The 56464-nt window shown below is 60.9% G+C and carries 51 protein-coding genes, 4 tRNA genes and 1 pseudogene; 28 read left to right on the top strand and 28 right to left on the bottom strand.

Annotation, left to right across the window (positions count from 1 at the left end):
• The first annotated feature begins 108 nt into the window (after positions 1-108).
• The 9 genes and pseudogenes from rluD (at position 109) to AD663_RS29705 (ending at position 6970) form a co-directional block, all read left to right on the top strand.
• Positions 109-1071 carry a 23S rRNA pseudouridine(1911/1915/1917) synthase RluD gene (rluD, locus tag AD663_RS23055; protein ID WP_003185553.1) on the top strand — a complete coding sequence of 321 codons (963 nt, stop codon included), beginning with the start codon at positions 109-111 and terminating at the stop codon, positions 1069-1071.
• The gene (gene pgeF, locus AD663_RS23050; RefSeq protein ID WP_053214603.1) at positions 1068-1793 is read left to right on the top strand and encodes a peptidoglycan editing factor PgeF; all 726 of its coding nucleotides are present in this window, start codon (positions 1068-1070) and stop codon (positions 1791-1793) included. Before rluD ends, pgeF begins: the two co-directional genes overlap by 4 nt.
• Before the next feature lie 129 nt (positions 1794-1922).
• Positions 1923-4487, top strand: coding sequence for an ATP-dependent chaperone ClpB (gene clpB, locus AD663_RS23045; RefSeq protein ID WP_003185548.1), 2565 nt, complete (start codon positions 1923-1925; stop codon positions 4485-4487).
• A 299-nt stretch (positions 4488-4786) separates the two neighbouring features.
• A tRNA-Asn gene (locus AD663_RS23040) sits at positions 4787-4862 on the top strand.
• A gap of 7 nt (positions 4863-4869) precedes the next feature.
• Positions 4870-4946: transfer RNA gene (locus tag AD663_RS23035), tRNA-Pro, on the top strand.
• 5 nt (positions 4947-4951) lie between these two features.
• Positions 4952-5027 (top strand) — tRNA-Lys (locus AD663_RS23030).
• 94 nt (positions 5028-5121) lie between these two features.
• A tRNA-Pro gene (locus AD663_RS23025) sits at positions 5122-5198 on the top strand.
• 146 nt (positions 5199-5344) lie between these two features.
• Positions 5345-6115 (top strand): annotated as a pseudogene (locus AD663_RS29710) (MCP four helix bundle domain-containing protein); the annotation flags it as partial.
• Complete coding sequence (locus tag AD663_RS29705; protein ID WP_371261235.1) at positions 6107-6970, top strand: methyl-accepting chemotaxis protein; 864 nt, start codon at positions 6107-6109, stop codon at positions 6968-6970. The pseudogene AD663_RS29710 and the gene AD663_RS29705, both read left to right, overlap by 9 nt.
• 201 nt (positions 6971-7171) lie before the next feature.
• Here the strand turns inward: AD663_RS29705 and AD663_RS23015 are convergent, their stop codons facing one another.
• Genes AD663_RS23015 through AD663_RS23000 form a run of 4 tightly spaced genes read right to left on the bottom strand, consistent with a single transcriptional unit; the run spans position 7172 to position 9907 of the window.
• Entirely contained in the window at positions 7172-8470 is a 1299-nt protein-coding gene (locus tag AD663_RS23015) for an NAD(P)/FAD-dependent oxidoreductase (protein ID WP_053214602.1), read from the bottom strand.
• A gap of 60 nt (positions 8471-8530) precedes the next feature.
• Positions 8531-8704, bottom strand: coding sequence for a DUF3094 domain-containing protein (locus tag AD663_RS23010; protein ID WP_003185543.1), 174 nt, complete (start codon positions 8702-8704; stop codon positions 8531-8533).
• Positions 8705-8756: 52 nt separating this feature from the next.
• Positions 8757-9284, bottom strand: a complete 528-nt coding sequence (locus AD663_RS23005) for an MOSC domain-containing protein (protein ID WP_003185541.1) — start codon at positions 9282-9284, stop codon at positions 8757-8759.
• A complete protein-coding gene (locus tag AD663_RS23000) occupies positions 9281-9907 on the bottom strand; it encodes a DUF1780 domain-containing protein (protein WP_003185538.1) in 627 nt (208 codons plus the stop codon). The genes AD663_RS23005 and AD663_RS23000 overlap by 4 nt, the downstream gene beginning before the upstream one ends.
• A 227-nt stretch (positions 9908-10134) precedes the next feature.
• On the opposite strand from AD663_RS23000, the gene AD663_RS22995 reads away from it, so the two are divergent.
• Positions 10135-10821, top strand: a complete 687-nt coding sequence (locus AD663_RS22995) for an energy-coupling factor ABC transporter permease (RefSeq protein WP_003185535.1) — start codon at positions 10135-10137, stop codon at positions 10819-10821.
• A 63-nt stretch (positions 10822-10884) separates the two neighbouring features.
• Positions 10885-11100: a hypothetical protein gene (locus tag AD663_RS22990; protein ID WP_003185533.1), complete on the top strand. Its 216-nt coding sequence runs from the start codon at positions 10885-10887 to the stop codon at positions 11098-11100.
• On the opposite strand, the gene yacG is transcribed toward AD663_RS22990, so the two are convergent.
• Genes yacG through pilB form a run of 5 tightly spaced genes read right to left on the bottom strand, consistent with a single transcriptional unit; the run spans position 11097 to position 15721 of the window.
• Positions 11097-11297, bottom strand: a complete 201-nt coding sequence (gene yacG, locus AD663_RS22985; protein WP_003185531.1) for a DNA gyrase inhibitor YacG — start codon at positions 11295-11297, stop codon at positions 11097-11099. The genes AD663_RS22990 and yacG overlap by 4 nt on opposite strands.
• Positions 11294-11917 (bottom strand): dephospho-CoA kinase, encoded by a 624-nt coding sequence (gene coaE, locus AD663_RS22980; protein WP_003185529.1) that lies wholly within the window; start codon positions 11915-11917, stop codon positions 11294-11296. The genes yacG and coaE overlap by 4 nt, the downstream gene beginning before the upstream one ends.
• Positions 11918-11929: 12 nt before the next feature.
• Positions 11930-12799: an A24 family peptidase gene (locus tag AD663_RS22975; RefSeq protein WP_053214601.1), complete on the bottom strand. Its 870-nt coding sequence runs from the start codon at positions 12797-12799 to the stop codon at positions 11930-11932.
• Between the two features lies 1 nt (position 12800).
• Complete coding sequence (locus tag AD663_RS22970; protein WP_003185526.1) at positions 12801-14018, bottom strand: type II secretion system F family protein; 1218 nt, start codon at positions 14016-14018, stop codon at positions 12801-12803.
• Between the two features lie 2 nt (positions 14019-14020).
• Entirely contained in the window at positions 14021-15721 is a 1701-nt protein-coding gene (gene pilB, locus AD663_RS22965) for a type IV-A pilus assembly ATPase PilB (protein ID WP_003185524.1), read from the bottom strand.
• A gap of 224 nt (positions 15722-15945) precedes the next feature.
• Here pilB and AD663_RS22960 point away from each other — a divergent pair, with 224 nt between their 5' ends.
• On the top strand, positions 15946-16356 hold the full coding sequence (locus tag AD663_RS22960; protein WP_003185521.1) for a pilin: 411 nt from the start codon (positions 15946-15948) through the stop codon (positions 16354-16356).
• A 269-nt stretch (positions 16357-16625) separates the two neighbouring features.
• Positions 16626-16979, top strand: a complete 354-nt coding sequence (locus AD663_RS22955; protein ID WP_003185519.1) for a BON domain-containing protein — start codon at positions 16626-16628, stop codon at positions 16977-16979.
• A gap of 357 nt (positions 16980-17336) precedes the next feature.
• On the opposite strand, the gene AD663_RS22950 is transcribed toward AD663_RS22955, so the two are convergent.
• The 14 genes from AD663_RS22950 to dksA form a co-directional block, all read right to left on the bottom strand.
• Complete coding sequence (locus AD663_RS22950) at positions 17337-17633, bottom strand: DUF2845 domain-containing protein (protein WP_003185517.1); 297 nt, start codon at positions 17631-17633, stop codon at positions 17337-17339.
• Positions 17633-20566 (bottom strand): DUF748 domain-containing protein, encoded by a 2934-nt coding sequence (locus AD663_RS22945; RefSeq protein ID WP_053214600.1) that lies wholly within the window; start codon positions 20564-20566, stop codon positions 17633-17635. Before AD663_RS22945 ends, AD663_RS22950 begins: the two co-directional genes overlap by 1 nt.
• Positions 20567-20685: 119 nt before the next feature.
• The gene (locus AD663_RS22940) at positions 20686-21702 is read right to left on the bottom strand and encodes a class I SAM-dependent rRNA methyltransferase (RefSeq protein ID WP_053214599.1); all 1017 of its coding nucleotides are present in this window, start codon (positions 21700-21702) and stop codon (positions 20686-20688) included.
• Positions 21703-21911: 209 nt separating this feature from the next.
• Positions 21912-23849 carry an acetate--CoA ligase gene (acs, locus tag AD663_RS22935; RefSeq protein ID WP_053214598.1) on the bottom strand — a complete coding sequence of 646 codons (1938 nt, stop codon included), beginning with the start codon at positions 23847-23849 and terminating at the stop codon, positions 21912-21914.
• 194 nt (positions 23850-24043) lie between these two features.
• On the bottom strand, positions 24044-25708 hold the full coding sequence (gene pgi / locus AD663_RS22930; RefSeq protein WP_003185510.1) for a glucose-6-phosphate isomerase: 1665 nt from the start codon (positions 25706-25708) through the stop codon (positions 24044-24046).
• Positions 25709-26052: 344 nt separating this feature from the next.
• Positions 26053-26913 (bottom strand): pantoate--beta-alanine ligase, encoded by an 861-nt coding sequence (panC, locus tag AD663_RS22925; RefSeq protein WP_003185508.1) that lies wholly within the window; start codon positions 26911-26913, stop codon positions 26053-26055.
• Positions 26910-27710, bottom strand: coding sequence for a 3-methyl-2-oxobutanoate hydroxymethyltransferase (gene panB / locus AD663_RS22920; RefSeq protein ID WP_003185506.1), 801 nt, complete (start codon positions 27708-27710; stop codon positions 26910-26912). The genes panC and panB overlap by 4 nt, the downstream gene beginning before the upstream one ends.
• Before the next feature lie 327 nt (positions 27711-28037).
• Entirely contained in the window at positions 28038-28523 is a 486-nt protein-coding gene (folK, locus tag AD663_RS22915; RefSeq protein ID WP_003185504.1) for a 2-amino-4-hydroxy-6-hydroxymethyldihydropteridine diphosphokinase, read from the bottom strand.
• 4 nt (positions 28524-28527) lie between these two features.
• A complete protein-coding gene (locus AD663_RS22910; protein WP_003185502.1) occupies positions 28528-29925 on the bottom strand; it encodes a polynucleotide adenylyltransferase PcnB in 1398 nt (465 codons plus the stop codon).
• A gap of 736 nt (positions 29926-30661) precedes the next feature.
• Positions 30662-32095, bottom strand: a complete 1434-nt coding sequence (locus AD663_RS22905; RefSeq protein WP_053214597.1) for a sigma-54 dependent transcriptional regulator — start codon at positions 32093-32095, stop codon at positions 30662-30664.
• A gap of 22 nt (positions 32096-32117) precedes the next feature.
• Positions 32118-35072: a sensor histidine kinase gene (locus AD663_RS22900; RefSeq protein ID WP_003185498.1), complete on the bottom strand. Its 2955-nt coding sequence runs from the start codon at positions 35070-35072 to the stop codon at positions 32118-32120.
• The gene (locus AD663_RS29010) at positions 35056-35232 is read right to left on the bottom strand and encodes a hypothetical protein (protein ID WP_003176118.1); all 177 of its coding nucleotides are present in this window, start codon (positions 35230-35232) and stop codon (positions 35056-35058) included. Before AD663_RS29010 ends, AD663_RS22900 begins: the two co-directional genes overlap by 17 nt.
• 77 nt (positions 35233-35309) lie before the next feature.
• Positions 35310-36200, bottom strand: coding sequence for a tRNA glutamyl-Q(34) synthetase GluQRS (gluQRS, locus tag AD663_RS22890; protein WP_003185496.1), 891 nt, complete (start codon positions 36198-36200; stop codon positions 35310-35312).
• 231 nt (positions 36201-36431) lie between these two features.
• The gene (gene dksA, locus AD663_RS22885; protein ID WP_003185494.1) at positions 36432-36875 is read right to left on the bottom strand and encodes an RNA polymerase-binding protein DksA; all 444 of its coding nucleotides are present in this window, start codon (positions 36873-36875) and stop codon (positions 36432-36434) included.
• A gap of 338 nt (positions 36876-37213) precedes the next feature.
• Here dksA and AD663_RS22880 point away from each other — a divergent pair, with 338 nt between their 5' ends.
• Positions 37214-38386, top strand: coding sequence for a pyridoxal phosphate-dependent aminotransferase (locus tag AD663_RS22880; RefSeq protein ID WP_053214596.1), 1173 nt, complete (start codon positions 37214-37216; stop codon positions 38384-38386).
• Positions 38386-39141, top strand: coding sequence for a DNA/RNA nuclease SfsA (gene sfsA, locus AD663_RS22875; RefSeq protein ID WP_053214595.1), 756 nt, complete (start codon positions 38386-38388; stop codon positions 39139-39141). The genes AD663_RS22880 and sfsA overlap by 1 nt, the downstream gene beginning before the upstream one ends.
• On the opposite strand, the gene AD663_RS22870 is transcribed toward sfsA, so the two are convergent.
• Positions 39097-39414: a Rieske (2Fe-2S) protein gene (locus AD663_RS22870; protein WP_003185488.1), complete on the bottom strand. Its 318-nt coding sequence runs from the start codon at positions 39412-39414 to the stop codon at positions 39097-39099. The genes sfsA and AD663_RS22870 overlap by 45 nt on opposite strands.
• Positions 39415-39585: 171 nt before the next feature.
• Between AD663_RS22870 and AD663_RS22865 the strand changes: the two genes are divergently transcribed.
• Genes AD663_RS22865 through AD663_RS22850 form a run of 4 tightly spaced genes read left to right on the top strand, consistent with a single transcriptional unit; the run spans position 39586 to position 43135 of the window.
• Positions 39586-40464 carry a hemin ABC transporter substrate-binding protein gene (locus AD663_RS22865; protein ID WP_053214594.1) on the top strand — a complete coding sequence of 293 codons (879 nt, stop codon included), beginning with the start codon at positions 39586-39588 and terminating at the stop codon, positions 40462-40464.
• Between the two features lie 50 nt (positions 40465-40514).
• Positions 40515-41498 carry an iron ABC transporter permease gene (locus tag AD663_RS22860; RefSeq protein ID WP_172680632.1) on the top strand — a complete coding sequence of 328 codons (984 nt, stop codon included), beginning with the start codon at positions 40515-40517 and terminating at the stop codon, positions 41496-41498.
• Positions 41498-42265 (top strand): heme ABC transporter ATP-binding protein, encoded by a 768-nt coding sequence (locus tag AD663_RS22855; RefSeq protein WP_053214592.1) that lies wholly within the window; start codon positions 41498-41500, stop codon positions 42263-42265. The genes AD663_RS22860 and AD663_RS22855 overlap by 1 nt, the downstream gene beginning before the upstream one ends.
• Positions 42266-42286: 21 nt before the next feature.
• Complete coding sequence (locus tag AD663_RS22850) at positions 42287-43135, top strand: ChaN family lipoprotein (RefSeq protein WP_053214591.1); 849 nt, start codon at positions 42287-42289, stop codon at positions 43133-43135.
• A 221-nt stretch (positions 43136-43356) separates the two neighbouring features.
• On the opposite strand, the gene AD663_RS22845 is transcribed toward AD663_RS22850, so the two are convergent.
• The 3 genes from AD663_RS22845 to AD663_RS22835 all read right to left on the bottom strand — a co-directional run bounded on the left by AD663_RS22845 (position 43357) and on the right by AD663_RS22835 (position 45843).
• The gene (locus tag AD663_RS22845; protein ID WP_003185477.1) at positions 43357-43629 is read right to left on the bottom strand and encodes a TfoX/Sxy family protein; all 273 of its coding nucleotides are present in this window, start codon (positions 43627-43629) and stop codon (positions 43357-43359) included.
• Positions 43630-43852: 223 nt separating this feature from the next.
• Complete coding sequence (locus tag AD663_RS22840) at positions 43853-44194, bottom strand: pentapeptide repeat-containing protein (protein WP_053214590.1); 342 nt, start codon at positions 44192-44194, stop codon at positions 43853-43855.
• A gap of 92 nt (positions 44195-44286) precedes the next feature.
• Positions 44287-45843 carry a bifunctional aminoglycoside phosphotransferase/ATP-binding protein gene (locus tag AD663_RS22835; protein WP_053214589.1) on the bottom strand — a complete coding sequence of 519 codons (1557 nt, stop codon included), beginning with the start codon at positions 45841-45843 and terminating at the stop codon, positions 44287-44289.
• A gap of 128 nt (positions 45844-45971) precedes the next feature.
• Between AD663_RS22835 and mrcB the strand changes: the two genes are divergently transcribed.
• From mrcB to AD663_RS22820, 3 genes are read left to right on the top strand one after another with little or no spacing between them, the layout of a single operon-like run.
• The gene (gene mrcB / locus AD663_RS22830; protein WP_003185471.1) at positions 45972-48290 is read left to right on the top strand and encodes a penicillin-binding protein 1B; all 2319 of its coding nucleotides are present in this window, start codon (positions 45972-45974) and stop codon (positions 48288-48290) included.
• Positions 48291-48306: 16 nt separating this feature from the next.
• A complete protein-coding gene (locus AD663_RS22825; protein ID WP_053214588.1) occupies positions 48307-49026 on the top strand; it encodes a hypothetical protein in 720 nt (239 codons plus the stop codon).
• A complete protein-coding gene (locus tag AD663_RS22820; RefSeq protein ID WP_003185467.1) occupies positions 49026-49361 on the top strand; it encodes a YqcC family protein in 336 nt (111 codons plus the stop codon). The genes AD663_RS22825 and AD663_RS22820 overlap by 1 nt, the downstream gene beginning before the upstream one ends.
• An 18-nt stretch (positions 49362-49379) precedes the next feature.
• Here AD663_RS22820 and AD663_RS22815 read toward each other — a convergent pair whose 3' ends face one another.
• Positions 49380-49802 carry a DUF4124 domain-containing protein gene (locus AD663_RS22815; protein WP_053214587.1) on the bottom strand — a complete coding sequence of 141 codons (423 nt, stop codon included), beginning with the start codon at positions 49800-49802 and terminating at the stop codon, positions 49380-49382.
• Between the two features lie 400 nt (positions 49803-50202).
• On the opposite strand from AD663_RS22815, the gene AD663_RS22810 reads away from it, so the two are divergent.
• The 6 genes from AD663_RS22810 to msrQ all read left to right on the top strand — a co-directional run bounded on the left by AD663_RS22810 (position 50203) and on the right by msrQ (position 56182).
• On the top strand, positions 50203-51927 hold the full coding sequence (locus AD663_RS22810) for an acetolactate synthase 3 large subunit (RefSeq protein ID WP_003185461.1): 1725 nt from the start codon (positions 50203-50205) through the stop codon (positions 51925-51927).
• A gap of 2 nt (positions 51928-51929) precedes the next feature.
• Positions 51930-52421, top strand: a complete 492-nt coding sequence (gene ilvN / locus AD663_RS22805; protein WP_003176102.1) for an acetolactate synthase small subunit — start codon at positions 51930-51932, stop codon at positions 52419-52421.
• 45 nt (positions 52422-52466) lie between these two features.
• Entirely contained in the window at positions 52467-53483 is a 1017-nt protein-coding gene (gene ilvC, locus AD663_RS22800; RefSeq protein WP_003185459.1) for a ketol-acid reductoisomerase, read from the top strand.
• A 144-nt stretch (positions 53484-53627) separates the two neighbouring features.
• Entirely contained in the window at positions 53628-54473 is an 846-nt protein-coding gene (gene pssA / locus AD663_RS22795; RefSeq protein WP_003185457.1) for a CDP-diacylglycerol--serine O-phosphatidyltransferase, read from the top strand.
• Positions 54474-54548: 75 nt separating this feature from the next.
• A complete protein-coding gene (gene msrP / locus AD663_RS22790; protein ID WP_003185455.1) occupies positions 54549-55562 on the top strand; it encodes a protein-methionine-sulfoxide reductase catalytic subunit MsrP in 1014 nt (337 codons plus the stop codon).
• Positions 55562-56182: a protein-methionine-sulfoxide reductase heme-binding subunit MsrQ gene (gene msrQ, locus AD663_RS22785; RefSeq protein ID WP_003185453.1), complete on the top strand. Its 621-nt coding sequence runs from the start codon at positions 55562-55564 to the stop codon at positions 56180-56182. The genes msrP and msrQ overlap by 1 nt, the downstream gene beginning before the upstream one ends.
• Positions 56183-56464: the final 282 nt, after the last annotated feature.

Here is a 56464-nt window from a genome sequence, read left to right as displayed (position 1 = left end):
CGTCCTGTTATGATGAGCGCCCCGTTGAAAGCCTCGGGGCAAAAGACGCCGTATTTAACCACAAGCGCGCAGCCGAAACCAAAGGCTGTGCCGACGCCTAGTCCGAGCATGTCCGATAAAATAGAACTTCGCGCAGAGGTGCCGTCCGATTTGGGCGGCCAACGCCTCGATCAAGTCGCCGCCCAACTCTTCGCCGAGCACTCGCGCTCGCGCCTTTCCGCCTGGATCAAGGACGGCCGCCTGACTGTGGATGGGGCGGTCATTCGCCCGCGCGACATCGTCCACGGTGGCGCCATCCTCGAGCTGACCGCCGAACAGGAGGCCCAGGGAGAATGGGTCGCCCAGGACATTGCCCTGGACATCGTCTATGAAGACGATGACATCCTGGTGATCAACAAGCCTGCGGGCCTGGTGGTGCACCCGGCTGCGGGCCATGCCGACGGCACCCTGCTCAACGCCTTGCTGCACCACGTACCGGACATTATCAATGTGCCCCGTGCCGGCATCGTGCATCGCCTGGACAAGGACACCACCGGCCTGATGGTCGTGGCCAAGACCATCCAGGCGCAGACACAGCTGGTCACACAGCTGCAGAGCCGCAGTGTCAGCCGCATCTATGAATGCATCGTGATCGGCGTGGTCACTGCCGGTGGCAAGATCAACGCGCCGATCGGTCGTCATGGCCAGCAACGCCAGCGCATGGCGGTGATGGAAGGCGGCAAGCAAGCGGTCAGTCATTACCGCGTGCTCGAACGCTTCCGCTCCCACACCCACGTGCGGGTCAAGCTGGAAACCGGCCGTACCCACCAGATCCGCGTGCACATGGCGCACATCAACTTCCCATTGGTGGGCGACCCGGCCTACGGCGGTCGTTTCCGCATTCCGCCGGCCGCCAGCATCACCATGGTCGAGTCGCTGAAGAACTTCCCGCGCCAGGCGCTGCATGCGCGGTTTCTGGAGCTGGATCATCCGACCACCGGCAAGCGCATGAGCTGGGAGTCGCCGTTGCCGGATGACTTCGTCTGGCTGTTGACGCTGCTCAAGCAGGACCGCGAGGCGTTCATCGGATGAGTGACTGGCTGATACCCGACTGGCCCGCGCCGGCCCGGGTCAAGGCCTGCGTCACCACCCGAGCGGGCGGCGTCAGCCTGGCGCCGTTCGACAGCCTCAACCTCGGCAATCATGTGGACGACGACCCGACGGCCGTCGCCGAGAACCGTCGTCGCCTTACCGATCACTTCGCCATCGCACCGGCCTGGCTGCAGCAGGTCCATGGCACTGTCGTGGTCGAGGCTGACCCGGCGCGGGTCGCGACCGCCGATGCCAGTTGGACCGCAACGCCGGGTATCGCCTGCACGGCGATGACGGCGGATTGCTTGCCGGTGCTCTTCTGCAACCGTGCCGGCAGCCGCGTCGCGGCGGCCCATGCCGGTTGGCGCGGGCTGGCGAACGGGGTGCTGGAAGCCACGCTCGACAGTCTTGCAGTGCCCTCCGATGAGATACTGGCCTGGCTCGGCCCGGCCATCGGCCCGCAAGCGTTCGAAGTCGGGCCGGAAGTGCGTGAAGCCTTTGTCGCGCAACTGCCCCAGGCGACGCAGGCCTTTGCACCCAGCCACAACCCCGGCAAATTCCTCGCCGACATTTATGCGCTGGCGCGTTTGCGCCTGGCGGCGCGCGGTGTTACGGCAGTCTACGGTGGCGGCTTGTGCACCGTGACCGATCCGCGCTTCTTTTCCTACCGGCGCAACCCACGCACCGGTCGCTTCGCTTCCCTGGTTTGGATCGAACGCTAGACTTCTCTGATCTGCATCAACAGTGCGCTGCTTGAATCTTCCAGAATCGACCACATCTATAGCGGTATCTGGCAGGTTTCTTCATTCAGGATGTTTTTCGGTCCGGCCTGCTCAAAAGGAAGGTGACCCATGCGTATTGATCGTTTAACCAGCAAATTACAATTGGCCCTGTCCGACGCCCAGTCTTTGGCCGTCGGCCTGGACCATCCCGGTATCGAACCGGCGCATTTGATGCAAGCCATGCTCGAACAGCAGGGCGGCTCCATCAAGCCGCTGCTGATGCAGGTCGGCTTTGACGTCAACAGCCTGCGTAAAGAGCTGGCGAAAGAACTCGACCAACTGCCCAAAATCCAGAATCCGACCGGTGACGTGAATATGTCCCAGGATCTGGCGCGGTTGCTCAACCAGGCCGATCGCCTGGCCCAGCAGAAGGGCGACCAGTTCATTTCCAGCGAGCTGGTGTTACTCGCCGCCATGGACGAGAACAGCAAGCTCGGTAAATTGTTGCTCGGCCAGGGCGTGAGCAAGAAAGCCCTGGAGACGGCTATCAACAACCTGCGGGGCGGCGAAGCGGTCAACGACGCCAACCACGAAGAGTCGCGCCAGGCGTTGGACAAATACACCGTCGACCTGACCAAGCGCGCCGAGGAAGGCAAGCTCGACCCGGTGATCGGCCGCGACGACGAGATCCGTCGCACGATCCAGGTGCTGCAACGCCGCACCAAGAACAACCCGGTGCTGATCGGTGAGCCAGGCGTGGGTAAGACCGCCATCGCCGAGGGGCTGGCCCAGCGCATCATCAATGGCGAGGTGCCGGACGGTCTCAAGGGCAAACGCCTGTTGTCCCTGGACATGGGCGCGTTGATCGCCGGTGCCAAATACCGTGGCGAATTCGAAGAGCGACTCAAATCCCTGCTCAATGAATTGTCCAAGCAGGAAGGGCAGATCATCCTGTTCATCGATGAATTGCACACCATGGTCGGGGCGGGCAAGGGCGAAGGCTCGATGGATGCCGGCAACATGCTCAAGCCTGCGCTGGCCCGTGGCGAGTTGCATTGCGTCGGCGCGACCACGCTTAACGAGTACCGCCAATACATAGAGAAAGATGCGGCCCTGGAGCGGCGCTTCCAGAAAGTATTGGTTGAAGAACCGAGCGAAGAAGACACCATCGCTATCCTGCGTGGCCTTAAAGAGCGCTACGAGGTTCACCACAAAGTGGCGATTACCGATGGTGCGATCATCGCGGCGGCCAAGCTCAGTCATCGCTACATCACCGACCGGCAATTGCCGGACAAGGCCATCGACCTGATCGACGAGGCTGCCAGCCGCATCCGCATGGAGATCGACTCCAAGCCGGAAGTGCTGGATCGGTTGGAGCGGCGCTTGATTCAGCTCAAAGTCGAATCCCAGGCCTTGAAGAAAGAAAGCGACGAAGCGGCGAAGAAGCGCCTGGAAAGATTGCAGGAAGAAATCCTTCGCCATGAGCGCGAGTATTCCGATCTCGAGGAGATCTGGAATTCGGAGAAAGCCGAAGTCCAGGGTTCGGCGCAGATCCAGCAGAAGATCGAACAGTCTCGTCAGGAGCTGGAGGCGGCGCGCCGCAAAGGCGACCTCAACCGCATGGCGGAGCTGCAGTACGGGGTGATCCCGGATCTGGAGCGCAGCCTGCAAATGGTCGACCAGCACGGCAAGAGCGAAAACCAACTGCTGCGCAGCAAGGTCACCGAGGAAGAGATTGCCGAAGTGGTCTCCAAGTGGACCGGCATTCCGGTCTCGAAGATGCTTGAAGGCGAGCGCGACAAGCTGCTGAAGATGGAAAGCCTGCTGCACCAGCGCGTGATCGGCCAGGAAGAAGCGGTGGTGGCGGTGTCCAACGCCGTGCGCCGGTCCCGTGCCGGGTTGTCGGACCCTAACCGGCCGAGCGGCTCGTTCATGTTCCTCGGCCCGACCGGTGTCGGTAAAACCGAGCTGTGCAAGGCGCTGGCCGAGTTCCTGTTCGACACGGAAGAGGCCATGGTGCGCATCGACATGTCCGAGTTCATGGAGAAACACTCCGTGGCACGGCTGATCGGCGCCCCTCCGGGCTATGTCGGCTATGAAGAGGGCGGTTACCTGACCGAGGCTGTGCGTCGCAAGCCGTATTCGGTCATCTTGCTCGACGAGGTCGAGAAGGCTCACCCGGATGTGTTCAACATCCTGCTGCAAGTGCTGGAAGACGGTCGCTTGACTGACAGCCACGGGCGCACGGTGGACTTTCGCAACACTGTCATCGTGATGACCTCCAACCTGGGCTCGACGCAGATTCAGGAATTGGTAGGGGATCGCGAAGCGCAACGCGCTGCGGTGATGGACGCGATCTCTACCCATTTCCGCCCGGAATTCATCAACCGTGTCGACGAAGTGGTGATCTTCGAGCCGCTGGCACGTGACCAGATTGCCGGTATCACCGAAATCCAGCTGGGACGCCTGCGCAGCCGCCTCACCGAGCGCGAGCTCAAGCTGCAACTGAGCGACGAAGCCTTGGACAAGTTGATTGCCGTGGGTTACGACCCGGTCTACGGCGCGCGGCCGCTGAAGCGGGCGATCCAGCGCTGGATCGAAAACCCGTTGGCGCAGTTGATTTTGTCCGGCCGCTTCATGCCGGGCGAAACCGTGACCGGTACGGTGGAGAACGACGAAATCATCTTCAACTGAAAGCCGGTATAGCCCGCTGTTGAAATGGCCTCGCCTGACGAGGCCATTTTTTTCATCAGGCCGTTGAACTCAAAGGAAAAGGCTTGTAAAGTGCGCCCCGCAGTACGTCACCCCCAGGAAGACTTCTCCCTGAGAAGGAATCCAAAATAAGTTGCAAATCATTGTCTTGAAAGCAATTTAAGGGGTTGACAGAGGTTCTGAAAATTGTAGAATAGCGCGCCTCAGACACACGAACGCAGCGATGCAGACGGGTAGAAGAGGTTGAAGCTAGCTTCAATGCAGTAACTTGAAATATCAGTTCCGTGATAGCTCAGTCGGTAGAGCAAATGACTGTTAATCATTGGGTCCCAGGTTCGAGTCCTGGTCACGGAGCCATTTCAATCGGGGTATAGCGCAGTCCGGTAGCGCGCCTGCTTTGGGAGCAGGATGTCAGGAGTTCGAATCCCCTTACCCCGACCATTTTTGGGTCGTTAGCTCAGTTGGTAGAGCAGTTGGCTTTTAACCAATTGGTCGTAGGTTCGAATCCCACACGACCCACCATTTTTGAAACCAGTTCGCTGGAATCGAATCTTAAGATCAGAGGCCAAAAGCGCTGATCGAGGAAGGCGACTTTCAAAGGTCGCCTTTTTTTTACCGGGGTATAGCGCAGTCCGGTAGCGCGCCTGCTTTGGGAGCAGGATGTCAGGAGTTCGAATCCCCTTACCCCGACCATATTAAAAATCCTCGTATCGAAAGATACGGGGATTTTTTTTGCGTGCGAAAAACCGCAAGCCTTCAAGTTGTCATACAACCTGCCGATAACCCGCCGACAGGGGCATGGCCCCACACCAGGCCAACAATAAAAAAGGCACTCCACTATGTTTCTTCGTCAGCTGAATATCGCCCCCCGCGCGGCGTTGGGTTTCGCCTTGATCGCCTTTCTGGTCGCATTGCTCGGGGTGTTTGCGCTGGGGCAGATGTCGAGCATCCGTGACAGCGAAGTGGCAGTGGAAACCCAGTGGTTGCCCAGTATTCGCGGCGGTGACGAAATCCGCGAATTGATGCTGCGTATTCGCACCATTTCCTTGCGCATGGCCTTGGATCAGGACCCGAAGAACACCTCGGTATACCGCGGTCAAATGGACACCCGTGACAAGGAGCTGAGCGAAAAAATCGCCAGCTACGAAAAACTTGTCGTCACGCCCGAGGGCAAGGCGCTCTACGAACAATTCAAGCAAACCTTCGCCGCGTACCGTGCGGGCATCGCCCAGTCTTTCACCCTGGCGGAGCAGGGGCGCCGTGACGACTTGATCAAGCTGTTGCTGGTGGACATGAAAACCGTGGTGGACGGTTCCGGCAAACAGCTCAACGACCTGGCAGAGCTGTTTTCCAAGCAAGTGACGATCGAGAGCCAGAAGTCCCAGGAGCACTACGCCAATTCGCGCATGATCGTCAGCCTGTTCATCGTGCTGGCTGCATTGGCCACGGTGGCCCTGGCCATGTTGCTGACGCGCAGTATCGTCAAGCCCTTGAGCGAGGCGCTGGACGCTGCGGAAAACGTCGCCCGTGGTGACCTGACCCGTCCGATTGAAACCCACGGCAACGACGAAGTGAGCCGTCTGCTCAAGGCGCTGGCCACCATGCAGCAGAACCTGCGCGAGACGTTGCAGAACATCAGTGGCTCGGCGACGCAGTTGGCAACGGCTGCCGACGAACTCAACGCGGTGACCCTCGACAGTACTCAGAGCCTGCAACAGCAGAACAATGAAATCGAACAGGCGGCCACTGCAGTCACCGAAATGACCACCGCCGTGGAAGAGGTCGCGCGCAACGCGGTTTCCACTTCCGATGCCACGCGTCAGTCCAGTGAGTCGGCCTCCATGGGTCAGCAACGGGTCAGTGACACAGTGGACGCCATTGGTGCCCTCGCCAGCGATGTGCAGGTGACCGGCGGCCTGGTGCAGTCCCTGGCCAACCAGTCGCAGGATATCGGCAAGGTCCTGGATGTGATCCGGGCTATCGCCGAGCAAACCAACCTGCTGGCTCTCAACGCTGCCATCGAAGCGGCCCGTGCGGGCGAGAGCGGTCGCGGTTTTGCGGTAGTGGCCGACGAGGTGCGGGCGCTGGCTTACCGCACGCAGCAATCGACCCAAGAGATCGAGCAGATGGTCCAGGGCATGCGCAGCGGCGCCACCCAAGCGCTGGATTCCATGCAAGCCAGTTCCACCCGGGCGGCCAGCACCCTGGCGATGGCGGAGCGGGCAGGCGAGGCGTTGCAGACCATCACCGCATCGGTAAACGAAATCCACGAACGCAACCTGGTGATCGCCAGCGCTGCCGAAGAACAGGCACAGGTCGCCCGTGAGGTTGACCGCAACCTGGTGAATATCCGGGACCTGTCGGTGCGCTCGGCCACCGGCGCAGACCAGACCAGCGCGTCCAGCCATGAATTGTCGCAACTGGCGAATTCGTTGCGCACGATGGTGCAGCGGTTTCAGGTTTGATTGAAGAACGGAGTCGGCGCTCAACCACCCGCTAGATGGATGGGTGTCGACTGCGCTACCGTCTTCGCGAGCAAGCCCGCTCCCACAGTTAATCGCGTACATATGCTGTACCGAGTCTCCTGTGGGAGCGGGCTTGCTCGCGAAGGCTATAGTTGCGACGACAGAGTTTTAAAGTTCGCCGCTGCTGTAAGAAGCTTAGCCTCAGTGCAACTTGAGCCTAGGCTCAGTGCCACGCCCAATCATGCTACCCAGCATCAGCATCGCCGTGCGGAACATGCCGTACAGCGCCATCTGGTGCATGCGGTACAGCGATACGTAGAACATCCGCGCCAGCCAACCTTCGAGCATCACGCTACCGGTCAGGTTGCCCATCAGGTTGCCCACCGCCGAGAAACGCGACAGCGAGATCAGCGAGCCGTAGTCGGTGTATTTGTATTCGGGCAGGGCTTTGCCTTCGATCCGCAGCTTCAACGACTTGGCCAGCAGCGAGGCCTGCTGGTGCGCGGCCTGGGCGCGGGGCGGGACGTTGCGGTCGCTGCCCGGTTGCGGGCAGGCCGCGCAATCGCCGAAGGCAAAGATGTTCTCGTCGCGGCTGGTCTGGAGTGTCGGCAGGACTTGTAGCTGATTGATCCGGTTGGTTTCCAGTCCATCGATGTCCTTGAGAAAACCCGGCGCGCGGATGCCGGCGGCCCAGACTTTGAGGCTGGCATCGATCACTTTGCCATCGGCAGTGATCAGGCTATCGGCGGTCACTTGGCTGACGGCGGCGTTGGTCATGACGTTGACCCCGAGTTTTTCCAGGGTCTTGTGCACCGGACCGCTGATGCGCTCGGGCAAGGCTGGAAGCACGCGTGGCCCGGCTTCGATCAGGGTGATGTGCATGTTTTCCGGCTTGATTCGGTCCAGGCCGTAGGCCGCCAGCTCATGGGCGGCATTGTGCAGCTCGGCGGCCAGTTCGACGCCGGTCGCACCGGCGCCGACGATGGCGACGCTGATACGCTCGACCACATCGGTCTGGCCGGCATGGGCGCGCAGGTAATGGTTGAGCAATTGCTGGTGGAAGCGCTCGGCCTGCTTGCGCGTGTCGAGGAACAGGCAATGCTGCGCCGCGCCTTCGGTGCCGAAGTCATTGGTGGTGCTGCCAACCGCGATGACCAAAGTGTCGTAGCCCAGTTCCCGGGCCGGCAACAGCTCCACACCCGCCTCGTCATAGGTAGCGGCCAGTTGGATTTTCTTCAGTTCACGGTCCAGGCCACTCATGCGCCCCAACTGGAACTCGAAGTGGTTCCATTTTGCCTGGGCGACATAGTTGAGTTCGTCTTCGGAGGAGTTTAGCGAACCGGCAGCCACTTCGTGCAGCAGGGGTTTCCAGATGTGGGTCAGGTTCGCGTCGACCAGCATCACACTGGCCGTGCCACGCTTGCCCAGAGTCTTACCCAGGCGGGTCGCCAACTCCAGGCCGCCGGCGCCGCCGCCAACGATGACAATACGATGAGTCATGGGGATATCTCGCAAGGCTAAAGGAAATCGGTGCCGTTACCCGAGCGAGCGCGATGCGGCTCATAGCGTCAGGTAACTGATCAGTCGGCTCAACAGGCCCAGGCCGATGGTCACGGCCAGCACCACCACCAGGAGCATCCACGGCCGGAAAGGCCGGCGCTCGACTCGGTGCTGGGACAGTTGCAGGTACTCTTCGACATGCTTCTGGTCATCTGGGTTCAGGCGGCTGGTCATAAAGGCCTCGTCAGGTAGACGTTGCGAATTGTTTGGACGCTACAGCGTCCAGCTATCCGGCATTGAAAGCAGCGTAGCCGCTCGCCGGGACGGGCTCGACGCTCAAGCGGTCGTCCAGGCGAATGATTCCACTTTTTAACACTCGTGCGGTGATTCCACCATGGCCGCGCACGGCCTGAAACGTACCTTCACCCAAGTTGCGCTCCAAGCGTGCGCAGGGCTGGCACCAGCCGGTGGTTTCGAAGATGGCCTGGCCGATGCGAAAGCGTCGGCCCTTGAGGCTGAACAGATTGATGCCGCTGACGGCGATGTTGCGGCGCAACTCTTGCGGCAGTACGGGACGATCCGCCGGGCGGCCCATCAGCGAGCCGATGACGGCCAGGTGTTCCCACTGGATCAACGTCACCTGTCGCGCATTGCGCACTCCCGGACGGGCATGATCGCCAGTCAGTCCTGCTTCCAGGCGCGCCTCCACGGCGTCCAGTTCGATCATCGGTGCGTGCCCCTCGGGGCGTACGCCGATCCAGCGCACGCAGCCCTGCTGCGGCACTGCGCCAATCAATTCCTGCAGGGGGCTCAAAGACTGATCCCCACATCGAAGACGATGCTGCGGCCCAGGTTGCCTCGCAGGAAATCCGGTGCGTCGGGGTGGGCGAACAGCACCCGGGCAAACGTCGGCCCCACCAGTGACAGTGAACGCCAACCCTGGCGCAGGTACTCGGTGGGCGGCGGAAAGTGGCTGTTGAGGTCCAGCACTTCACGCTTGAGGCTGGCGAACGCAATGATGTCCAACTCCCCCAGGTCCATGCCGCGTTCGGTGTAGTTGTGGGCTTTCTTGCGCAGGGTCGGGGCCAGCCGGAGCAGGAACTCATTGGCCGGGATCCGGCGTGGCTTGGCTTCGCGGCGCACCAGTTGGCTCAATGAAAATGCGCTGCGACGCCGTTGCAGTTCGTCGCGCCATTCGTCATTGAGGCGACGGCCCTCGTCAAGCACGAAAAACACCTCGAAATTGGCATCGCGAAACAACACGTCCGGCGGCTCTCCCGCAGGGGCGAACTCGTCGGCACGGTACGGCACGTTCAAGCCTTGCAGCAGACGCTGGCAGACCCAACGCTCACGCTCCCATTTGCGGGCATTGGAGAGAAAGGCGTTGGCTTGCTCGGCCGCGATGGTCAGCAGGCGTAAGTAGTCGGAATCATCCATGAATCCAAGCTTAGCGTTCTATTGCGACAAGCTGAAAGCATTGCGTTGATTATTGAGACTTTAGGGTGGGGTGTAGACTGCTGGCTTGAAGTGACCGTGGCGAGGGAGCTTGCTCCCGCTCGAGCGCGAAGCGGTCGCAAATTCTTTAGGGCTGCTTCGCAACCCCACGGGAGCAAGCTCCCTCGCCACGGAAGGTTGATGCAACGACAAACGAAAGGAGTTGTTTCATGATCGGCGCCGAACTGCTCTCACCCCAGACCCTGGCGGCCGGCTGGCTGGTTTATGTGCCGGTGCTGGCCTGGGCCGTATGGCGGGCGCCGTGGGTCGAGTTGTTCACCGACGGCCGTCGCCAGCACTTGTTGTTCGGCACCGTGCTGGCACTGTTCATGTTGTGGCTGGTGCGACGGGACTTCGACACGGGCGTCTCGTATCATTTCATTGGCATGACGGCCGTGACGTTGCTGCTGGACTGGCCGCTGGCGATCCTCGGTGGATTTTGTGCCCAGCTTGCGTTGGTGTTGCTGGGGCGCCAGGACATGGCGGCGATAGGCGTCAATGGCGCGCTGCTGATCCTGTTGCCGGTACTGATCACCGAGTGCTGCGCGATCCTGGTAGAGCGCGCCCAGCCGCGTAATCTGTTTGTGTATATCTTCTGTTCCGGGTTTCTCGCCGCCGCACTTTCGGCGTTGGCCTGCCTGCTGCTGGGGCTTGGCTTGCTGTGGTACGACGGCATATTCGCCATGCCTTATTGGCTGGAGGATTTCGTGGGTTATCTCTGGCTGATCATTTTTCCCGAAGCGTTCATCAACGGCATGGTGATCAGCGCGCTGGTGGTATTCAGCCCCGAATGGCTGGAGACCTTCAACCGCACGCGCTACTTGTCGGCGCCCTGGAACGATGACGACAAGCCTTGATTCACGTCAAGGCTGGCCGGGCAGGCGCCCTTCATGCTCTGGAAAATTTCCAGGAGCACAGCCATGAGTGTTTATGAATGGGCCAGGCAAGAAATCAGGCGTAGCCACGATGCGGCAATGGAGATCGGTTTCGATCCGGGCTTGAGCCTGCGTGCCTTGCTCAGCGCAATCGTGCAGCAGAGCAAGACAGTACGCAGTGTTGAAGACCTGGCCGATGAGTTGAGTTTCCTGGCGGAAAATCTCGATGATGAACAGGACTACGGTTTCATGCGGCCTTAATGGCGAGGCTCGAAATCTTCGCTGAACAGCTCATCCTCGGCGTCGGGACTGACTGGAATCTTGTGTTCCTCCGACGCCCAGGCGCCCAGGTCGATCAGTTTGCAGCGATCGGAGCAGAACGGCCGGAACTTGTTCTCCGGGCTCCATTCCACAGGGGCGCCACAGGTAGGGCAATCGACGGTTGGGGTTTGGCTCATGATTGGCCTCCACGCAAAGTAAGGTAAAAGTGATGCAGGCGCTCGACCTCGCTGTGCAGCCAGGCGAGGTCGCGGTCATTGACCACCACATCGTCGGCGTGGCTCAAGCGATCCTGGCGACTGGATTGGGCCTTGAGGATCGCCTGGACCTGCTGCTCGCTGGTCTGGTCGCGCTGCAAGGTGCGCTTGATCTGCAATTGTTCCGGCGCATCGATCACCAGGATCCGCTGGGCCATGGCGTACTGCCCCGACTCGATCAACAGCGGCGACACCAGGATCGCGTAGGGTGATTGTGCCTGGGCCAGATGGTGAGCGATTTCCTCGGCGATCAGCGGATGCAACAGTGCTTCGAGCCAGCGACGCTCCTCGGCATCTTCGAAGATCAGTTTACGCAGGGCCGCTCGGTCCAGCGTGCCGTCGGCCTGCAACACACCTGGACCGAAGTGTCCGGCTATTTCAGCCAACGCCGGACGGCCCGGCTCGACGACCCAGCGCGCCGCATGATCGGCGTCGACAACGTGCACGCCCAGGTCGATGAAGTGCTGGGCCGCCGCGCTCTTGCCGCTGCCGATGCCACCGGTCAGACCGAGAATCCAGGGTTGTTCCACACGGTTATTCATAAAGGATCGACATTAGAAACCGACAGACTGCCAATAGAAGTGGCTTATTTGACCACCCCAGAGCAAGGCAATCCAGCCGGCAATGGCCAGATAGGGTCCGAAGGGGATTTGGGTCGACCCTGGAGCGTCGCGCAGGCGCAGCACAATGACCCCGACTACGGCGCCCACCAACGATGACAACAGCAACGTCAGCGGCAGGATCTGCCAGCCGCCCCAGGCGCCCAGCATTGCCAGCAGCTTGAAATCTCCATAGCCCATGCCTTCCTTGCCGGTGATCAGCTTGAACACCCAGAACACCGACCACAGCGCCAGGTAGCCGGCCACCGCGCCCCACAGGGCCTGGTCCAGGGAGACGAACAGCCCGAAGCTGTTGATGATCAAGCCTAGCCACAACAGCGGCAGTACCAGTGCGTCGGGCAGCAATTGATGCTCGGCGTCGATCAGGCTCATCCCCAGCAGGCCCCAGGTCAGCACCATCACCATCGCGGCTTGCCAGCCAAAGCCGAAATGCCAGGCAACGAACGCCGACAGCGCGCCGCAGGCCAGCTCGGTCAGCGGGTAACGTCTGCCGATAGGCGCCGCGCAGCTGGAGCAACGGCCGCGCAGCAGCAGGTAGCTGAGTACCGGGATATTCTCCCAGGCCCGGATGCGATGGTTGCAGTGGGGGCATTGGGAATGCGGCAGCATCAGGTTATAGACCGGGCCAGGGGCCTCGGCCGGCAGGCCCAGCAGGTCTTGGGCTTGCAGGCGCCATTCGCGGTTGAGCATCTTAGGCAGGCGCCACACCACCACGTTGAGGAAGCTGCCGATGATCAGGCCGAGCAATGCCGCAACGAGTACGAAAGCCAGGGGATACAGCAGGAAGAATTCGCTCAGGGGCATGTCAGATCGCAGAGCCGAGTTGAAAGATGGGCAGGTACATGGCAACCACCAGGCCGCCGACGACCACCCCCAGGACCACCATGATGAAGGGTTCCATCAGGCTGGTGAGGTTGTCCACCAGATTGTCCACCTCGGCCTCATAAAAGCTCGCCACCTTGTCGAGCATGTCGTCCAGTGCGCCGGATTCCTCGCCGATGGCGGTCATCTGGATCGCCAGGTTCGGAAAGATGCCCGAGGCACGCATGGAAAAATTCAACTGCATGCCGGTCGAGACATCTTGGCGAATGCGTTGTACCGCGCGTTTGAATACCACGTTGCCGGTGGCCCCCGACACTGAATCCAGCGCCTCCACCAGCGGCACGCCGGCGGCGAAGGTGGTGGAAAGCGTGCGGGCATAGCGGGCCACGGCGGATTTGTACATCAAGGCACCAATCAGCGGCAGCTTGAGCAACCATTTATCGCGCCAGTCACGAAAGGCCTGGGAGCGTCTGAGGGCGTATCTCACCCCAAAAAACGTACCCACGAATCCGCCAAGCACCACCCACCACCACTCCTGCAAGAACTCCGACAGGCCGATGACCATCACCGTGAAGGCCGGCAGTTGTGCACCGAACCCTGAAAAGACCGATTCGAATTGGGGCACCACTTTGACCAGCAGGATGCCGGTGACCACCGCCGCGACCACCACCACGGCCGCTGGGTAGGTCATGGCTTTCTTGATCTTGGCCTTCAGCGCCTCGCTCTTTTCCTTGTAGGTCGCGACCCGATCCAGCAGCGTATCCAGGGCGCCGGCCTGCTCACCGGCGTCCACCAGGTTGCAGTAGAGATCATCGAAATATTGCGGGCATTTGCGCAGCGACGCGGCGAAACTGTTGCCGGCGGCGACTTCCTGTTTCACTTCGTCCACCAGTTTGCGCATGTTGGCGTTATCGAAGCCTTCGCCGATGATGTCGAACGCTTGCAGCAACGGCACGCCGGCCTTGAGCATCGTTGCCATCTGGCGAGTGAAAAGAGCGATGTCCAGCGGCTTGATGCGCTTGCCCTTGCTGAATATCGAGGTGGATTTCTTGCGGACCTTTTGTGGATTGATGCCTTGCTTACGCAGTTGTGCCTTGACCAGGGCCGGGCTCTGGCCCGTCAGCTCGCCAGTCATTTTCGTGCCTTTGCGGTCCTTGCCTTCCCACGTGTAGACATCGGTTTTGACTGCCTTGACGGCCATGTTCAATCCTTGGTGACTCGGTTGATTTCTTCCAGGCTGGTGACGCCCTGCATCACTTTGACCAGCCCCGACGTGCGCAGGTCATTGAAGCCGTCCTTGCGCATTTGCAGGTCGATCTCCAGCGAGTTGCCCTCGGCCATGATCAATCGTTGCAGTTCAGGCGTGTTCTTGACCACTTCGTAGACGCCCACCCGCCCTTTGTAGCCGTGGTTGCACTGTTCACAACCGACCGGCTCATAGATCGTGAATGTGCCGATGCGTTCCCGGGGGAAACTTTCCTTGAGCAGGGTTTCCTCGGGAACCTCGATAGTCTTCTTGCAATGGGTGCACAGCTTGCGGGCCAGCCGTTGGGCGATGATCAGATGCACCGCCGTGGCGATGTTGAAGCCCGGGATGCCCATGTTCTGCAGACGGATCAGGGTTTCGGCGGCGCTGTTGGTGTGCAGCGTGGAAAGTACCAGGTGACCGGTCTGGGCAGCCTTGATGGCGATTTCGGCGGTTTCCAGGTCGCGGATTTCCCCGACCATGATCACATCCGGGTCCTGGCGCAGGAACGAGCGCAGGGCTTGGGCGAAATCCAGGCCCTGGCGCGGGTTCACGTTGACCTGGTTGATCCCTTCCATATTGATTTCCACCGGGTCTTCGGCGGTGGAAATATTGATGTCGACGGTGTTGAGGATGTTCAGGCCGGTGTAGAGCGAGACGGTCTTGCCCGAGCCGGTCGGGCCGGTGACCAGGATCAGCCCTTGTGGCTGTTTGAGGGCGGCCATGTACAGGTCTTTCTGGTCCGGTTCGTAACCCAGGGCATCGATGCCCATTTGCGCGCTGGATGGGTCGAGGATCCGGATCACGACTTTTTCGCCCCACAACGTAGGTAGAGTGTTGACCCGGAAATCGATGGATTTGGTTTTCGACAGGCGCATCTTCAGCCGGCCGTCCTGGGGTTTGCGTCGTTCGGAAATATCCAGGCTGGCCATGACTTTGAGACGGGCCGCGATACGGGTGGCCAACTGGATCGGCGGCTTGGCCACTTCCCGGAGCATACCGTCAGTGCGCACCCGTACCCGGTAGCTTTTTTCGTAAGGCTCGAAATGCAGGTCGGAGGAACCGCCCTTGATTGCATCCAGCAGCATCTTGTTGACGAAGCGCACCACCGGCGCGTCGTCAGTGTCCAGGCCCCCTATGGCGTCCTGCTTGCGATCGTCGTCGGACTCGATGTCCAGGCCGTCGAGATCGACATCGCCCATGCCTTCAAGGCCCGTGCTGCTGGATTCGAAGAACCGGTCGATGGCGTCGCTGAGCTTGTCGGCCTCCACCAGGATCGCTTCGGTGGTCAGGCCGGTGCTGAATTGAATGTCCTTGATGGCCTGGTCGTTCGACGGGTCGCAGATGCCGACGAATAACTTGTTGCCGCGTCGCCACAACGGCAAGGCGTGATGCTGGCGCATCAGTTTTTCACTGATCAGGCCAGTGGGCTGGGCTTCCTTGTCCAGGCTGTTGAGGTCCATGAGGGCTACGCCGAAGTGTTCCGAGGCGACTTCGGCGATCCGGCGGCTCTGGACCATTTTGTTCTGTACCAGGTAACTGACCAGGGGCACGCGATTGCGTTGAGCCTGCTGGTAGGCCTGTTGCGCAGTTTGTTCGGTGATCAGTTCGGCCAATACCAATTGCTTGGCCAAGCCGCTGAGGGCGATGTCATTCATGTGGATACCGGACGCAGACAGTTCATGACTTATAGCCTAGTCAAGCATCGGCGCCAAACCAGCGGGGTGGGGTGACAAAAAGTGTCAGATAGTGCGGTTGTGGGGGGAGGACGTTGGGCTCCTGGCCGCTTCAAGCCCTGTCGACAGGGGGCGAGAAGGTTGGCACATGCCATGCAAAGCTCGCTTCAAGTCATGAGATTTCGCCTCATGCTATGGAGATGTCTATGAGCAAGCAAAATGGTTTTACCCTGATCGAGCTGCTGATCGTCGTGGCGATCATTGGCATTCTGGCGACTTTTGCGTTGCCGCAGTATTCCAAGTATCAGGCGCGGGCGAAGGCTACTGCGGGGCTGGGGGAAATTTCGGCGTTGAAGGTGCCCTACGAGGACATGATGAATCAGGGAACTAGCCCAACAGCGGCAAATATGAACATAACGACGCCCACCAGTAACTGCGCAATAGCAGTGACGGGTACCGCTGCGGCGGGAACAGGCACCATCGTTTGCACCCTGGCGAATGCACCTGCTGCCGTCACGGGTAAAACCATCACGCTCAGTCGTGATGCCAATGGCGCCTGGACGTGTGCCTCTAATGCACCCAAGGAATTCTTGCCGGCCGGGTGCCCCGGTGTCTGATATTCGATAAGAATGAGGGAGCATGCTCCCTCATTAATATAAATCACCAAAATTCATAGGCTTAGTGCGACGCCAAAACCCGCAAGTTGCATGTCCCAAATGACCGCTTCATGCATATTGCACGATGATGGAAATTGCCGCTTCGCTTAACTTATTGATTTTAAAGTATTTAATACCTGTTAAAAAACTGGCACAGCCTTCGCACTACTCCTGATAACCCTGCCGGGAAGCACTGCCGGCAGTTTCTGAGAAAAACAGGAGTTACTCGTATGAAGAAGTTCGCTATCACTGCCGCCGCTGCTACCGCACTGACCCTGACCATGGCTAGCGCATTCGCCGAGACCACTCAAGCAACTCAGGCGCCAATGATGCTGGCTGCGGGCGAAGTGACCAAGGCCAAGGAAGAAACCTCCGATACCTGGATCACCACCAAGGTCAAGGCTGACCTGGTTACCGAAAAAGGCATCCCAGGTACCGATATCAAAGTCGAAACCAACAAAGGCGTTGTGTCCTTGTCGTCCACTGTTGCCGTGACTCAGGCGCAAAAGACCACTGCCGTGGCAATCGCCAAGAAGATCAAAGGCGTGAAAGCCGTATCGGCTGACGGCCTGAAAGCCGAATAAGGCTCAAGACTTCTCGCCTGGACCGGGAGAAGGCACGGCAAGCGGGCTGAGTCATACGTTTGCCGTTGCTTTGGAGTTCATGCGAAAGGCCATACGGACGTGGCCATTACAGGCCCCCTGCATTCGTGCCGGGGGCCTGTTCTATTCCGGGATGCAAAGACCTGAGCGGCGGCATGCTCGCAAACCGAGTTGCCTCTTTCGCGAGCAAGCTCGCTCCCACAGTAATCGCATTCTTCCTGAACGAACCCGGACTACTCCCACAGTTGATCGCGTTCTGCCTGAATGAACCCGGTCTACTGTGGGAGCGAGCTTGCTCGCGAAGGCGGCGCTGCGGTCACCGGATGGCTTGGGTGAGGATTAGCGCCCGCGCTTGCTGGTGATCTGCACCAGCCGATTCCCTTCGAAACGCAGGTACTGGTACATGCCGCTGTTGGGCCCGTAGGTCCATTCCTCCACCGGGTATTCTTCCCGGCGATTGACGCTGCGCTTGTAGCCCAGGTCATCCCGCGCCACGGGCTGTCCGCATTTTTGCAGCACCTCGCTGGAACGGTCACCTACGCTGATCAACTGGCTGCCGCAGCGCAGGGTATCGGCGGCCACTGCCTGGCCCGCAACGAGCGTCAGGCCCAGGCAAAGCCCATACAAGCCTTTCATTATTCCGCATCCAGATGCAGTGGCGTAATCACACGCCCGTCGCTTTCGGCCTCGCCGAGGCTGGCATCGATGAAGTACACGCGGTCGTCGGCCAGCTTGCCCTTGTCCACCAGGAAATCCTTGATGCTGCTGGCTCGCTCCTGGCCCAGTTCGCGCAGCAGCACATCACTGCCGCTCCAGAACTTGATGACCCCTTCACGCAGTTTCTCGATACGGGCCTTCTTATCCAGTTGCGTCCATTCGGCCGGTGGCTGGTTTTTCAAGCGAGTGCGGTAGATGCCTTCCAGCAGCGGAGCCTTTTCATCCTCCGGTACTTCGAGCAGCGAAGCCTTGGCCGGGACCTTATCGCCTCGGCGCTGCAGCATTTTGTAGTAGTTGTACTGGTACTCACGCTCCAGGCGCTGGGCGGCGAGCAGTGGACCGTCACTACTTGCAGCGGCGGTGCCTTCGATCTCCAGGCGCAGTTCGGGGCGTTTGCCCAAGGCCTCGGACAGCTTGAGCAGCACGCCTTCGTTGTCCTTGCTCAGGTCGCTGGAACCCGGGGCGAACGCCACGCTACCCAAATCCTCGGAACCGCCGCCAGACACCAGCCCGCCGATGAGTTTGAACGGCGCCTCGGTCGCTCGTACCAAAAGGTTGCGCAGGGTCTGCCAGACAATTGGCATCACGCTGAATTGCGGGTCGTTGAGGTTGCCGGTCACCGGCAGTTCGATGGAAATCTTGCCCTCGGAATCCTTGAGCAGCGCGACGGCCAGTTTCAGGGGCAGGCTCACGGCGTCCGGGCTGTCGACCTTTTCCCCCAGTTGCAGCTGTTCGACCACGACTTTGTTTTCCGCCTGGAGCTGGCCCTTGGTGATGCGGTAATGCAGATCGAGGTTGAGCCGGCCCTTGCGGATGCGATAGCCAGCGAATTTGCCGGAGTAGGGCGTCAGGGTGGTGAGCTCGACCCGTTTGAAACTGGTGGCGATATCGAGGCTGGCCATCGGATCGAAGGGGTTCACGGCGCCCTTGATGGTGACAGGTGCGTAGCGGTCGACCTTGCCCTTCACGTCGACGGTGGCCGGTTTGGCCTGGCGGCTGTCGATGGTACCGATCTGGCCGTTGAGCTGTTGGATGGCCGTGGCGAAGTTGGGCGTCAGGCTGAAGTCGGCGAAGTTGGCCGAACCGTCATTGATGGCGATGCCGCCGACGTGGATACCCAGCGGTTTTTCCTGGGATGCAGGTTTCGCCGCGGCGGGTTTCGAGGCGGCGTCGGCCGGTTGTGGGATCAGCAGGTCATCGACGTTGGTGGTGCGGTCGTCGTTGATCATGAAGCGCGCATAAGGCTGGAACAGGTTGACCTTGTCGATGGACAGGCTGTCGCCGTGCTGATAATTGAGGCCCTCGAGGACCAGGCTCTGCCACTTGAGGAAGTCGCGAGTCTTTAAAGTATCGAGGGTGTGCAACTGATCGACCTGGGCGCGGCCGGTGACGGCAAAGGCCAGCGGCTCGGTGCTCTTGAGATCGACCACCAGGTCGCTGCCGAGCATACCGGAGCGCAGTTCCAGGCGAATGAACGGGTTGATGTACGACTGGGCGACGCGCAGGTCGATGTCCTGGGTCTTGACCTTGAGCCGAGCGGTGATCGGGTTCAGGTTGACCTCGCCGTCGGCCAGGAGCTTGCCCTGTTTACCCACTCCGGTATCCAGCTTGAGCGTAAAGGGCGAGCCATTGAGGGTGTCGTAGTTCTGCAGGTCGAGGTTCAGCGGACCCACTTCCAACGCCACGGCCGGCTGCGCCTTTCGGTCGGCCAGGTGCACCTGGTAATTGCGCAGTTGCACATCCTTCAACAACACTTGCCACGGTTTACTGGCTGTTTCGGGTTTGGCTTTAGGCGAGTCGGCGACTGCCGGGGCTGATGCCGGTTCGGCCTTGGCCTGCGGTTTGGTCGGTTGGCTGGCGAAAAGCTTTTGCCAGTCCAGTTGCCCATCGGCCTCAAGAGCTGCCCAGGTTTCAAGTTTCTGGCTGCGGATCTTGCCCACCACCACTTGTTGCTTGGCGAGGTCGACCGTGGTTTCGCTCACATCCAGGCGTTCGAGTTTCACCAAGGGGCGGCCATCCGGGGCCTTCATGGCAAAAGGCGCGACGCTGACCGCCGCGTTGCTGAGTAGCAGTTCAGTGCCCTTGGCCAGGTTGAGCTTGTAGTCGGTGCTGAGGTTCAGCACGCCATTCTCCAACACCAACGGCACCGCATCGCGCACGTAGGGCCACCAGGCTTTCATCTGGCCGTCGGTAATCTTGAGCTTGCCCTCGGAAGCGATCGGCGAAAGGCTGAAGTTGCCGGTCCAGTCGATCTGCCCACCTTGAGGGCCTACGGCCACAAGGGTCATGTCGGCGTTGTCGTCAGGCAGTGTGCTGAGGTTCTTCAGCTCGAAATCGAGGGTGTCGTAAAGAAATTCGATGGGCTCGCTGGGGCGCAGGTCCTCGAAATGCACATACCCGCCGGCCAGCTTGATTCGATCGACCCGCAGCGGGAACGGCTTGGTTTCTGGATCGGCGGGAGTCGGTTCGCTGGCCGGCAATTTGAACAGGCCCAACAGATTCAACTGACCGTCCTTGGCGAACACCACGTCGGTCTTGGGTTTGTCCAGTTCGATGTCGGCCAGGTGCAGGGCCCCGGACCACAGGCTGTTGAGCTGCAGGTTGGCGTACAGGCGTTCGAAGCCGACCTGTTCCTTGCCCGGTTCGCCTATATTCAGGCCCCAGAGCGTGACTTCAAGGCTGAACGGATTGAGTTCGATGCGCTGGATGTGGGCCGGCACGTTGGCACGCTCGGCCAGTTGCTGATTGGCGATCCGCAAGGCAACGCCCGGTAATATCAGAAAGCCCAGCAGGCTGTAGAGGGCCAGTGCGGTCAACAGGGCGGCAAAAGCGCGAATCAATCCTTTGGGCATGTGCGGCTTCATCTAATGTGAATTCGGAGTGCCTTGGAGTATGGCACGCGTTTACGGTTCCGAAGCCACTGTGATTTAACAGATTTGTCCGTTTTCCGCGTAGGAGTTCTGAGGCTGGCTTAGAGCTGAAGCACCAAAGTCTTGAGTGGCGGCTGTTGGTCCAAAGAGGGGAAATCACTGCCGGGTGTCAACACGCTCCATTCGCGTACCGGGCGGCCGGCCTTTTCGGCGCAACGCAACACTTGCTCGCGCCAGTCGTCCATGGAGACTTTTGCCAGGTTGTTGCAGCAGATCAGCACACCGTCCTGCGCCGTGGTGAGCAGTGCCGGCTTGAGCAGGCTCTGATAATCGCGCAGCAGGTCGACAGTGCCGAAAGCGCTCTTGGCCCAGGCTGGCGGATCGAGCAGCACCAAGTCGTATTGGCGTTGCTCCAGACGCACATAGCTGGGCAGTTTTTGCCCGCGTCGCTGGCTGATGGGCAGGCCGGCCAGTTGGCGGATCGCCGGGAAGTAATCCGATTGCACGAACGCCATGGCCGGCAAATCGGGGTTGAGCAGGCCGTTTTCACGACCCACCGCCAGGTTGCCTTCGGCGAAGTCCAGGTTGCACACTTCCCGCGCGCCGCCGGCCGCCGCGCTCAAGCCGACGCCGCAGGTGTAGGCAAACAGATTCAGGACGCTCTTGTTGCGGCTGTGTTGCTTGACCCAGCCGCGAGCGTTGCGCAGGTCAAGAAACAACAGCGGGTCCTGCCCGGCGTGGCGTCCACGTACCCGGTAGTTCAAACCCCATTCATGGCCGACCAGGTCTTGCAGGGCGGCTTCGTCGGCCTGGTAGACGGTGTCCTGGCGGTCGATGCGCGAATTGCCCCGGGCACGGTCGTTGTAGACCAGCAAGGTGTCCAGGCCCAGGCATTCATTGACGATGCCGTGCAGTTGCAACAAGGCCTCGCGCTCCAGCGATTGGTGGAAGCTTTGAACCAGCAGTTGCGGGCCGTAGCGGTCGACGGTCAGGCCGGGCGCGCCTTCCTGGCTACCGTGGAACAGGCGATAGCAGTCGGTGCCTTGCTGGTGCAATTGGCCAAGCAGGTCCTGACGCTGATCGAGGGCGGCGCGCAGCGCCTGATTCAAGGAAGACATGCCGGGCGCGCCTTAGAGAAATGAGGCGCGGGAGTCTAACAGTTATGCAAACCGGGGTTGGGTATTGCATACGCATGTGAAGCCGAGCACCGAACTGTGGCGAGGGAGCTTGCTCCCGCTGGGCTGCGCAGCGGCCCCATCATTTTTGGGAGCGCTACGCACTCCAGCGGGAGCAAGCTCCCTCGCTACGGGTGTATTGCGTTGCCTTTCTAACGATTCAGGCGCTTATCGATCAGCCCCTCCACCACACTTGGATCGGCCAAGGTCGAGGTGTCGCCGAGGCTGTCGAGCTCGTTGCAGGCGATCTTGCGCAGGATGCGCCGCATGATCTTGCCCGAACGGGTCTTGGGCAGCGCCGGAGCCCACTGGATCAGTTCCGGTTTGGCGAAGCTGCCGATTTCCTTGCTGACATGGGCAAGCAGTTCCTTTTTCAACTCATCGTTGGCTTCCACACCGTCCATTGGGGTGACGAAGGCATAGATGCCCTGGCCCTTGAGGTCGTGGGGGTAGCCAACCACTGCCGCTTCGGCGATGTTGTCGTGCAATACCAGGGCGCTTTCCACCTCCGCAGTGCCGATGCGATGCCCGGAGACGTTGATCACATCGTCGATGCGCCCGGTGATCCAGTAATCGCCGTCTTCGTCGCGACGGGCACCATCGCCGGTGAAGTAATAACCGGGGTAGGGCTTGAAGTAGGTGTCGACCATGCGTTGATGATCGCCATAGACGCTGCGAATCTGCGCTGGCCAACTGGACTTGATCGCCAGCACGCCGCTGCCGGCACCGTGGATTTCCTTGCCCACTTCGTCCAGCAGTACTGGCTGCACGCCGAATATCGGCCGCGTGGCGCAGCCCGGCTTGAGCCGCGGTGCACTCACCAGCGGGCTGAGCATGATGCCGCCGGTTTCGGTCTGCCACCAGGTATCGACAATCGGGCAGCGCTGTTCGCCAACCACGTTGAAATACCATTCCCACGCCTCCGGGTTGATCGGCTCACCGACACTGCCGAGCAAGCGCAGGCTTTTGCGCGACGTCTCCTGCAACGGTCCGGCCCCTTCGCGCATCAGCGCGCGCAGGGCAGTCGGCGCGGTGTAGAAAATATTGACCTGATGCTTGTCGATGACCTGCCAGAAGCGCGCGCTGCTGGGATGGCTCGGCACCCCTTCGAAAATCAGCGTGGTGGCGCCGTTGGCCAGCGGACCGTAGACGATGTAGCTGTGGCCGGTGACCCAGCCGACGTCGGCGGTACACCAGAACACTTCGTTGTCGCGGTAGTCGAGCACGTACTTGAAGGTCATCGCCGCTTGCAGCAGGTAGCCGCCGGTGGTGTGCAGCACGCCTTTGGGCTTGCCGGTGCTGCCGGAGGTATAGAGGATGAACAGCGGATCCTCGGCATCCATCGGCTCGGGCGAGCAGTCGTCGCTCATCTCGTGCATGGCCTGGTGATACCAGAGGTCACGGCCTTCGACCCAGTTCACTTCGCCTTGGGTGCGCTCGACCACCAGCACGGTGCTGACGTTCGGGCAGCTTTCCAGCGCCTTGTCGACGTTGCGCTTGAGCGGTATGAAGCGCCCGCCGCGCACGCCTTCGTCGGCGGTGATCACGGTGCGGCAATCGGCGTCGAGAATCCGGTCGCGCAGGGAATCCGGCGAGAAGCCGCCGAACACCACCGAATGCACCGCGCCGATGCGTGTGCAGGCGAGCATGGCGTAGGCGGCCTCCGGGATCATCGGCATGTAGATGCAGACCCGGTCGCCTTTCTTCACGCCACGGCTTTTCAGCACGTTGGCCAGGCGGCAAACATGGTTGTGCAGTTTTCGGTAAGTGATTTGCGCCGATTCGGCGGGGTTGTCGCCTTCCCAGATAATCGCTATCTGGTCGCCACGGCTGTCCAGGTGGCGGTCGATGCAGTTGGCGCTGACGTTGAGCTTGCCACCGGCGAACCAGCTGGCGTCACCATTCTTGAGGTCATAGCGCTGGACGGTTTGCCAGGGCGTCATCCAGTCGAGAAAGCGCGTGGCCTGCTCGGCCCAGAAGGCGCTGGGGTGTTCGATGGATTCTTTATAGAGCCGCTGGTACTCGTCCTGACTCAGTTGCGCAGCCCGGCGGACGGCATCGGCTTGGGGGTACTGGCTGATATCGAACATGACGGTTCCTTATTCTTGTTCTTGCGACAAGTCATAAAGATGCGCCGAGTAGCCGGAGGGTTCAAGTCATGCACAAACAACTGTGGGAGCGGGCTTGCTCGTGAAGGCGATGTGTCAGTTGACATCAATGCGTCTGACACGCCGCCTTCGCGAGCGATCTCGCTCCCACAGGGGTACGCAGGAGCGAGATGCAATCAGCCGCGATGACGCCCACGGAAGTAGTTGATCAAGCCTTGGGTCGAAGCGTCTTCGGCCAGGCTTTCTTCGCTGCCCACCAGGCGGTTGTAGACGCCCTTGCCCAGCTCTTTGCCCAACTCCACGCCCCATTGGTCAAAGGCATTGATGCCCCACACCACGCTCTGCACGAACACCTTGTGTTCATACAGCGCCACCAGGGCGCCGAGGCGACGGGGGCTGATGCGTTCGACCACCAAGGTGTTGCTCGGACGGTTGCCCGGGATCACTTTGTGGGCGGCCAGTTTCTGTACCTCTTCTTCGCTCGCCCCCTTGTCACGCAGCTCGGCTTCGGCTTCGGCGCGGGTCTTGCCCAGCATCAGCGCCTGGCTCTGGGACAGGCAGTTGGCGTACAGCCACTGGTGGTGGTCGGAGACCGGGTTGAAGCTGACGATCGGCACGATGAAATCAGCTGGGATCAACTGGGTGCCTTGGTGCAGCAACTGATGGTAGGCGTGCTGGCCGTTGGCGCCGACGCCGCCCCAGATTACCGGACCCGTGTCGGTGGACACCGGCGTGCCGTCCTGGCGGACGCTTTTGCCGTTGGATTCCATGTCCAGCTGCTGCAAATGCTTGGTGATGTTACGCAGGTAATGGTCATACGGCAGGATCGCGTGGCTTTGCGCGCCCCAGAAGTTGCCGTACCACACGCCCAGCAGGGCCAACAGCACCGGCATGTTCTGTTCGAACGGTGCGCTCTGGAAGTGCTGGTCCATTGAATAGGCGCCGGACAGCAGTTCCTTGAAGTTCGACATGCCGATGGCCAGGGCAATCGGCAGGCCAATGGCCGACCACAGCGAGTAGCGCCCGCCGACCCAATCCCACATCGGGAAGATGTTTTCTTCGCGGATACCAAAGGCCACCGCGGCCGCATTGTTGCTCGATACCGCGATGAAATGGCGATACAGCTCCGCTTCGGAGCCGCCCTGGGCCAGGTACCAGGCGCGCGCGGCCTGGGCATTCTTCAGGGTTTCGAGGGTGTTGAAGGATTTCGACGAGACGATGAACAGCGTGGTCTCGGCGCGCAGCTTCATGGTCAGCTCGTGGAATTCACTGCCGTCGATGTTGGCCAGGTAGTGGCAGCGAACGCCTTTCTGCGCATAGGACAGCAGTGCTTCGGAGACCAGCTCCGGCCCGAGGAAGGAGCCACCGATGCCGATGTTCACCACGTCGGTGATCGGCTTCTCGGTGTAGCCACGCCAAAGGCCGTCGTGGATGCGGCCGACCAGATCAGTGATCTGGTTCAGCACCTTGTGCACGTCCGGCATCACGTTGACGCCGTTGACCTGCAACTTGTCGCCAACCGGGCGACGCAGTGCGGTGTGCAGGGCGGGGCGCTTTTCGGAGGAATTGACGATCTCGCCTTCGAACAGGGCCTTGATTGCGCCCTTGAGGTCGACTTCGTTGGCCAGGTCCACCAGCAGGTCGCGGGTCTGGGCGTTGATCAGGTTTTTCGAGTAGTCGAGAAACAGGCCGCAGCTCGACAAAGTGAATTGGCTGAAACGTTGCGGGTCGGCATTGAACGCTTCGCGCATGCTGAAATCCTGCATGGCTTTGCGGTGGTCATTCAGCGCTTGCCAGGCAGGCAGAGCGGTCACGTCATGAGGGGTTCGGTAATACGCCATCGCTGCGGGTTTCCTTTTTACTTGAACGACCTTTTGTACACGAAATATTCCGGCGCGGCTCGAGACGGGCGTCCGGACGCTGCATCGACACGATCGCCGGACGCAGGGCGACTACAGTAAACCTCGCGTGGCGATCTGTCTTGACTTTGTCAGACCCGTCCCCGGTACTTTTTTATACAGCAGGGGCGGGAGCGGTCCGACAGACGGAGGTGTGATGACAGCTGACGGGTTGAAGGGCTCATGTGGGAGCGGGCTTGCTCGCGAATGCGGTGTGTCTGCGCCACTAATGTTGAACGGGCTGGCCCTTTCCCGAGCAAGCCTGCTCCCACACTGGATCGATGGGGTCAGGCTGGGGTATCGAGATCCAGGTGCAGATTGTCGATCAGGCGCGTCGTTCCCAGGAATGCCGCAGCCAGTATCACCAGGTCGCGGTCCTCGCTCGTGGCCGGGCGCAAGGTCCGGGCCTGGCGAATCTCAAGGTAATCGGGACGCAGGCCGGCGGCTTCCAGGTGCTTGATCTGCTCGGCAACCAACGCCGGGAAATCCCGCTGCCCCTGGCGAATCGCTTCGGCAATCTGGCTCAGACCGCGATAGACCACGGGTGCGACGGCGCGTTGGTCCGGGCTGAGGAAGCCGTTGCGCGACGACAGCGCCAAGCCGTCCTCGGCACGCACGGTGGGCTCGCCAATGATCTGGATCGGCATGTTCAGGTCATGGACCAAGGCGCGGATGACTGCCAGTTGCTGGAAATCCTTTTGGCCAAACACCGCGATGTCGGGCTGGACCATGTTGAACAGCTTGCTGACCACCGTCGCGACGCCTTCGAAGTGCCCGGGACGGCTGGCACCGCACAGGCCTTCGGACAATTGCGGGACGCTGACCCGGGTCTGTCCGGCCATGCCGTCGGGGTACATCTCTTCGACGTTGGGAGCGAACAGCAGATGGCAGCCGGCCTGGAGCAGTTTCTCCTGGTCGGCCGCCAAGGTGCGGGGGTATTTGTCCAGGTCTTCGCCGGCACCGAATTGCAGCGGGTTGACGAAAATGCTCGCCACCACGAAGTCGGCTCGTTGCGCGGCCTTGGTCACCAGCGCCACATGCCCGCTGTGCAGGTTGCCCATGGTCGGCACGAAGGCAATGCGCTTGCCTTCGCCGCGGGCCCGGGCCACGGCGGCCCGCAGTTCGCGTACGGTTTTGACGGTGTTCATGCGCTGAATCCGTGTTCGACGCCGGGAAAGGTCACAGCCTTGACTTCGGCCACGTAGGCGCCAAGGGCAGCCTGGATGGTGGTGTGCCCGGCCATGAAATTCTTCACGAACTTGGGCACACGGCCGGTGATCGACAACCCGAGCATGTCGTGCAGTACCAGCACCTGGCCGTCGGTGGCGCTGCCGGCGCCAATCCCGATGACCGGGATCTTCACAGCCTGGGTGATTTCTTCCGCCAGCTCGCTGGGCACGCATTCGAGCAGCAGCATCGCCGCGCCGGCCTGCTCCAACGCTATCGCATCGGCGCGCATCTGCCGTGCCTGGTTTTCATTGCGACCCTGGACCTTGTAGCCACCGAGGATGTTCACCGCTTGTGGCGTCAAGCCCAGGTGCGCACACACTGGAATGCCCCGCTCGGCCAGCAGTCGAATCGAATCGGCCAGCCACAACGCACCTTCGATCTTGACCATGTGCGCGCCGGCTTGCATCAACTGGGCGCTGTTGGTCATGGTTTGTTCGAGGGTGGCGTAGGCCATGAAGGGCAGGTCGGCGAGGATCAGCGCGTCGGTGTTACCGCGCTTAACGGCGGCCACGTGATAGGCCATGTCGGCGGTGGTCACCGGCAGCGTGCTGTCGTGACCTTGCAACACCATGCCGAGGGAATCGCCCACCAACAGCACTTCGATACCGGCCTCGTTGCAGGCGTGGGCGAAGGTTGCGTCATAGCAGGTCAGCATGGCGATTTTCTCACCTTTTTGCTTGAGACCTTGCAGCGTGGTCAGGGTAATAGCTGGCATGAATAAAGTCCTCATTAGGCGCTCGATACAGGCGCACCCTCTATGCGTGGTGCTTGTAAGGCCCGGATAGCGCCCTTAAACGCCGCGTTGGCGGCTACGGGACGCCTATAGTCGTGAGGAGCTCTCGGGAAGTCAATTGGATGTGTTACCGGCGGGTGTTACCGCGGTGACTGATGCGTTTCAGCCAGGAGGACAGTCCCGCAATGACTGTTCGGTACTGGCACCTGTTGGAGCGAGCTTGCTCGCGATAGCGTCGGATCAGCCAGCATGGATGTTGATGGGCACACCGTTATCGCGAGCAAGCTCGCTCACAAGGAATGGTTTTCGTCAGTGGGAGTGCAGGCGTTCCAGGCCGATAAACGGGCACGCTGCAAGCAGGTCCTTGAGCAGGCGGCCATCGGCCAGGCGCAGGTCGGCGGGGGCCAACTCGGCAAGCGGATACAACACGAAGGCCCGGGCCTGCATATGGTAATGGGGGACTTTGAGGCGGGGCTCGTCGATCAGGCGGTCCCCAAACAGCAGGATGTCCAGGTCGAGGGTGCGCGGGCCCCAGCGCTCCAGGCGCTCGCGACCCTGGCCGGTTTCGATGGCTTGCAGCGCATCGAGCAGCTCCAGCGGCGCCAGGCTGCTGTCCAATGCAGCCACCGCATTGGTATAGCGCGGTTGGCCGGGCAGCAGGGAGTCGCTTTGATAAAACGCCGAGACCCCGGCAAGCCGGGTGCCCGGTAATTGCGCCAGGGCCTGGAGGGCGCTGCGCAATTGTCCGGCGGGTTCGGCCAGGTTGCTGCCCATGCCGATGTAGATGCGTTCCAATCGACTATTCGCCCGAATCGCTCGGCACACCGGCGCGTTTACGCTTGGCGCCGCTGCTGCGACGACGTTTGCGCGGGCCACTGGCGCCGTCTTCCTTGCCGCTGAGGTCACGAATCATGTCGCGGCGCTCGCTCTCGTTGGCGTCCTGGTAATCAGTCCACCATTCGCCCAGGCCATCGGTCTGTTCGCCGGCGCTTTCGCGCAGCAACAGGAAGTCGTAGCCGGCGCGGAAACGCGGATTGTCCAACAGCAGGTCGGCACGTTTGCCGCTACGCCGTGGCAGGCGTTCCTGCATGTCCCAGATCTCGCGGATCGGCATCGTGAAGCGTTTTGGAATCGCGATACGCTGGCACTGTTCGGCGATCAGCTCATGGGCTGCTTCCTGCATCGCCGGGATCGGCGGCATGCCGCGGTCTTGCAGGCGCAGCACGCGGGCGGGCAGGGCAGGCCAGAGCAGGGCGGCAAACAGGAACGCTGGGGTCACCGGCTTGTTCTGCTTGATGCGCAGGTCGGTGTTGGCCAGCGCTTCGCTGATCAGCGTGTGGGTGTAGGTCGGGTTGTGTTCCAAGGCTTCGGCGCTGGCTGGAAACAGCGGATCGAACAGTTGCAGGTCCACCAGCATTTCGAAGGTGTCCGCTGCGTTGCCTGAAAGGAACAGCTTGAGCACTTCCTCGAACAACCGCGCCGAAGGGATTTCGCGCAGCATCGGCGCCAACTCGCGAATCGGCGTGGCGCTGTGTTTTTCGATGCCGAAGTCCAGCTTGGCGGCGAAACGCACGGCCCGCAGCATCCGCACAGGGTCTTCCTGGTACCGCTGCTTGGGATCGCCGATCAGGCGGATCAGCCGATTGCGGATGTCGTGAACACCGTTGGCGTAATCGAGAATGCGCTCGCTGACCGGATCGTAATAGAGGGCGTTGATGGTGAAGTCACGGCGTTGCGCGTCTTCTTCCAGGGTGCCGTAGACGTTGTCGCGCAGGATGCGCCCGCTCTCGTTGCGAGAAGACTGGTTGCTGTCTTCTTCCTCATCGTTTTGCGGGTGATTGGCGCGGAATGTCGCCACTTCAATGATTTCGCGACCGAAGTGGATGTGGACCAGCTTGAAGCGCCGGCCGATGATCCGTGCGTTGCGAAATTCGGCCCGTATCTGTTCCGGCGTGGCGCTGGTGGCGACGTCGAAATCCTTGGGCGTGATGTTGAGCAGCATGTCGCGCACGCAACCGCCGACCAGGTAAGCCTGGTAGCCGGCGCTCTGCAGGCGTTCGACGATGTTCACCGCATAACGGCTGAACTGGGCCTTTTGCAGGGAATGCTGGCCGCTGTTGAGCACTTCAGGCGTGCTGCGAATGTGTTGCGTACGACGCAAGGGAGAACGGAATGACTGGAACAGCTTCTTCAGCATGGGATGCACTGTTTGAAGGAATATTCGGCCAAAAACGAAGAGTGACCGCACGATGGGCCGGGATTCTAGCATTTAGTCGAGGGATGGTGTAGGACGCAGGCGTTTTGAGCTGCAAGCTCAAGCGACAAGCCTTGTAGGCTGCGGAGAAGGCTGAACGACAGAAACCACAAGGGGAGCCGAAGCTCCCCCAGAATTAGTTACGTGCTCTATTTTTATTATTGGTTTCGGGCTTCTTGTTTTTGTTGAGTGCCCGCGTCACGAGGTTTCCCTTCGTGACCCTCCCAATCGGGAGCCAAGAGCAAACGGATTGCTTTGGTCGCTGTGTTGCAGTGATCAATCGATCCAACCAGTTCAGGCACCTGTCTCAAGACAGTTTTATTGTTCTCGGCCTGGTTGTGGGGCAAGCCCCAAATACAACGCCTCTCCAAAAGAATCAGTTAGCTGCGCCTCTCGCCGTCTTGTTTTTATTGTGCGTGAGTCGATTCGTCTTATTTTTATTGTCTTTTGCATTGCTTGTTATTGTTCTTGTACCAAAGCTATAGCAGGGTGCGTGCCAACTTTTGCGAAGACCAGGAAAAACGGGGGTTCTATGCTTATACCCATTTTTTCGGGGCGAAAAAAAGCCGGGGTTTCGTTACCGTAAACCCCGGCTTCTGTTACGTGAAAAAACTGAGGTAACAGTTTTTTCACATTCCTCGATATCAAGCCTGCCCTCTGTGGGGCAAGCCTGCCCCACTCAGCTTTCGCTGGCTACCCCAGTCTTGCGCCGTGGGATTCCCAGGCGTTGGCGACGTTCCCACAGGCACTTGCGGCTGACACCCAGCTTGCGGGCCAGTTCGGTCTCGGTCATGTGGTCCTGGTGTTCCAGGACGAAATGCTGGAAGTAATCCTCCAAGGACAGGTCCTCGGTGGGCTCATGGCTGGTATTGCTGGCAGCGCCGCCCTGTTGCGGGGCCAAACCGATGAACTCTTCATCGTCCAGGTCGCTCAGTTCGATGTCGATGCCCAGCAGATCAGCGGAAATTTCCGGGCTCTCACAGAGGATCACCGCACGCTCGACGGCATTTTCCAGTTCTCGGACGTTACCCGGCCAGGCGTAATGACGAATGGCCTGCTCGGCGTCCGGGGCGAACTTCAGATCGGTGCGGTTGACCCGCGCGCTCTGCCGGGCAAGGAAAGCCTGGGCGATTTCATTGACGTCCGCGCCACGCTCGCGCAGGGCCGGCAGTTTCAAGGCAATCACGTGCAGGCGGTAGTACAAGTCTTCGCGGAACTGGCCGATTTTCGCCAGGCTCTTGAGGTCCCGGTGAGTGGCCGCGATCAGGCGTACATCGACCTTCTGCGATTGCACCGACCCGACCCGGCGGATTTCGCCCTCCTGAAGCACCCGCAGCAAGCGCGCTTGGGCTTCGAGGGGCAGTTCGCCGATTTCATCGAGGAACAGCGTGCCACCATCGGCAGCTTCCACCAGGCCGGCACGCCCGGCGCTGGCACCGGTGAACGCGCCTTTCTCATGGCCGAACAGTTCGGATTCGATCAGGCTTTCCGGAATCGCCGCGCAGTTCACCGAGATCATCGGCGCCTTGGCCCGGCGCGACAGGTTATGCAGGGCGCGAGCCACCAGCTCCTTGCCGGTACCGGACTCGCCCTGGATCAGGACGTTGGAATCGGTCGGTGCGACTTTGCGGATCTTGCTGTACAGGTCCTGCATGGGCGGGCAGGAGCCAATGATGCCGATTTCGCCATTACTGTTGCTGGCACCGGCTTTGGCGGAAGTGCTGGCCTTGCCGACCGGCTCCGACGGGCTGTTGGTCGCCGCTTGTCGGTCGCGCAGGATGCGGGCCACGGCCTGGAGCATCTCGTCATGATCGAACGGTTTGGCGATGTAGTCCACCGCGCCCATTTTCATGGAGTCCACTGCCGAGCGCAGGCTGGCATAGCTGGTCATGATCAGCACCGGCGTGCCCTGGCCGAGCTTGATCAGCTCGGTGCCGGGAGCGCCAGGCAGGCGCAGGTCGCTGACGATCAGGTCAAATGTCGGGATGCTGAAACGCTCTTGTGCTTCCTGCACTGAACCGGCTTCGCTGACCTGGTACTGGTTGCGTTCCAGCAGGCGGCGCAAGGCGGAGCGGATAATTGTTTCGTCTTCGACGATCAAAATGTGCGGCATTGATTCGATTCTCTCGACGGTCTCAGTTCACAGCGGACGTCGCTTCGACATGACGCGGCAAGGTCACCCGGATACGGGTACCGCGTTGGCTCTGTACATCAGCCGGGCTGTCGATGGTGATTTGTCCATAATGCTCTTCAACGATGGAATAGACCAGTGCGAGGCCCAGACCGGTGCCCTCGCCAGGATCCTTGGTGGTGAAGAAGGGTTCGAACAATCGGTCCATGATGTTCTGTGGGATACCGCTGCCTTCGTCCTCGACGATCAGGTCGACCGTGTGTTCGAAAGCTTCGCTCTTGACCCGCACCGCGCTGCCGGCCGGTGAGGCGTCGCGCGCGTTGGACAGCAGGTTGATCAATACCTGGGCGAGCCGCTGGGGATCGCCGTCGACCCAGTGGTCCGGATCGCACAGGTTGAACAATTGCACTTCGAAGTTGCGCCGGTTGAGGGCCAGCAGGCCAATGGCATCCTGGGCCACTTCCGCCAGGCAGACGGGCTCGTCATTGTGCTGGTGACCGCCGGCATGGGCGAAGCTCATCAGCGACTGGACGATGCGCGACACACGCTTGGTCTGCTCCAGGATCTGGCCGCTGATTTCCGTCAGCTCGCTGTCGTCCTCGCGTTCTTCGCGCAGATTTTGCGCCAGGCAGGCAATACCGGTGATCGGGTTGCCGATCTCGTGAGCCACCCCGGCGGCCAGTCGGCCAATGCTGGCCAGTCGCTCGGAATGGACCAGTTTGTCTTCGAGCATCTGCGTGTCGGTCAGGTCTTCCACCAGCAGCACCAGGCCGCTGTTACCCGGTGCGAGCGGCTCGTCGATGGCGGCCTTGTGCAGGTTCAGCCAGCGGGTCTGGCCGTCCAGCGCCAGGTGCTGTTTGTGCAAGTGTTCGTCCGGCAGATCGATGAAGCCTTGGAGCAAGCCTTTCCAGGGCTCGCCCAGGGTGCTCAGGCGTGAGCCGACCACGCGCTGGGCGGCGATCCCGGTGAGTTCTTCCATGGCCTTGTTCCACATGAGGATTTCCTGGTCCTTGGCCAGGGAGCACACGCCCATCGGCAGTTCCTGCAGGGTCTGGCGATGGTAACGACGCAGGGCGTCCAGCTCGGCTGCCAGGCCGGTGAGGCGCGAGTGGTAGTCCTCGAGGCGGCTTTCGATGAAATGGATGTCTTCGGTGACATAGTTTTCGCCGCCGGCCTTGTACGGCAGGAACGTCTCGACCATGTCCTGGGCCACGCTCGGGCCCATCAGGCCGGAGAGGTTGGCTTCGATCCGGTCCCGCAGGCGGCGCAAGGCGTACGGGCGGCGTTCATCGAACGGCAGGTAGAGGTCGCGCAGGGCCTGTTCAACTTCCTTCTGCGCTGCCTTGGCGCCCAGGGGCTTGGCCAGTTGCGTGGCGAATTCCTGGGGGGAGGCGGCGTGCAGCTCGCGGCGCTGCGGCCGGCGGACGTTGTCCACCGCGCAGGCTTCGGCGGCGCTGGCCTCTTCGCTGCTGGCGTTGGTGAACAGTGAAATCAGGGTGAACATCAGCACGTTCGCCGCCAGGGAGGCGATGGCTGCCATGTGCCAACTGGTGTCGTCGAGCACGTAGATCATGTTCAACAGCGGAATATAGAAGCCCTGCAGGTTGCCCAGCAGGGGCAACAACATCGCGACCAGCCACACGAGGATCCCGGCCAGCAACCCGGCGATGAAGCCGCGGCGGTTGGCGGTCGGCCAATAGAGGACCGACAGCACGCCCGGCAGGAACTGCAACGTGGCGACGAACGCGACGATGCCCAGGTTGGCCAGGTCCTGGCCATCACCGAGCATCAGGTAGAAACCGTAGCCGGCCATGATGATTGCGACAATTAACGCCCGACGCGTCCATTTCAGCCAGCGGTAGATGTTGCCTTCAGCCGGTGGCTGATAAAGCGGCAGCACCAGGTGGTTGAGGGCCATCCCCGACAGCGCCAGGGTGGTGACGATAATCAGGCCGCTGGCCGCCGACAGGCCGCCAACGTACGCCAGCAACGCCAAGGCCTTGTTGTTGGCGGCGATGCCGATGCCGAGGGTGAAATATTCCGGATTGGTACTGGCCCCCAGCTTCAAGCCAGCCCACAGGATCAGCGGCACCGCCAGGCTCATCAGCAGCAGGAACAACGGCAGGCCCCAACTGGCGCTCACCAGCGAGCGCGGGTTGAGGTTTTCGGTAAACGTCATGTGGTACATGTGTGGCATGACGATCGCCGATGCAAAGAACACCAGCAGCAACGTCCGCCACGGGCCTTCCTGCAAAGGGGTATGCAAGGCGGCGAGGGCGGTCTGGTTCTGCAGCAGCCACACTTCCAGTTGTTGCGGGCCATCGAACACGCCGTACAAGGCATAGAGGCCGACGCCGCCGATGGCGATCAGTTTGATCACCGATTCGAAAGCGATAGCGAACACCAGGCCTTCATGTTTTTCCCGCGTGGCGATATGCCGGGAGCCGAAGAAAATCGTGAACAGGATGATCAGCGCGCAGAAACTCAGGGCAACCCGATGTTGCACCGGTTCGCGCGTCAGGATGCTGATGGAGTCGGCCACGGCCTGGATTTGCAGGGCCAGCAGCGGCAGAACGCCAACCAGCATGAAAATCGTCGTCAGTGCGCCGGCCCAGGTGCTGCGAAACCGAAAGGCGAACAGGTCGGCCAGGGAGGACAACTGGTAGGTGCGGGTGATTTTCAGGATCGGGTAGAGCAACACCGGCGCCAGCAGGAATGCCCCCGACACACCGAGGTAGCTGGACAAGAAACCATAGCCATACTGGTAGGCCAGCCCCACCGTGCCATAAAACGCCCAGGCGCTGGCATAGACGCCCAGCGACAGAGTGTAGGTCAGTGGGTGGCGGATGATCGCCCGGGGGATCATGCCCCGTTCGCTGATCCAGGCCACGCTGAACAGCACCGCAAGGTAGGCGGCGCTGATCAGGATCATCTGGGTCAGGCTAAAGCTCATCGGCATCTTTTTGGCTCTGCAGGATGAAGGTCACGACAATCAGGATCAGCCAGAGTAGATACGGCCGATACCAGGCACCCGTGGCGTCGATCCACCAGTCCATGATGGCCGGGGAGAACAGATAGATCCCCACTACCAGGAGCAGGACCAAGCGATAGATGTACATCCCAGCCTCTCCTCTTTATGTGCGTGCCCGAAAACGTGCGGCGATGGTAACGGATGGGCGCCAAGCTGCAAGGGCCGTCAACGTATTTGCGCTTCGGGGATGCTCAGTGTGCGCGGGATCCGGCCTGCGTCCCAGTGGCGAATGCCCCAGGCCAGCAGTTCCCGAGGGCTGGCATCGGCCAGTTCGGCGCCCGCCGGCTGGCCCAGCGCGCGCAGTGCCCGCAACAGCAGCGGCGTGGCCTGATTGGCTGCCAAGGGTGGCGAGCGATAGGATTTTCCGAGCTTGTGTCCGTCCGGCTGGGTGATCAGCGGCACGTGCAAATAGCGTGGCTGTGGCAGTCCGAGCAACTCTTGCAGGTACAACTGGCGCGGCGTGGAATCCAGCAGGTCGGCGCCGCGCACGATATCGGTCACGCCTTGCCAGGCGTCGTCCAGCACCACGGCCAATTGATAGGCGTAGAGCCCGTCGCGCCGGCGAATGACGAAATCCCCGACCTCGCGGCCCAGGTGCTGGCGGAACTCGCCCTGGACCCGGTCGGTGAAGTGATACTCAAGCTCAGGGACGCGCACACGGATAGCAGCGTTTTCGGTGCCGTGGCCGGCGTTGCGGCACAGTCCCGGATAAACGCCCTGATGTTGCTCCAATTGTTTGCGCGAACAGGTGCAGGCGTAGGCCAGGCCTTGGCTGAACAAGCGCTGGATGACCAGATCGTAGGCTTCGTGCCGGTCGCTCTGGCGAACCATCTCGCCGTCCCATTCGAACCCGTAGCTTTCCAGTGCCTTCAGGATCGCCGCTTGTGCGCCCGGTTCTTCCCGGGGCGGGTCGAGGTCTTCCATGCGCAACAACCAGCGCCCACCCACGGCGCGGGCATCGAGGTACGAGGCCAGGGCGGCGACCAGCGAGCCGAAGTGCAGGTGGCCGCTCGGGGTGGGGGCGAAGCGGCCAATGTAGGCGGTGGTGGCAGTCATAGGCGAATGTTACTGGGTCTGGTCAGGCAGGAACACATGCCTTGCGATCACGATGTCCCTTGTGGGAGCGGGCTTGCTCGCGAAGGCGGTGTGTCAGTTTCGATATAGCTGAATGATCTATCGTCTTCGCGAGCAAGCCCTCTCCCACAGGGTTTCGTCGGATCTGGGAAAGCTTCAGCAATAAAAAAACGGAGCGTGCGAACGCTCCGTTTTCGGTTACAGCCCGTGCAATTACTTGCCGACCTGTTTTTCCTTGATTTCCGCCAGGGTCTTGCAATCGATGCACAGGTCGGCGGTCGGTCGGGCTTCCAGGCGACGAATACCGATCTCGATGCCGCAGGACTCGCACCAGCCGTATTCTTCGTCTTCGATCAGTTGCAGGGTCTTGTCGATTTTCTTGATCAGCTTGCGCTCACGATCACGGGCGCGCAGTTCGAGGCTGAACTCTTCTTCCTGGCTGGCACGGTCGGCCGGGTCAGGGAAGTTGGCCGCTTCGTCTTTCATGTGATCCACGGTGCGGTCGACTTCCTGCATCAAGTCCTGTTTCCACTTGTTCAGGATCTTGGTGAAGTGCGCGCGCATGGGGGCGCCCATGTACTCTTCGCCGGCTTGCGGGACGTAAGGCTCAAACCCGCTGAGCGTCTGATTTTGATTCTGCTTTGCTTGGGTGGGCATGAATGGACCGCCTCTACTCTTGTAATCCACTACGCAGGATTGCTCCATCACCGACACCTGCCGGCCCTGCGGCTGCAAGCGGGCGAACTTACCAGATCAAATCGGGCCGCGCTACTCCCGGTTGTCGAGCCTGCGGCCACCGGGGCTTTGTAAGGCGTGGTCGGGTTCGGTCCGGTGCAGAGTCAATCCTGCTCAATGCTTGATTCTAGTCAAGCCTGGGCCGATCGCCGAAGACATTTCCAGCGATCCACGGGCTCAGACCGCTTCAGGTTCTCGCTCGTTCCCGTACGTGTCTCGAGTTGGGTAGAATCGGTTCTTTTTTACCTGAAGGAAGGCTAATGGCTCAGCCATACAGTGCGCGCAGTCGCGCCATCGAACCTTTCCATGTGATGGCGCTACTGGCCCGTGCCAATGAATTGCAGGCCGCTGGGCACGACGTCATCCATCTGGAAATCGGCGAGCCGGATTTCACCACCGCCGAGCCGATCATCCAGGCCGGCCAGGCGGCACTGGCGGCGGGCAAGACCCGTTACACCGCGGCCCGTGGCATTCCCGAGCTGCGTGAAGCCATCGCCGGTTTCTACCAGCAGCGCTACGGGGTGGACATCGACCCCCGGCGCATCCTGGTGACCCCGGGTGGGTCCGGCGCGTTGCTGCTGACCAGCGCCTTGCTGGTGGACCCGGGCAAGCATTGGCTGCTGGCCGACCCCGGTTACCCGTGCAATCGCCATTTCTTGCGGCTGGTGGAGGGCGCCGCGCAATTGGTGCCGGTGGGCCCGGACGTGCGTTACCAACTGACGCCGGACCTGGTGAACCGTTATTGGGACCAGGACAGCGTCGGCGCGTTGGTCGCCTCGCCGGCCAACCCTACCGGTACGATCCTCTCCCGCGACGAGCTGGCGGGGTTGTCGAAGGCGATCAAGGGGCACAACGGCCATTTGGTGGTCGACGAGATCTATCACGGCCTGACCTACGGCACCGACGCCGCCAGCGTGCTGGAGGTCGACGACGATGCTTTTGTCTTGAACAGTTTTTCCAAGTATTTCGGCATGACCGGCTGGCGGCTTGGCTGGTTGGTGGCGCCTTCGGCCGCTGTGAGCGAGCTGGAAAAGCTCGCGCAGAACCTCTACATCAGCGCGCCAAGCATGGCCCAGTATGCGGCCCTGGCCTGTTTCGAACCGGCCACCATCGAAATCTTCGAACAGCGTCGGGCCGAGTTCGCGCTGCGTCGCGACTTCCTCCTGCCGGCCCTGCGTGAGTTGGGCTTCGGCATTGCGGTGGAGCCGGAAGGGGCGTTTTACCTGTATGCCGATATCAGCGCGTTCGGCGGCGATGCCTTCGGGTTCTGCCAGCACTTCCTCGAAACCGAGCACGTGGCCTTTACCCCAGGCTTGGATTTCGGCCGCCATCAGGCCGGCCACCATGTGCGTTTTGCCTATACGCAGAGCCTGCCGCGGCTTCAGGAAGCGGTAGAGCGAATCGCACGTGGGCTGCGGAGCTGGCAAGGCTGATGTTTTTTTCCCCTGCGTTGGAAGAAGGTCGCCTGATTCGCCGTTACAAGCGTTTTCTTGCTGATATCGAGACCGTTCACGGCGAATTGCTCACTATCCACTGCCCGAACACCGGCTCAATGCTCAATTGCATGGCGCCGGGAGCACGCGTCTGGTTCAGTCGCTCCAGCGACCCCAAGCGCAAGCTGCCCGGCACCTGGGAGGTCGGCGAGACCCCTCAGGGACGGCTAGCCTGCATCAATACGGCGCGGGCCAACGCCTTGGTCGAAGAAGCCCTGCGCGCCGGGGTCATCAGCGAGTTGAACGGGTTTACCGGGCTCAAGCGCGAAGTGGCTTATGGACAGGAGAACAGCCGTATCGATTTCAGGCTGGACTATGAAAACCGCTCGGCCTGGGTTGAAGTCAAAAGCGTCACATTGGGTTTCGATGGCACGAATGTGGCGGCATTTCCCGATGCGGTGACCGTACGGGGGGCCAAGCATCTGCGCGAGCTCGCCTGTCTGGCCCGGGAGGGCGTGCGGGCGGTGCAGCTGTATTGCGTGAACCTGAGTGGTATCGAAGCCGTGCGACCGGCGCAGGAAATCGACCCGGTGTACGCCGCTGCCCTGCGTGATGCGGTGACGGCAGGGGTCGAGGTGCTGGCCTATGGAGTTACGCTGACGCCCGAGCAGATGTGGGTGGACCGTGCGTTGCCAGTACTGCTCGAACCGCTACAGATCGACCCAGATGCCTTGCTTGTCCTCCCGGCTGTCTAGCGCGCCCAGGAACTGACCGGCGCAGGGGCCGGCCACGCATTCACCGCTCTCGATCAGAAACAGCGCGCCGTGAGTGGCGCATTGGATCAGGCTCGCGCTGGCATCGAGAAACTGATCGGGTTGCCATTCCAGCGGCACACCACGGTGCGGGCAGCGGTTGAGATAGACATACACCTGGCCGGCACGCCGCACGGCCAGCACCTTGCGGCCATCGAGTTCGAAACCGCGACTGGCGTTGTCGGGCAGTTCGGCGGTGGTACAAAGAAACTTCATGTGTGTCTCTATATAGCGGTCTGAATGAAGCCCTTCAGGGATTCATGTGGCAATAGACCCCTGCTTGACGGTCAAATGAAAACAATTATCAAATGGCGCTTCCTTCGCAGGTGGCTGAGGATACTTTGCCCTGGCCGATCCGGCGAAAAACTTCTTTGAGGAAGCTGGCTGATGCGCTTGAACATCCGCGTTGTTGCGCTCTGTGTCGCACTGTTGGTCTGTCAGGGGGCCACCGCGGCCGACTTGCCGCAGCGTTGGGTCAGCGCCGGTGGCGCCTTGTCGGAGTGGGTCAGTGCATTGGGGGGCGAGTCGAAACTGGTCGGCGTGGACACCACGAGCCAGCATCCCGAATCCTTGCGCACCCTGCCCAGCGTCGGTTATCAGCGACAATTATCCGCAGAAGGCGTGTTGAGCCTGCGTCCGCAGATCCTGGTGGGCACCGAGGAAATGGGGCCGCCACCCGTGCTGGCGCAGATTCGCAGCGCCGGTGTTCAGGTCGAACTGTTCTCGGCCACGCCGGACCTGCCGACCCTGCAAGGCAATTTGCATCACTTGGGTCAACTGCTGGGGGCCGAGGCGGAGGCGCAGCAGATGTTTGACAGTTACCAAAAACAACTCGCCCAGCAAAACGTCCGGGTGACCGAGGCCCAGCGCAAACAGGAGGCTCCAGGCGTATTGCTGCTGGTGGGCAGTTCCGGCGGCAAGCCACTGGTCGCTGGCAAGGGCACTTCCGCCGATTGGCTGTTGCAGCAGGCCGGTGGCCGCAACCTGGCGACCCATAGCGGCTATAAGCCCTTTTCCGTCGAAGCGTTGGCCGGCCTGGATCCCCAAGTATTGGTCTTTGCCGACCGTGCCCTGAGCGGTGAGCAAGCGCGCGCGGCGTTGTTCAAGGAAAACCCGATCCTGTCCTCGACCCGCGCCGCCAAGGACGGGCGGGTCATTGAACTGGACCCGACGCTGCTGGTAGGCGGACTGGGGCCGCGGTTACCGCAGAGCCTGGTGAAACTGACGGCAGGCTTCTATCCGGCCGCGTTGGCCATGGCGCCATGACCTCATTGGTCAAACCGCGCACCTTGTTCATCGGCCTGGGCCTGCTGTGTCTGCTGGCGACGTGGCTGTCCCTGGCGCTGGGGCCGGTGAGCTTGCCGCTGCTGGACACCCTGTGCGCCGCGTTGCGCCTGTTGGGCTTGCCGGTGGCCGCCGATGGTCTGGAGCAAGCCGAACTGATCGTTGGCCAGATCCGTTTGCCACGCACCTTGCTGGGCTTGGCGGTGGGCGGGGTGTTGGCGCTGTCCGGCGTGGCAATGCAGGGGCTGTTTCGCAACCCGTTGGCAGACCCGGGGCTGGTGGGCGTGTCCAGCGGCGCGGCACTGGGCGCGGCGTTTGCGATCGTGGGCGGTTCGGCACTGGGCGGTCTGCCCGACGCGGTCGGTCCCTATGTATTGTCGTTATGTGCGTTTCTCGGTGGTCTTGGGGTCACGGCGCTGGTCTACCGTCTCGGTCGACGTAATGGCCAGACCCACGTCGCGACCATGCTCCTGGCCGGTATCGCCCTGACTGCACTGTCCGGTTCGGCAGTGGGCCTGTTCACCTACCTGGCGGATGACGCGACCCTGCGCACCCTGACGTTCTGGAATCTTGGCAGTCTCAACGGTGCCAGCTATGCGCGGTTGTGGCCGCTGTTGCTGGTCAGCGCCGGCGTGGCGCTGTGGTTGCCGCGTCGGGCCCGGGCGCTCAACGCGCTGTTGCTGGGTGAGTCCGAGGCCGCCCACCTGGGCATCGACGTCGAACGGCTCAAGCGTGAATTGGTGTTCTGCACAGCCTTGGGCGTTGGGGCGGCGGTGGCGGCGGCCGGCATGATCGGTTTCGTCGGATTGGTGGTGCCGCATCTGGTGCGACTGATGGCCGGTCCCGATCATCGCGTGTTGCTGCCGGCCTCCGTGCTGGCGGGGGCTAGCCTGTTGCTGTTCGCTGACCTGGTGGCACGCCTCGCGCTGGCTCCGGCGGAATTGCCGATTGGCATTGTCACGGCCTTCATCGGCGCGCCGTTCTTCCTCTACTTGTTGCTGCGAGGACGCACCTGATGTTGCGAGCGCAGAACCTGCACATTCACCGGGGCCGGAAAACCGTGTTGGCGGACATCGATCTGGCGCTCAGTCCCGGCGAAGTACTCGGGGTGCTCGGTCCCAACGGTGCCGGTAAAAGTACCCTGCTGGCGGGCCTGTGCGGGCAGATGCCTGCGGCCCAGGGACAGGTCTGGCTCGATGACCGGCCACTGGCGCAATGGGACGCTGCCGAGCGCGCCCGTCGCCTGGCGGTCTTGCCACAATCTTCGACGCTGGATTTTGCCTTCCGTGTCGAGGAGGTCGTCGGCATGGGCCGCCTGCCTCACCACAGTGGCCGTGTGCGCGACGAGCAAATCGTCGCTGCCGCGCTGCAAGCCGCCGATGCGGCGCACCTGCACGGGCGCAGCTACCTGGCGTTGTCCGGCGGTGAACGCCAGCGGGTGCACCTGGCCCGGGTGCTGGCGCAGTTGTGGCCGGGTGAGGCGGGGCAGACCTTGCTGTTGGACGAGCCGACGTCGATGCTCGATCCGCTGCATCAACACACTATTTTGCAGGCGGTGCGCGAGTTTGCGGATCGTGGCGCTGCGGTGCTGGTCATCCTGCATGACCTGAACCTGGCGGCGCGTTACTGTGATCGCCTGTTGCTGCTCGCATCCGGTCGGCCGGTGGCCCTGGACACGCCTCGGCACGTGCTGCGCCCGGAGCCGCTCAAGGCGGTGTTTGGCCTCGACGTGCTGGTGCAAGACCATCCGGAGCGCGGGCATCCATTGATCATTGCCCGCTGAGGGTTTCGTGAGGATGTAGACGTGCGCCTGATCCTGATCCTGGCATTGAGTGTGCTGACGGCCTGTCAGAGCGTTGCGCCGCCTCCGTTGGCCGGACGAATTCGTGGCATGCATAGTGGCCAGGCGATGACGCCCCAGGCGTTGGTCGAGCGCTTGGCGAAGGCGCCTCGGACCGTGATAGGCGAGCAACACGACAATCCGGATCATCATGTGCTGCAGGCCTGGTTGCTGCGAGCGCTCGCCGGGCAGCGGCCCCAGGGTAGCTTGCTGCTGGAAATGCTGACGCCCTCCCAACAGGCCCGGGTCGACGCGGTCCGCCGGTCCCCTGTGCTGCCGGACGACCTGGCCGGTGCCCTGGGCTGGTCGCCGGGCTGGGACTGGCGCTTGTATGGACCTGTCGTCAAGTTTGCCTTGGCCCAAGGCTACCCGGTGCTGGCCGCCAATCTGGACGTTGCCGAGATCCAGCGTTTCTATCGGCAACCGCCGACCCTGACGGGTAGCCACTCCACTGCAGCCAACATGCAGGAGCTGCTGTTGGGGCAGATCCGTGAGTCCCACTGCGGTCTGTTACCCGAATCCCAGATGCCAGCGATGCTGGCCGTGCAGCAACAGCGGGATCGGCGCATGGCCGAGCGTCTGTTGCAGGCGCCAACGCCTGCGTTGTTGTTGGTCGGCGCCTGGCATGGCCGCAAGGATGTCGGTGTGCCGCTGCATATATCGGATCTGGCAGCCGACGAAAGGCCGGTGGTCCTGTTGCTGGCCGAAGAGGGCAGCGAGGTGACCTCGGCGATGGCGGATTACGTCTGGTACACGCCAGCCAGGCCGCCGCAGGATTATTGCGCGCAAATGCGTGAACAGACCGGGACATGATTTACAGCAAGCAAAAAAAGACCCGGCAAGAGCCGGGTCAAATAACCGTGATTAGCCTGATGAGGAGATATCTGAGAGTCCGAACCAAGGGCTGTTCAAATATCGACCAGTCTCGCGACCGGATGTGGTAATCATAGCGATTCTCATTACCATGTCAAACATTGTTTTTGCGATGAGTCGAATATTTCGCGGCGGCGCTGGGCGTCGTGCAGGAAATGCCCTCAGGCCTTGTGACGCGCCGAAATAGCGTCCAGCTGTTGGTTCAGGGCTTCTTTGCGTTCGGGGGGAATATCGTTCCAGTGCACGTCCATCAACGCGCCTTCAATCGCGTACAGCAATACCTTGGAGGCCCGGAAGCCGCGAGTACGCACGGCGCGATAGGCGTCCACCGCGCCAAGCCGGCGCAAGTCCGAGGCGCTGTGGATGCCCACGGCATGCAACCATTGGGCTGAGGTCTTGCCCAGGTTTTTCAGGTGTTGCAGTTCATCATTCATCGAGCCTCCTTGCGACGGCCGACTGGTGCAGTGGGCAAGCTTCTGAGCAGTGTAGCGTTCAGTAGGAAAAGCGTGATTGTTTGGCGGGATTCGGCGCAAAAGCTTCTAAGGCATTACGCACGATGAGGCGAAGATAGTCGGCAAGGTCCATCATCCAGCGCGGGCGGGGGCGCTGGAGATCTGTTCGGGTGCGGCCAGCAGGTCGTTGCCTGCGCGGCGAGTGTCAGCGGGTGCGGTAGCGCAGTCGCGTGCCGAAGTTCATCGACATGAGGATTTCGTCGGCGGACAGCTCGGCAGGAAAGTAGGCGCCGGAGATCTGCGCATGGGCCAGGCTCGCGCCTTCCAATGAGGACTTGCGAAAATCGATGCCGCGCAGATCGGCGGAGCGGAAGTAGGCGTCACTGAAATCGACGTCGTCGGCGTTCAGCTCGCGCAGATCAAGGCCACGGAAATCGCCGCCGCGCATGTCGATCGGGCCTTGAGGGCGTTCCTTGTTGAAGCCGGCGATATCGTCTTTGCGCAGCAAGGCATAAAGCGGGGTGTTGAGAAGCTTGGGAAGGCTCATTTCATATCACCTGTTGGTTTTATGGCGCCAGTATAGTGCCACCACCTGGCGGCCGTGAAGCCGGTGCATCGCTCCACGGCCTAAATAGTTATCTACAGGCCTGGCAGCCGTTGGCGAATTTGCGCGACCACGATATCGAGCGTGCCGCTCTCATTGGTTTGGACCCTTTTGCTGCACAGGATTTCCGTCGGCGTCAGGGCTTCGCGGCTGGCCTGCTGCGCTGCGATGATGGCCAAGTTGGCATCGGACGGATCGTTCCGGTCCGCTTGGCGCTGGGCCAGCCAGGTCTCGATCACGGCTTGGGGCGCGTTGCAATCGAGGATCAGGAATGGAGCGCCCGTGGCTTCGGCGATCTTCGCCGCTGAGTCGCGTTGGTCGCGCTTGAGGTAGGTGGCATCGATCACGACCGGGAACCCGGCGCGCAGGATCACGTCGGCAATTTCGTGCAGGCGGGCATAGGTGGTATTGCTGGCGTCGCTGCTATAAATGCCGGCTTGTGGATCGTTTGGCACCTGTTGCTCACCGAACAGGCGCTTGCGCTCGACGTCCGACCGCAGGCGAATCGCGCCCAACGCTTCTACCAGGCGCATCGCGACGTGGCTTTTCCCTACGGCCGAAACACCATGGGTGATGGCCAGGAATCGCGACGGTATGGTGCTGTAGCTTTCGGCCAGGTTGGCGTAGTTGCGGTATTGGCGCAGGGTCGTGGCGCGCTGCACCGGATCGGCTTCGGCCGGCATGCTGAACAGCGCGACCTTGGCCCGGACGAGCGCACGGTAGGCTTTGTAGAAATTCAGCAATTGCAGGCCCTGATAGTCACCGGTCAGTTCCAGGTATTGGCTGACAAAACGTCGGGCCAGCGACTTGAGGCCGCGGTCCTCGAGGTCCATCGCCAGGAATGCAGTGTCGGCGTAGACGTCGGTGAAGCGGAACGGTTCGTTGAACTCGATGCAGTCGAAAATCACCACCTTGCCGTCGATCACGGTGGCGTTGCCCAGGTGGATGTCGCCGTGGCATTCGCGGATGAAGCCTTCGGCCTTGCGCTGAGCGAACAGTGGCTGGAGGCGTTCGAAGCTGCTTTCGGCCCAGGCTTGCAGCGCTTCGAGTTGCAACAGGTCAGCCTTGTCGCTGAGGAACGGGCGGATCTGTTCGAAGTTCTGCAGCACCGGCGCCATTACGCTGGTCGGAGTGCCTGCGTCATTTTCGGCGGGTACTTTTGGCGTGGAAAGATGGAACTGGGCGATCTGCGCGGCCATCTCGTCGACGTGTGCGGTGGTCAGCTCACCGTTGGCCTGCAGGGTGCTGAGCAGTTGGCTCTGCGGGAATTGGCGCATCTTGAGGGCGTATTCGATGGCCGGGCCGTCGCCACCCAGCAGGGGCGCTTCGGCGCTGCCGGTGATCGGCAGCACTTCCAGGTACAGATCCTGGGTCAGGCGCTGGTTCAGGCGCAACTCTTCGCCACAAAAGTGCTCGCGTGCCTGGAGGGTGGTGAAGTCGAGGAAGCCGAAATTCATCGGTTTTTTCAATTTGTAGGCGTAGGGCCCGGTGAGCAATACCCAGGAAATGTGCGTTTCGATGACCTGGAACCCTTCGACGGGATGTGGGTAAAGGGCCGGGTTTTGCAGGGCGGCGATCAGGGACTGGCTCACGGGCGATCCTTCAGAGTCTGGAAAATTCGAGGCCGTCATTATGGCGGCAAGCCGCGCTAACGCAAACCGGATGGCCCGTGTAGCAGGGCTCATGTTGAACCGCAGCAAAGTGCGTATAATCCGCCGCCATGACTCGTACCCGATCCCCCCGTACCCCCAAGAAACCACCCGCCAGCCGCCTCCGGCCCTGGCTGGGCTGGGCCCTTAAACTCAGCCTGGTTGGCCTTGTCGTGCTCGCCGGTTTTGCGGTCTATCTCGATGCCGTGGTCCAGGAAAAGTTCTCCGGCAAGCGCTGGACCATTCCGGCCAAGGTCTATGCCCGGCCGTTGGAACTGTTCGTCGGACAAAAGCTGAGCCGGGACGACTTCCTGACTGAACTCGATGCCCTGGGCTATCGCCGCGAAAGCGTGGCCAACGGCCCGGGTGCGGCCTCGGTCAACGGCAATACCGTTGACCTCAATACCCGTGGCTTCCAGTTTTATGAAGGCATGGAGCAGGCGCAGGCCGTGCGGGTGCGTTTTTCCGGCGACTACGTGGCGGCATTGACCGGCGCCAACAACGCGAGCCTGTCGGTGGTGCGCCTCGAGCCGCTGCTGATCGGTGGCCTGTACCCCAAGAACCTCGAAGACCGGATCCTGATCAAGATCGACCAGGTTCCGCCGTACCTGCTCGATACCCTGATCGCCGTCGAAGACCGCGACTTCTACCATCACTTCGGCGTCTCGCCCAAGTCGATTGCCCGGGCGGTCTGGGTCAACACCTCCTCGGGCCATATGCGCCAGGGCGGTAGTACCCTGACGCAACAACTGGTCAAGAACTTCTACCTGACCAACGAGCGCAGCCTTACGCGCAAGCTCACCGAAGCCATGATGGCGCTGTTGCTGGAGCTGCACTACGACAAGCGGGAAATCCTCGAGGCGTACCTCAACGAGGTCTTCATTGGCCAGGACGGTCAGCGGGCGGTGCACGGTTTCGGCCTGGCCAGCCAGTTCTTCTTCAGCCAACCGTTGTCCGAGCTCAAGCTGCACCAAGTGGCCTTGCTGGTGGGCATGGTCAAGGGACCGTCTTCTTATAACCCGCGTCGCAATCCAGAGCGCGCCCTCGAACGGCGCAACTTGGTACTGGACCTGCTTCAACAACAAGGGGTCGCGACGGCCGAGCAAGTCGAGGCGGCGAAAAAGATGCCGCTGGGCGTGACCAAGCGCGGCAGCCTGGCGGACAGCTCTTTCCCTGGTTTCATGGACCTGGTCAAGCGTCAGTTGCGAGAAGACTATCGCGACGAAGACTTGACCGAAGAAGGCTTGCGCATCTTCACCAGTTTCGACCCGATCCTGCAGATGAAGGCCGAAGCCTCGGTCGAGGATACCTTCAAGCGGCTGGGCGGGCGCAAAGGCGCCGAGGACGTCGAAGCCGCCATGGTGGTGACCAATCCGGAAACCGGTGAAGTCCAGGCCATGATCGGCAGTCGCCAGGCCAGCTTTGCCGGTTTCAACCGGGCCCTGGATGCGGTACGCCCGATCGGCTCGCTGATCAAGCCGGCGGTGTACCTCACCGCCCTGGAAAAACCGAGCCAGTACACCCTTACAAGCTGGCTGTCGGACGAGACGTTCTCGGTCAAGGGCGCGGATGGCCAGGTCTGGAAACCGCAAAACTATGACCGCCGTTCCCACGGTACGGTATTCCTTTATCAGGGGCTGGCGCATTCCTACAACCTGTCGACCGCTCGCCTCGGACTGGAAGTCGGGGTGCCAAACGTACTCAAGACGGTGGCGCGCCTGGGTGTCAGCCGCGAGTTGCCGGCGTTCCCGTCGATGCTGCTCGGTGCCGGTGGCCTTACGCCAATCGAAGTCGCGGCGATGTACCAGACGCTGGCCAACGGCGGTTTCAATACGCCGATGCGCGGGATCCGTAGTGTGCTGACCGCCGATGGCGAGCCGCTCAAGCGTTACCCGTTCCAGATCCAGCAGCGTTTCGATCCGGCTTCCATTTATCTGATCCAGAACGCCATGCAGCGAGTCATGCGTGAAGGCACCGGCAGCTCGGTCTATAACGTGCTGCCGCGGACCCTGACCCTGGCCGGCAAGACCGGTACCAGCAACGATTCGCGTGACAGTTGGTTCGCCGGTTTCAGCCAGGATCTGCTGGCGGTGGTCTGGCTTGGCCGTGACGACAACGGCAAGACTCCATTCACCGGTGCGACTGGCGCGTTGCAGGTCTGGACCAGTTTCATGCGCAAGGCCGATCCGTTGCCGCTGGACATGCCGCAACCGGACAACATCGTCCAGGCCTGGGTCGATTCGCGTACTGGACAGGGCTCCGATGCCAATTGCCCGGGGGCGGTGCAGATGCCGTATATTCGCGGCAGCGAGCCACCGCCCGGCGCAGGCTGCGGTACTCAGAATCCCGCCGAATCGGTGATGGATTGGGTCAAGGACTGGATGAATTAAGCAAAGAGGGTTTCAAGTGAACAAGTGGTTGATTCCAGCGGTAACGGCCGTAGCTTTGCTCAGTGGTTGCTCTACCGTACAGCGCGGTTCGATTCCGGTCGTTGACTCCGGCACCGCTGTTTCCAACAGCGAGCGGATCTCGGCCAATGGCGGTTTCCGCCAGACGACGGTGAAGCGCCCGGCACAAGGCCAGACCCAGGCAATCCCGCAGGGCGACTCCGGTGTCGTCGTGATGGTGCCCGGCGGTGGTGCAACGACTTCGGCACCGATCAGCAGCACGCCGATCACGCCCGGTCCCATCACGCCGGGGCCGATCGAAACTTCGCCGATCGACCAGGGCAGCTACAGCATGCCTTCGACATCCGGCAGCATCCCGTCGGCCGGTTCGGGCGGCTTGTCCGCCGATGAGCAACTGGACGGCCCGGTACTCGCCCTGCTGACCACTGCGCAGCAGCAGCAAGCCGGCGGTGACCTCAACGGAGCGTCTTCGAGCCTGGAGCGGGCCCAGCGCGTCGCTCCTCGCGAACCCCAGGTGCTTTACCGCCTGGCGCAGGTGCGCATGGCCCAGGGCGATGCCCCGCAAGCCGAACAGCTTGCCCGGCGTGGCCTGACCTTCACCAGCGGTCGTCCGGCACTCCAGGCCAGCCTGTGGGAGTTGATTGCCCAGGCCCGTGAGAAACAAGGTGATTCCGCCGGCGCGGCACTGGCGCGCCAGAAAGCCAAGGTCTCGCTCTGATGGATACGCGTTTTCCGCGCATCGCCGACCAATTGCTGCTTATTGAGCGGGAATTGCGGGTGCAGGGTTGGTGGAGCGATGTTTCGCCGTCACCCGAAGCGCTGGCCAGTGTCGAACCGTTCGCGGTCGACACCCTGGACTTCGAACAGTGGTTGCAGTGGATTTTTCTGCCACGGATGAAAGCCATCCTCGAGCAGGATCTACCCTTGCCGAACGCGTCCGGGATTCAGGAAATGGCCGAAATGGTCTTTGCTGCCCGCGATGTGCAGGGCAGGGATCGGCAATTGCAGGTTCTGCTCAAAGAGTTTGACCTGCTGATCACCGCCTCCCGCTGAACCGCCACTGCCAGTGTTCTACTGGCAGTTCTCGGCAATCTGTCTCTGTGACTCGGTGATGCGGTCCTTGCGCTGTTCTTCGGTCAAGCGCCGCATTTCGCCGTCCACGTCCTCGCGTACCCTCGGGTTGTTTTGCAGTTGTGCCAGGTTGGTCCTGGCCTGCTCGCAGAACACCTTGAGCTGGGCTTGCTGTTCGGCAACCTGTTTCCTGACTTGTCGATCGATGGCTTTCTGATCGCCAATGACGCCACCGGACGGGGGCGCTGGCGGCTTGGTGGCTGACGGGGCGGACTTGATCACCGTCGTGGCTTCTGCGTCCTGGGGCGGCTGGGCGCCGAAATGGGTCACGCCTTGGGCATCCACCCATTTATAGACCTGACCGGCCATGCACATTGGGCTCAGGCCAACCAGCAGGCTGGCCGTCAAGAAGAACATTCGCATGCTGTTTCCTTGTCGTGGGTTGCGCAATTGAAGCTAACACAGTTGCCGTTTAAAGGTTTTTTCTTGCGTTCTCATGCGCTTACTTCGAATAAAGCACATAGACGACTTGACTTGAAGGAAGCGAAACAGAAGAATCCAAAGTCCGCTGTAGAGGGACTGCCAGAAGCAGACCCACTCGGCAGATCATGAGGCGCACATCCGCGCCGACCTGTTACACCCGCAACGCGTTACCTCGCGCTGGGTGGGAAAGGCCCGCAACACTTGGGACGATCCCAATACTTGCTCAGTCAGTGCTGACGTAGTCGGCGACCACCGTCGCTCATGCTCTGCCGAGAAGTAAACCTATTAAGACCCGTCCCCTTGTGTGGGTCGGTATTCTGGCGTTTTAGAGGTGAACAACGTGGAGCTTTTATCTGGCGGTGAGATGCTCGTCCGCTTTTTGCGTGACGAAGGCGTCAAATATATCTACGGGTACCCCGGTGGTGCTCTTCTTCATGTCTATGATGCCCTGTTCAAAGAACCGGAAGTGACCCACATCCTGGTTCGTCACGAGCAGGCGGCGACCCACATGGCCGACGGCTATGCCCGCGCCACCGGCAAGGCCGGCGTGGTATTGGTGACTTCCGGGCCTGGCGCCACGAACGCCATCACCGGTATCGCCACCGCGTACATGGACTCCATCCCGATGGTGATCATTTCCGGCCAGGTGCCCAGCACCATGGTCGGCACCGATGCGTTCCAGGAAACCGACATGATCGGTATCTCCCGGCCGATCGTGAAGCACAGCTTCATGATCAAGCACGCGTCGGAAATCCCGGAAGTCATGAAGAAGGCTTTCTACCTGGCTGAGTCCGGTCGTCCGGGCCCGGTCGTGGTCGATGTCCCGAAAGACATGACCAACCCGGCCGAGAAGTTCGAATACGTCTTCCCGAAAAAAGCCAAGCTGCGTTCCTACAGCCCGGCCGTACGCGGTCACTCCGGGCAAATCCGCAAGGCAGCTGAAATGCTGTTGGCGGCCAAGCGTCCGGTGTTGTACTCGGGGGGCGGCGTGATCCTGGGCAATGGCTCCGCGCCGTTGACCGAACTGGCGAAAATGCTCAACTTGCCGGTCACCAATACCCTGATGGGCCTGGGCGCCTACCCGGGCTCCGACCGTCAGTTCATCGGCATGCTCGGCATGCACGGCAGCTACACCGCCAACCTGGCGATGCACCACGCCGATGTGATCCTGGCCGTCGGCGCGCGCTTCGACGACCGTGTCATCAACGGTGCGGCAAAGTTCTGCCCGAATGCCAAGATCATCCACATCGACATCGACCCCGCGTCCATCTCCAAGACCATCAAGGCAGACGTGCCAATTGTCGGTCCTGTAGAGAGCGTGCTGACCGAAATGGTCGCCATCCTCAAGGAAATCGGCGAGACCCCTAATAAGGAGTCCGTGGCCAGTTGGTGGAAGCAAGTCGATGAATGGCGCGGCGATCGCGGCCTGTTTCCTTATGACAAGGGCGACGGCAGCGTGATCAAACCGCAGACGGTGATCGAGACCCTGTGCGAAGTGACCAAGGGCGATGCCTTTGTGACTTCCGATGTGGGTCAGCACCAGATGTTTGCTGCGCAATACTACAAGTTCGACAAGCCCAACCGCTGGATCAACTCCGGTGGCCTGGGCACCATGGGCTTCGGTTTTCCGGCGGCCATGGGCATCAAGTTGAGCTTCCCGGAAGCTGACGTTGCCTGCGTCACGGGCGAGGGCAGCATCCAGATGAACATCCAGGAGCTGTCCACCTGCCTGCAGTACGGCCTGCCGGTGAAGATCGTGATCCTGAACAACGGTGTGCTGGGCATGGTTCGCCAGTGGCAGGACATGAGCTATGGTAGCCGTCACTCGCATTCCTACATGGAATCGCTGCCTGATTTCGTCAAGCTGGCGGAGGCTTATGGTCACGTCGGCGTGCGCATCACCGAATCGAAGGATTTGAAGTCGAAGATGGAGGAAGCGTTCGCCATGAAGGATCGCCTGGTGGTGATCGATATTGCGGTCGACACCAGCGAGCACGTCTATCCGATGCAGATCAAAGACGGCTCCATGCGCGATATGTGGCTGAGCAAGACGGAGCGTACCTAATCATGCGACACATTATTTCCTTGCTTCTGGAAAACGAACCGGGTGCCCTGTCTCGCGTAGTGGGCCTGTTCTCGCAGCGCAACTACAACATCGAAAGCCTGACCGTGGCGCCAACCGAAGATCCGACGTTGTCGCGTCTGACGCTGACCACCGTGGGCCATGATGAAGTCATCGAGCAGATCACCAAAAACCTGAACAAGCTGATCGAGGTGGTCAAGCTGGTGGATCTGTCGGAAAGCGCTCACATCGAGCGCGAGCTGATGCTGGTCAAGGTCAAGGCCACCGGCGCCCAGCGCGCCGAGATCAAACGCACTACCGATATTTATCGTGGGCAGATCGTCGATGTCAGCGCCAGCGTCTATACCGTTCAGTTGACCGGTACCAGCGACAAGCTCGACAGCTTCATTCAATCGATCGGCACTGCCTCGATTCTGGAAACCGTACGCAGTGGCGTCACCGGGATTGCCCGGGGCGACAAAGTACTGAGCATCTAAACCAAATTAGCGAATGGCCTGAATGGCCGGATAGAGAGGAAATTCATGAAAGTTTTCTACGATAAAGATTGCGACCTGTCGATCATCCAAGGCAAGAAAGTCGCCATCATCGGTTACGGCTCCCAGGGTCACGCCCAGGCCTGCAACCTGAAAGACTCCGGCGTTGACGTGACCGTCGGCCTGCGTAAAGGCTCGGCCACCGTTGCCAAGGCCGAGGCCCACGGCCTGAAAGTTACCGACGTGGCTTCCGCTGTTGCCGCAGCCGACCTGGTCATGATCCTGACCCCGGACGAGTTCCAGTCTGCGCTGTACAAGAACGAAATCGAGCCGAACATCAAGAAAGGCGCCACCCTGGCCTTCTCCCACGGCTTCGCGATTCACTACAACCAGGTTGTACCGCGTGCCGACCTCGACGTGATCATGATCGCGCCGAAAGCCCCGGGCCACACCGTGCGTTCCGAGTTCGTGAAAGGCGGCGGTATCCCTGACCTGATCGCGATCTACCAGGATGCGTCCGGCAATGCCAAGAACGTTGCCCTGTCCTACGCTGCTGGTGTTGGCGGCGGTCGTACCGGCATCATCGAAACCACCTTCAAGGACGAGACCGAAACCGACCTGTTCGGCGAGCAAGCCGTTCTGTGCGGCGGTACCGTCGAGCTGGTGAAAGCCGGTTTCGAAACCCTGGTTGAAGCAGGCTACGCGCCAGAAATGGCTTACTTCGAATGCCTGCACGAACTGAAGCTGATCGTTGACCTCATGTACGAAGGCGGTATCGCCAACATGAACTACTCGATCTCCAACAACGCCGAATACGGCGAGTACGTGACCGGCCCGGAAGTCATCAACGCCGAATCCCGCCAGGCCATGCGCAACGCCCTGAAACGTATTCAGGACGGTGAATACGCCAAGATGTTCATCAGCGAAGGTGCTACCGGCTATCCTTCGATGACCGCCAAGCGTCGCAACAACGCCGCTCACGGTATCGAAATCATCGGCGAGCAACTGCGCTCGATGATGCCGTGGATCGGTGCCAACAAGATCGTCGACAAAGCCAAGAACTAAGTCGCGAGCTTGATCGAAAAACGCGGCCCTGGCCGCGTTTTTTCGTTTGGGCGATGGCTTCTGGTATAAAGCTGCATCGTTTGCGGCCGAACCGTCGTCCCAGACATCTGTCGAATTTTTTCACACCGTTGCAAGGTACTGTCCATGAGCGAACGTCCCGACGAGCCAAACCAGGCTCCTGACGCCGAAAGCCTGCTGCCCATCGATGAACACGTCGAAGAAGGCCATGACGCTGAAGGCCGTAAGGTCCGGCATCGTGGCATCTATCTGCTGCCGAACCTGTTCACCACCGCGAACCTGTTCGCCGGTTTCTATTCCATCATCAACTCCATGAGTGCCCAGGCCGCGTTGAGCGCCGGTGATAGCGCGGGGGCGAGTCGCTATTTTGCCTTCGCTGCCATTGCGATCTTTGTCGCCATGGTGCTCGACGGTCTGGACGGGCGTGTGGCCCGCATGACCAATACCCAAAGTGCGTTCGGCGCTGAATATGATTCGCTGTCCGACATGGTCGCCTTCGGTGTGGCCCCTGCCTTGCTGGCGTTCGGCTGGGCACTGGGAGACATGGGCAAGGTCGGCTGGATGGTTGCCTTCATTTATGTGGCGGGTGCTGCGTTGCGCCTGGCGCGTTTCAACACGCAAGTGGGCAAGGCTGACAAGCGCTACTTCATCGGCCTGGCCAGTCCGGCGGCGGCGGGTGTTGTGGCGGGTGTCGTCTGGGCATTCAGCGACTACGGCATCCAGGGTTCGAAGATGTCGTTCCTGGTGGCATTGCTGGTCGCAGCCGCGGGGATGCTGATGGTCAGCAACATCAAGTACAACAGCTTCAAAGAGCTGGACCTGAAGGGGCGCGTCCCGTTCGTTGCGATTCTGGCGGTGGTGCTGGTGTTCGCGGTGGTCTTCAGTGATCCGCCGCGTATCCTGCTGCTGGTGTTCCTTGCTTATGCCGCTTCCGGGCCGGTGCAATATTTACTGCGTCTTCGCCGACACTAAACGTTGCCTTAATGTAATTTCGCCCATACTCCGCAGTCTATTGGTGCACCTGCCTTCCAATACTGCGGAGTTGTCATGCTGATCAAGACCCCCAAGACGTCCGACTGCCGTGAATCGGACGTCACGCCAGAATCCCTTTACCTCTCCCGTCGTCAAATGCTGGGCGCCACCATGGCCGGCCTCGCCGTGAGCAGCTTGCCACAATGGGCCAATGCTGCCGATGCGGCGCGTTATGCCGATGTCGAGCCGGGCAAGGCGCCGTCCTGGTTTGCCGAGAAGCTGCCTTCTACCCGATGGGGAGCAGTGACCGTCAAGGACGAGTCCATTACCCCGTTCAAGGACGCCACTCATTACAACAACTTTTATGAGTTCGGCACCGACAAGGGTGATCCGGCAGCCAATGCCGGATCTTTGAAAACCGAGCCTTGGAGTGTGGTCGTGGACGGGGAGGTGGGTAAGCCGGGGCGCTATGGGTTGGAAGACTTCATGAAGCCTTATCAGATGGAGGAGCGGATTTACCGACTGCGCTGTGTCGAGGCCTGGTCGATGGTCATTCCCTGGATCGGTTTTCCAATCTCCGCATTGCTCAAACAAGTCGAGCCGACTTCCAAGGCTAAGTACATTCGCTTCGAAACCTTGCAGGATCCCAAGGTCATGCCTGGGCAGCGCTCCGGTTTCGCCTTGATCGATTGGCCTTATGTCGAGGGCTTGCGGTTGGATGAAGCGATGAATCCGTTGGCGATTCTGGCGGTAGGCATGTACGGGCGGGAGCTGGCTAACCAGAACGGCGCGCCGTTGCGGCTGGTGGTGCCGTGGAAGTACGGTTTCAAAAGCGTGAAGTCCATTGTGCGCATCAGCTTGGTCAGCGAGCAGCCGAAGACCACCTGGCAGAGTATTGCGTCCGATGAATACGGCTTCTATGCCAACGTCAATCCCACGGTCGATCACCCACGCTGGACCCAAGCCCATGAGCGGCGTCTGCCGAGTGGCCTGTTCAGTCCCAATGTGCGCGATACGCTGATGTTCAACGGCTATCAAGATGAAGTGGCGTCTTTATATGCAGGGATGGACCTGAGGAAGGATTACTGATGCGTTTTCCAGCGTGGCGGATCAGCGTTTTCGTTGCGGCGGCGCTCTGGCCGCTGCTCTGGCTCTACGAGGCGTTAGTGAACTCGTTGGGTCCCGACCCGGGCAAGGTGCTGGTGGATCGGCTCGGGCTGGGAACGCTGGTGTTGCTATTGATTACGTTGAGCATGACGCCCTTGCAGAAATTGACGGGGTGGGCGGGGTGGATTGCCGTCAGACGGCAGCTGGGGTTGTGGTGTTTTGCCTACGTGGTGATGCATCTGAGTGGATATGCGGCTTTTATCTTGGGCTTCGACTGGTCGCAGTTGGGTGTCGAACTCAGCAAGCGGCCTTACATTATTGTCGGGGCGGTTGGGTTCCTCGGTTTGTTGGCTCTGGCGGTTACCTCCAATCGCTACAGTCAGCGGCGTCTTGGTGTGCGCTGGAAGAAGTTGCACCGCGTGGTTTATCTGATTCTGGGGCTTGGGTTGCTGCATATGCTCTGGATTGTTCGGGCGGATCTGAAGGAATGGTCGATCTACGCCTTTATAGGGGCCGTTCTGTTGATGCTCAGGATCCCACCGCTTATGCGCCGAATCCCGCGTTTGTTGGGACGGAAGGTCTCGACTGCAACAAAAGCGTAATTAAGGGTTGACGGCAAAATCCAGACGTCTATAATTCGCCCCACTTCCGGCGCAGTCGAAACGGAAAACTCCTTGAGATTCAACGAGTTAAGTAGGTTTCGAAGGTGCAGGGCTTCAGTTCATCGAGGTCCGGAAGGAGTTGATGGGGCGGTGTTGTAAGGCTCTGTTGACGATTCGATCTTCTCGGTCGAAAGCGGTGAAAAAGAGGTGTTGACAGCAGCGAGTAACGCTGTAGAATTCGCCTCCCGCTAACGAGAGATCGGAAGCGCAAGTGGTTGAAGT

This window comes from Pseudomonas sp. Q12-87, from assembly GCF_001269755.1.
Lineage (GTDB): Bacteria > Pseudomonadota > Gammaproteobacteria > Pseudomonadales > Pseudomonadaceae > Aquipseudomonas > Aquipseudomonas fluorescens_S.
The sequence above is the reverse complement of the archived record's forward strand: the minus strand, read 5'-3'. Positions and strand labels throughout refer to the sequence as shown.

Excerpts from the sequence above, each read along its gene's own strand:
- rluD (WP_003185553.1), top strand. The coding sequence starts at position 109 with ATGTCCGATAAAATAGAACTTCGCGCAGAGGTGCCGTCCGATTTGGGC.
- pgeF (WP_053214603.1), top strand. The coding sequence starts at position 1,068 with ATGAGTGACTGGCTGATACCCGACTGGCCCGCGCCGGCCCGGGTCAAG.
- clpB (WP_003185548.1), top strand. The coding sequence starts at position 1,923 with ATGCGTATTGATCGTTTAACCAGCAAATTACAATTGGCCCTGTCCGAC.
- AD663_RS29705 (WP_371261235.1), top strand. The coding sequence starts at position 6,107 with ATGCAGCAGAACCTGCGCGAGACGTTGCAGAACATCAGTGGCTCGGCG.
- AD663_RS23015 (WP_053214602.1), bottom strand. The coding sequence starts at position 8,470 with ATGACTCATCGTATTGTCATCGTTGGCGGCGGCGCCGGCGGCCTGGAG.
- AD663_RS23010 (WP_003185543.1), bottom strand. The coding sequence starts at position 8,704 with ATGACCAGCCGCCTGAACCCAGATGACCAGAAGCATGTCGAAGAGTAC.
- AD663_RS23000 (WP_003185538.1), bottom strand. The coding sequence starts at position 9,907 with ATGGATGATTCCGACTACTTACGCCTGCTGACCATCGCGGCCGAGCAA.
- AD663_RS22995 (WP_003185535.1), top strand. The coding sequence starts at position 10,135 with ATGATCGGCGCCGAACTGCTCTCACCCCAGACCCTGGCGGCCGGCTGG.
- AD663_RS22990 (WP_003185533.1), top strand. The coding sequence starts at position 10,885 with ATGAGTGTTTATGAATGGGCCAGGCAAGAAATCAGGCGTAGCCACGAT.
- yacG (WP_003185531.1), bottom strand. The coding sequence starts at position 11,297 with ATGAGCCAAACCCCAACCGTCGATTGCCCTACCTGTGGCGCCCCTGTG.
- coaE (WP_003185529.1), bottom strand. The coding sequence starts at position 11,917 with ATGAATAACCGTGTGGAACAACCCTGGATTCTCGGTCTGACCGGTGGC.
- AD663_RS22975 (WP_053214601.1), bottom strand. The coding sequence starts at position 12,799 with ATGCCCCTGAGCGAATTCTTCCTGCTGTATCCCCTGGCTTTCGTACTC.
- AD663_RS22970 (WP_003185526.1), bottom strand. The coding sequence starts at position 14,018 with ATGGCCGTCAAGGCAGTCAAAACCGATGTCTACACGTGGGAAGGCAAG.
- pilB (WP_003185524.1), bottom strand. The coding sequence starts at position 15,721 with ATGAATGACATCGCCCTCAGCGGCTTGGCCAAGCAATTGGTATTGGCC.
- AD663_RS22960 (WP_003185521.1), top strand. The coding sequence starts at position 15,946 with ATGAGCAAGCAAAATGGTTTTACCCTGATCGAGCTGCTGATCGTCGTG.
- AD663_RS22955 (WP_003185519.1), top strand. The coding sequence starts at position 16,626 with ATGAAGAAGTTCGCTATCACTGCCGCCGCTGCTACCGCACTGACCCTG.
- AD663_RS22950 (WP_003185517.1), bottom strand. The coding sequence starts at position 17,633 with ATGAAAGGCTTGTATGGGCTTTGCCTGGGCCTGACGCTCGTTGCGGGC.
- AD663_RS22945 (WP_053214600.1), bottom strand. The coding sequence starts at position 20,566 with ATGCCCAAAGGATTGATTCGCGCTTTTGCCGCCCTGTTGACCGCACTG.
- AD663_RS22940 (WP_053214599.1), bottom strand. The coding sequence starts at position 21,702 with ATGTCTTCCTTGAATCAGGCGCTGCGCGCCGCCCTCGATCAGCGTCAG.
- acs (WP_053214598.1), bottom strand. The coding sequence starts at position 23,849 with ATGTTCGATATCAGCCAGTACCCCCAAGCCGATGCCGTCCGCCGGGCT.
- pgi (WP_003185510.1), bottom strand. The coding sequence starts at position 25,708 with ATGGCGTATTACCGAACCCCTCATGACGTGACCGCTCTGCCTGCCTGG.
- panC (WP_003185508.1), bottom strand. The coding sequence starts at position 26,913 with ATGAACACCGTCAAAACCGTACGCGAACTGCGGGCCGCCGTGGCCCGG.
- panB (WP_003185506.1), bottom strand. The coding sequence starts at position 27,710 with ATGCCAGCTATTACCCTGACCACGCTGCAAGGTCTCAAGCAAAAAGGT.
- AD663_RS22910 (WP_003185502.1), bottom strand. The coding sequence starts at position 29,925 with ATGCTGAAGAAGCTGTTCCAGTCATTCCGTTCTCCCTTGCGTCGTACG.
- AD663_RS22905 (WP_053214597.1), bottom strand. The coding sequence starts at position 32,095 with ATGCCGCACATTTTGATCGTCGAAGACGAAACAATTATCCGCTCCGCC.
- AD663_RS22900 (WP_003185498.1), bottom strand. The coding sequence starts at position 35,072 with ATGCCGATGAGCTTTAGCCTGACCCAGATGATCCTGATCAGCGCCGCC.
- AD663_RS29010 (WP_003176118.1), bottom strand. The coding sequence starts at position 35,232 with ATGTACATCTATCGCTTGGTCCTGCTCCTGGTAGTGGGGATCTATCTG.
- gluQRS (WP_003185496.1), bottom strand. The coding sequence starts at position 36,200 with ATGACTGCCACCACCGCCTACATTGGCCGCTTCGCCCCCACCCCGAGC.
- dksA (WP_003185494.1), bottom strand. The coding sequence starts at position 36,875 with ATGCCCACCCAAGCAAAGCAGAATCAAAATCAGACGCTCAGCGGGTTT.
- AD663_RS22880 (WP_053214596.1), top strand. The coding sequence starts at position 37,214 with ATGGCTCAGCCATACAGTGCGCGCAGTCGCGCCATCGAACCTTTCCAT.
- sfsA (WP_053214595.1), top strand. The coding sequence starts at position 38,386 with ATGTTTTTTTCCCCTGCGTTGGAAGAAGGTCGCCTGATTCGCCGTTAC.
- AD663_RS22870 (WP_003185488.1), bottom strand. The coding sequence starts at position 39,414 with ATGAAGTTTCTTTGTACCACCGCCGAACTGCCCGACAACGCCAGTCGC.
- AD663_RS22865 (WP_053214594.1), top strand. The coding sequence starts at position 39,586 with ATGCGCTTGAACATCCGCGTTGTTGCGCTCTGTGTCGCACTGTTGGTC.
- AD663_RS22855 (WP_053214592.1), top strand. The coding sequence starts at position 41,498 with ATGTTGCGAGCGCAGAACCTGCACATTCACCGGGGCCGGAAAACCGTG.
- AD663_RS22845 (WP_003185477.1), bottom strand. The coding sequence starts at position 43,629 with ATGAATGATGAACTGCAACACCTGAAAAACCTGGGCAAGACCTCAGCC.
- AD663_RS22840 (WP_053214590.1), bottom strand. The coding sequence starts at position 44,194 with ATGAGCCTTCCCAAGCTTCTCAACACCCCGCTTTATGCCTTGCTGCGC.
- mrcB (WP_003185471.1), top strand. The coding sequence starts at position 45,972 with ATGACTCGTACCCGATCCCCCCGTACCCCCAAGAAACCACCCGCCAGC.
- AD663_RS22820 (WP_003185467.1), top strand. The coding sequence starts at position 49,026 with ATGGATACGCGTTTTCCGCGCATCGCCGACCAATTGCTGCTTATTGAG.
- AD663_RS22815 (WP_053214587.1), bottom strand. The coding sequence starts at position 49,802 with ATGCGAATGTTCTTCTTGACGGCCAGCCTGCTGGTTGGCCTGAGCCCA.
- ilvN (WP_003176102.1), top strand. The coding sequence starts at position 51,930 with ATGCGACACATTATTTCCTTGCTTCTGGAAAACGAACCGGGTGCCCTG.
- ilvC (WP_003185459.1), top strand. The coding sequence starts at position 52,467 with ATGAAAGTTTTCTACGATAAAGATTGCGACCTGTCGATCATCCAAGGC.
- pssA (WP_003185457.1), top strand. The coding sequence starts at position 53,628 with ATGAGCGAACGTCCCGACGAGCCAAACCAGGCTCCTGACGCCGAAAGC.
- msrP (WP_003185455.1), top strand. The coding sequence starts at position 54,549 with ATGCTGATCAAGACCCCCAAGACGTCCGACTGCCGTGAATCGGACGTC.
- msrQ (WP_003185453.1), top strand. The coding sequence starts at position 55,562 with ATGCGTTTTCCAGCGTGGCGGATCAGCGTTTTCGTTGCGGCGGCGCTC.